The organism is Rhodococcus sp. NPDC055112, from assembly GCF_053607505.1.
This window is the reverse complement of the sequence record NZ_JBSGTR010000040.1, coordinates 1-51,337: the sequence shown is the minus strand read 5'-3', so window position 1 is coordinate 51,337 and position 51,337 is coordinate 1. Positions and strand designations below refer to the sequence as shown.

The following is a 51,337-nucleotide window of genomic DNA, read 5'->3' as shown; positions in this document are numbered from 1 at the left end:
GCCCGCGGATCGCTCCGCGGGCCGGCCTCGTTCAACAACTCGTCCGTTCGCCTAGTCGGCGACCGGCACCACCAGGTCGGGCTCCTCGATGACGACCATCGCGCCCGCCATGTCGCCGTCGTGGGTCAGCGACAGGTGGATGATGGCGCCGGGCAGGAACTCGGCGGCCTCGTCGTGCAGCTTGATGCTCGGCCTGCCCCACGCGTCGTTGACCACCTCGATCTGCGCGTAGGCGTTGTCACCCACTGACGGCGGCCGGGCGAACCGGGACGACGCCCAGGCCTTGATCACCGCCTCCTTCGCCGCCCAGCGCACCGCGTAGTGGCGGGCCGGGTCGGTGCTCTTGGACTCCGCGTAGCGGCGCTCCCCCGGCCGGAAGCTGGACAGCATGGCCGTTCCCGGACGCTTCATCTGCTCCGCGAACTCGGTGACGGTGACCAGGTCGTAGCCGATTCCCAGGATTGCCATCACTGGCACCCCGGCAGACCGGAACGGTAGACATCGTCGGCGCCGAGCCGGGCCTGCTCGTGCAGCAGCATGTCCGCCTCGAGCTGACGAGCCGCCTTCGCGGGCACCGCATCCCCACCGAAGCGACGGTCCGCCGGCCGCTCGTACAGGTCCGCGCCCCCGCACATCGCCGACGCGAGTCGACGCTGCCCGGCGATCGTCCGCTCCTGCGCCTTGGCCAGGTAGTCCGCACGCGCGGCCGCCGGGATCGACTCCACGAACGCCTGCGGGTGCACCACCGCGATCAGGCCGGACACGTGACCGAAGCCGAGGCTGGTCAGCAGGCCCGCCCTGAGCGGGAGCCGCTCGCCGAAGCGAAGCGGTTCACGCGGCCAGACCAGGTGCGAGAACTCGGTCATCTTCTCGTCCACGCAGTCCAGGCTGCGGTTCGGCGGGATGACGCCCTGGGCGAGCACCTGGCACAGGCCGATCAGCTGGAACGCGGCGGCGCCGCCCTTCGCGTGCCCGGTCAGGCTCTTCTGCGAGACCACGAACAGCGGGGCCCCTGCGCTGCGACCCAGCGCCGCCCCGAGCCGCTCGTGCAGCTCGGCCTCGTTCGGATCGTTTGCCGCCGTGGAGGTGTCGTGCTTGGACACCACGGAGATGTCGTCGGCGGTGACACCGAGCGCGTTGAGCGAGAGCGCCAGCTGCGAGTCCTGGCCGCCGCGTCCCGCACCGAGCGCGCCGATCCCGGGGGCCGGGATCGAGGTGTGCACGCCGTCGGCGAACGAGCCGGCCCACGCGACAACACCGAGCACCGGCAGTCCCATCTCCAGCGCCAGGTCTCCCCTGGCCAGCAGGATGGTGCCGCCGCCTGCCGACTCGACGAACCCGCCGCGCCGACGATCGTTGGCGCGGGAGAACCGACGCTCGTCGATCCCCTTGGCCAGCATGTCCTCCGACTTCGCCGTCGCGGACATGTCGCCGAAGCCGACGATGCCCTCGATGCCGAGGTCGTCGAACCCGCCTGCGACCACCAGCTGCGCCTTGCCGAGTCGGATCTTGTCGACGCCCTCCTCGACCGAGACCGCCGCCGTGGCGCAGGCCGCGACCGGGTGCACCATCGCGCCGTAGCCGCCGACGTAGGACTGGACCACGTGCGCCGCGATGACGTTCGGCAGCGCCTCCTGCAGGATGTCGTTCGCCCGCGACTCACCCAGCAGGGTGTCGATGTAGAGCGAGCGCATCGAGGTCATGCCGCCCATGCCGGTGCCCTGGGTGTTCGCCACCGCGGAGGGGTGCACCCAGCGCAGCAGCTCCGAGGGGGTGAAGCCGCCGGTGAGGAACGCGTCCACCGTGGTGACCAGGTTCCACAGACCCACCCGGTCCACCGAGCCGGCCATGTCCGCGGGGATGCCCCACTTGGTGACGTCGAAACCGGTGGGGATCTGGCCGCCGACGGTGCGGGTCAGCTTCGCCTTGCGGGGCACCCGGATCTCGGTGCCCGCCCTGCGGGTGACCTGCCAGTCGCCGCTGTCCGGGACCACCGACGCGACGGTGTGCTCTGGATCGGAGTCGACGAAGGCCCTGGCCTCCGCCTCGCTGCCGACCACGAAGGTGAGGTCGTTGTCGAGGAACACGGAGGTGAGCAGCGGGGCCGTGTTGTCCACCATGGCGCCCTCGTCACCGTAGGTGCGGATGCCGCACCTCTCGACGACGGTGTCGTGGTAGCGGTCCGCGATCTCCGCCTCCGGCACCAGTTCACCGGTCTCGGTGTCGTACCAGCCCGCGACCGGGTCGCTCTCCCACGTGACCAGCCCGGTGTTCCAGGCCAGCTCGAGAACGCCTGCCGCCGAGAGCTTCTCGTCGACCTCCATCTCGAAGCGGGTGCGGGACGAACCGTAGGGTCCGAGCTCACCGGCACCGACGATGACCACCAGGTCGGACGGGTTGACGTCCAGCTCGGGCCACGACGGCGCGGCAGGGGCGTCCCCGATCCGCGGCGGCGCGGGCAGCGCGTCGACGGTGTCGGTCGCGTCGTCCTCGGGCTCGACCGCCGCCGCCTTCTCGGCGTCGGCCGCCTCGCGAGCCAGGGCGACCAGGTCCAGGTCGACCTCCGCCAGGCCACCGGTCAGGTCCAGCTGGACCGGCGCGGCGGCGGCCGCGGTGACGGTCTCCTGCGTGCAGGCGGCCAGCAGCTGCTCGGCCATCTCGTCGGTGGACCAGGTGCGCACGCCCTTGGCCTCGACGGCCTCGACCATCGGGTCGTTGCCGCCCATCAGCCCGGTGCCGCGCACCCAGCCGATCAGCGCGTGCACGAGGGTGACGCGCTCGGCCCAGGTGCGCTCGGCGTTCCAGCGCATGACCACCGCGTCGAGCGCGGCCTTCGACTCGCCGTAGGCGCCGTCGCCGCCGAACAGGCCCCGGTTCGGGGAGCCCGGCAGCACCACGTGCAGGTGCGTGTCGACGTCGCGGTCGTAGCCGATCTTCGACAGCCCGCCGATCAGCCGCTCGACCGACCACAGCAGGACCCGCATCTCCATCTCGGCGCGGGCTCCCGCGTCGGAGAGCTCGCCGCCGACCCGGGGCGCGGCGAACGGGAAGAGCATCGTCGGGGTGACGGCCTCCTTGACCAGCTTCTTCGCTCCGCCCGCGGTCTCCGTCTGCTCCTCGCCGATCCAGGAGATCAGCGCGTCGACGTCGGCGTAGGACGCCATGTTGGCAGGCACCACCCAGAGGGCTGCGCCGGCACGGGCGTTGGCGCGGTACAGCTTCCGGTAGAAGCCGAGCCGCTCGGAGTCAAGGCGCGAGGTGGTCACGAAGACCGTCGCACCGCCGCGCAGCAGGCCACCCGCGACCGAGGCCGCGATGGAACCCTTGCTGGCGCCGGTCACGACCGCAACCTGGTCGGCCCAGACGCCGGCCTCGTCGTCTGCGACGGCGGCCGCTGCGGCGATGTCGGCGTAGGCCTGCACGAGCTCCTCGCGGCCCTCGGCCTCGGCGCGCTGACGCCACCAGTCCGCATGCGCGGCCACGGCGCTGCCCGCGCCGGTGAAGTCGGCCTCGGTCACGGAGACCACGGTCGCGTGGTCGCCGATCCACAGTCGGGCCAGGTCCTCGCGGGCGGTCGCCCACCGGTCGTCGATCAGGACGGCCTTGCGGTCGTCGAAGGCGGGGGCGACCAGGCGCGGCCAGTCCGCACCGAGCTCGGCGGACACCAGGTCGGCCAGTTCGGTGTCGGCCGCGACCGCCACGGTGGGCTCGTCCGACAGTCCGAGCTGCTCGAGCACCAGCCGGGCCGCGGAGGCGAGCACGCCGTTGCGGCCGGTGATGTGCTCGGTGAACTCGCCGAGCGCGGCGGCGTCCACGGTGCCGCCTGCCCCGCCACCGGTGGCGGGCAACGACACGGCGACGCCCCGACGGGAGGCGACGGACTGGACCGCGGCGTCGATCACCGCGTCCACGGCGGCGCCGTCGGAGAGGGCGCCCTCGTGCAGGCCGCCGAGCGCTCCGCCGCGAACGCTCGACCCGTCGCGGGTTCCGAGCGCCACCTCGGCGGTGACGTGGCTGGCCCAGCCGGATCCGAGCTCCCACACCTTGGCGACCCGCTCCGCGATGGCGGCGGGGCGCTTACCCGACGGCCCGAAGACCTTGCGCAGGTGGTCGTTCACCGAGTCGGTGAGCACCGGACCGAACGGCTTGTAGGTGCGGGCCAGCTTGTTGACGGTGACCGCGAGCGAGCCCATGTCGGCATCCGCCGCGCCGTCGATGGCGCCGAGGGACAGCTCCGCGCCGAGGTCGACGAGCAGCTGGTTGCGACGCGAGGACACGCCGTCGCAGAGCGCCTCGATGGTGTCGACGGGGCCGATCTGGTCGGGGCGCAGCTTGGTCCACAGCCCGATGAGCACGGCGGTGGCGTCCGATGCCGAGAACGCGATGTCGTCGGGGCGCGGGCCGCCGGTGGCCGCCGCAGGGGCGGCGACGGGTGCGGGCGCCGCCGCGGCGGCTGGCGCCTCCGCGACCGCTTCCGCCACCGGCTCGTCGTCCTCGACGGGCGCCGGGTCGGTGTCGGTCGAGAAGACGATGCCCGCCTCGCGCTCGATGTTGAGCACCTCGACCGGGTTGCCGAAACGACCGGGCAGCTTCAGGGTCTGCGAGGCCAGGTTCGCCACGGTGGGCACCGCGCCGAGGCCGATCTCGACGAACCGCTCCACGCCGAGGCCACCGTCGACCTCGTCGGCGAACAGCAGGTCCTGCGTCTCGATCCAGCGCACCGGGCTGGCGAACTGCCAGGCCAGCAGCTCGGACAGCACGATGCGGGTCAGGCTCGCCGGATCGGCCGCATGCCCGTCGAAGTCCGCGAGCACCGCGGCCAGCGGCTCGGAGGGCACCAGATCGGCGATCTCCTGGATGAACTCGCGCTCGAGCGAGAACGGCTTGGGCACCAGGTTCGGGATGTAGCGCCCGATCAGGATGGCCGGGTCGATGTCCTGCGGGAGCAGGTCGAGCAGGCGACCGCGGAAGTCGTCCACGCCGCCGCGCAGCACGGTCGAGTGGAACGGCACGTCGATGCCCGGGATCTGGATGTATGCCCGCTTGCCGCCGGTCTCGGCGCGCTTGCGGTCGATCTCCTTCTCGAGCGCATCGAGTCCCGCGACCGTGCCCGCGATGGCGTACTGCGAGCCGCGCAGGTTCAGGTTCACGATCTCCAGGAACTCACCGGTCTCCTCGGCGACTCCTCCAATGAACTCCGCGAGGTCCTCGTCGGCGACGCCGATCTGCGACGGCCGGATCGCGGCGAGGCGGTAGTCGGAGCGGCCCGCAGCGTCGCGGGGCACCAGGGCGTGCATCGCGGAACCGCGCTGGAAGACCACCTCGAGGACGGCCTCGAGCGGCAGCACCCCGGCGACGGCCGCCAGCGCGTTGTACTCGCCGACCGAGTGGCCGGCCAGCAGCGAGTCCTCCACGAATGCGCCGGCCTCGCGCAGCTCCGCCACCTGGGCGACTCCCAGCACGGCCATGGCGACCTGGGTGAACTGGGTCAGGTGCAGGACACCGTCGGGGTGCTTGTGGGTGACCCCACGCGCCTTGAGGACGGTCGGGTTGTCGCGGACGACGGCCAGGATCGAGAAGCCGAGGGTCCCGCGGGTGTGCTTGTCGGCGCGGTCCCAGATCTCCCGCGCGGCCTTGGACCTGGCGCGGGCGTCGAGGCCCATGCCGGGGCGCTGGATGCCCTGGCCGGGGAAGGCGTACACGGTCTTCGGCGCGGCGGTGCGGCCGGAGGCGACCATCACCAGGTCGCCGTCCACCCGGCAGCCGACCTCGATGACCTCGGCGCCGCCGTCGTAGGCGACACGGTCGACGCGGACGTCGATCTCGGCGCCCGGGCGGACCATGCCGAGGAAGCGAGCGGTCCACGCGGTCAGCCTGCGCGGCGGCACGGTCGCCGACGGGTCGACGGCGGTGACGACCTGCTGGGCGGCGGCGGAGAGCCACATGCCGTGCACGATCGGGCTGCCGAGCCCGGCGAGCAGCGCGGCCGCGTCGGAGGTGTGGATCGGGTTGTGGTCGCCCGAGACGCCCGCGAACGCGCCCATGTGCCGCGGCGCGACGATCGTGGCCTGGCGGCGACGGCGGCGCGGGGTGTCGGTGGCCGCGTCGGTCAGCGAGCCGCCTGCGCGGGCCGGGTCGGCCAGCTCGCCTGCACCGGTGCGGCCGCGGATCGCAAAGCGCTCCACCAGCTTTGCGAAGGTCGGTGCGGCGGTGCCGTGCTCGCGCATGGCCCCCACCTCGACGTGCACCTCGACGACGCGACCCATGTCGGTGTCGACGACGGAGACGGACTCGGCCTTCACGGTGAGCACGCTGGTCTCGGTCGGGATCGCCCCGACGAGGTCAACGGCATGGTCGAGGTGGACCAGGTCGAGCATGCCCTCGATGACGTGCGCACCCTCGGCCGTGGTGGCGGCGCCGAGCACCGCGAACACGGCGGGCCAGCAGGCACCGACGACGACGTCCGGCACCGCACTGGTGCCGATGGCGAGCGACTCGGGCAACCCGGCGCCGGTGACGCCTGCGTGGTCGGCGACCCGGTCGGGCACCCAGGCGAGGTTGACGCGCGCCACACCGTTCTTGACGGCGGGCAGGTCCTGGCCTGCCGCGACCCCGAGCAGCGCGGACATGGCGGCCTCGGCGTCCGCCGCGGTCACCACCGGGGCGCCGCCGTCACGGGTCGAGGCGGGCACGGTGATCCGGATCCGCACGGCGCGGTCGGCGACCAGCGGAACGGTCAGCTCGGCGTGCTCGGCGTCCACCGCATGCAGGGTGGCACCGGTCCTGGCGTGGGTGGCACTGTCGCCGTCCCCGGCGACGGTCCAGTCGGCCAGGTCGCCGAGCCGGTGCACGGGGTTGCGGGTCAGGCGCGAGGCCCACAGCACGTCGGGCGCGGACAGCACGACACCGAGCAGACCGCGGGCCGTGGCCGCGTGCCTGCGGCTCGCGACGGCGGCCGGCGTGGCGCCCTCGGCCAGCAGCTCCTCAGTGGTGGCGCGCTCGAAACGGTCGAGCAGGTCACCGACCGGCTCGTCCACCTCGGTGATGCCCGCGACGGCGACGGTGCCGGGGATGATGCACACCTGGTCGGCGGTGTAGCGCGGATCATGCGCCTGCCACAGGGAATCCGAACGCCACCAGCGGCGGACGTCCTTGTCGATGACCGGCACGAAGTTGACCGGCTTGCCAGGCGTCTTGCACAGGGCGGTGAAGAACGGCACGTCGGCCGGGTGCAGCACGACGGCGCCCGCGTCCGGGTAGGCGGCCTTGAGGGCGCACAGCGCGGCCTCGGGGCGCTCGAGTACCAGCTCGTCGTTGAACAGGGTCCGGATCGGACCGCGGTCGTTGCGGTGCAGCCGGGCCTCGGCGCGGCGGAGCATCTCGGCGAAGCGGTCGCGCCAGGTGCCGTCGAGCCAGACCGACTCGGTCGCGTCGGCGTACGCCTCCGCCCAGTCGGTGCCGCAGTCGAACGTCTTGGCCGAGTCGATCCCGACGGCCAGCTCCAGGTAGCGGCGCAGCCAGCGCTCGTAGGTCATGGTGGCGACGTCGCCGAAGTAGGGCTTGGCCGTGACGTCGAGCGCGGCGATGATCTCGTCGCGGCGCTGCGCGACGGCGTCGGCGTCACCGGCGACCTCGTCGAGCAGGCGGCCGGTGCGCGAGGCGGCGTTGTCGATCTCGTGGATGTCGGCGCCGAGCTGGCTGCGGCCCGAGGCCATGCCGCCGGTCGCGGTGCCCGCCCCGACCCAGTCGGGGGTGCCGGGGGTGTCCACCAGCAGCTGCTTCACGTCGGGGGCGGTGGTGGCCTCGAGCGTCGCCATGGCGGCGGTGCCGACGAGGATGCCGTCCACCGGCATCGCCGGGTAGCCGGCCTCGGTGGACCAGCGCCCGGTCAGGTAGTCGGCCGCCCGCTCCGGGGTGCCGATGCCGCCGCCGACGCAGATCACCAGGTTCGGCCGGGCACGCAGCTCGGCGTAGGTGGTGACGAGCAGGTCGTCGAGGTCCTCCCAGGAGTGGTGCCCGCCGGCCTTGCCGCCCTCGATGTGCACGATCACCGGGAAGTCGGGGACCTCGTTGGCGATCCGGATGACCGAGCGGATCTGGGCGACCGTGCCGGGCTTGAACGCGACGTGGCCGATGCCGACCTCGGACAGCTCCTCGATCAGCGCGACGGCCTCGTCCAACTCGGGGATGCCCGCCGTCACGATGACGCCGTCGATCGGGGCGCCCGCGGAGCGCGCCCGCTGCACCAGCCGCTTGCCGCCGAGCTGGAGCTTCCACAGGTAGGGGTCCAGGAACAGCGAGTTGAACTGGACCGCGCGGCCCGGCTCGAGCAGGGTCTGCAGCTCGGCGACCCGGTCGGTGAAGATCTTCTCGGTGACCTGGCCGCCGCCGGCGAGCTCGGCCCAGTGGCCCGCGTTGGCCGCCGCGGCGACGATCTTCGCGTCGACGGTGGTCGGGGTCATGCCTGCGAGCAGGATCGGCGAGCGACCGGTCAAACGGGTGAACGCGGTCTCGACGCCGACCTTGCCGTCGGGCAGCGACACCAGGGTCGGCTTGAACTCGCTCCAGGCCTTCGCCACCTCGGGCGCCGCACCGGGGGTGATGAGGTGGCGCTGGCCCACGCGCGTCGACGCCGCGACGATGCCGACGCCGTGCCCGCGCAGCGAACCGGCCGTCATGCGGGTGAGCAGGTCGCCGGGACCGAGGTCGAGGACCCAGGCCGCGCCTGCGTCGACCACGGAGTCCACCGCCGCGACCCAGTCGACGGGGTCGACGAGGCAGAGGCGGGCCAGCTCGCTCGCGAGTTCGGGGTCGAGTCCGCAACGGACGGCCCAGGCGCCGACCGTGTCCACGGCATCAGCGAGCGCCGGGTGGTGGAAGCCGATCTCCACGGCGAGCGGCTCGAAGACCGGCGCGAACACGGCGCCGCCGCGCTTCTTGGCGTCGCGCTCACGCGCCTCGTCCTCGGCGATCTGCTCGGCCCGCTGCTGGACGCGTGCCAGCTGCGCCGGGGTGCCGGAGACCACCACGCGACGGCGGGCGTTGCGGATGGCCATCACGGCAGCGCGCTCGGCGTCGACGCCGGCGGCGACCTCGTCAACGATGGCCTGGATGCGATCGGGGTCGACATCGGAGATGGCGAGCATGGGGGCGCGCTCGGCGCCGCCGATGACGCCGCGACGACGGCCGACCAGGACCGCTGCCGCGCCGATCAGCTGCGCGATGGCCAGGAGGGCGCCGTCGGTGTCGCCCCCGTCGGCGACGGCCTGCACGCCGAGCATCCCCTGCGAGTGCCCGATCACGGCGACCGGCGGGTTCTGGGCGGGGTCGAGGCCCTGCAGGCGCACCGAGCGCAGGGCGGCGAGCTGCGCGAGGAAGACGCCGGGCAGTGAGACCGACGCGGAGGTGAGGGCCGCGGCGGAGGGACCGGCCGGAGTGACGTCGTCGTCCACGACGTCCTGTTCGAGGATCCAGCCGATCGGATCGAAGCCCGCGGGCCGGACCACGAGCAGGTCCTGCGCGACGGGCGCGAGGAGGGCGGCCGCCTCGTTGACGAGATCCGTCATGTCGGGCTCGAGGCCGTTGTCGCGGATCAGCTCCTCGAGGGGGGCCAGCCATGCCGCGCCCTGGCCGCCGAACGCGAGGGCGTACGGCTCACCGGCCACGAGCCGATCGCGCAGCGCGGACTTCGGAGACCCGGCGCGCGCAGAGATCCGCGACCCTCCGGTGCCGCTTCCCTTACCCACCGGCGTGCTCTCGTCGATCGTCACGATTGACTGTCCTCTCCTGGTCGATGCCCACCGAGATCTCGGGCCACACGCGGCACATCGGCAGGCCGCGGACGGATCTTCGGGGACGCGATCAGGCTCGCACAGAATGGTGAGGATTTCCTCACGTTTGCGACCTGGACAAGCGTTCTACCAGGTAGTAGGCGTGACGCAGGTCACAAATCGGCTTCACAAGTGACTCGCGGGTAAGGAGAGAACGCGCTGGCCTGACCGAAAACGACCCGACGCGAAACCTGAGGAACCCCTCATATTGATCGTTATCAACTCGTTATCAGCGGCTCCGCCGCCCGTGCGTGAGTCGCACCCCGATCGGGGCCAAAAGCGCGCACGATTCCGACTACCCGAGGCGCCGCGCGAGGGCCTCCGGATCGTCCACCCCGACCACGAGCGCAGCGAACGGCTGACCCGAGAGCTCGATCCGCAACGCCGGCTGCCCCCTGCGCACGTCGACGAACTCGCGCCGTCCTCGTGAGCGCCAGGTGCCGAGTTTGCGCCCGCCGGGCACGCCCAATCCGGGCGCACGGATACCGCGCGGCGCCGACGGCCCGTCCGGACAGACCTCGACGGCACTGATCGAACTCAACGGGACCTCGACGTCGCCATGGAGGGCACCGACCTTCTCCCACGTCGACAGGGTGAGGCGAAGGGTGCCGTCCGTGATAGTGAGTGTTCCCATGCGATCAGCTCTACCAAATCGGGCGACGGCCCCGGCCGGGCGACACGGCCGGGACCGCACTCCGTGACGGCGACTCTCACACCGCCTCCGCGTATCCGGTGCCCGCGGCCTGCGCCGCGAGGCCTGTCGCCGCGAATCCACCGCTTTTGGGCCCAGGGCCAGGCAAACATCGATACTGTCCGGTTTGTTTCAGCCACGATCACGTCGGAGGACCCCTACATGCGATTGACCGCCCGCGCCGCACTCATTGCGGCGGCCTCGATCCCGCTGGCCGTTGTGGCCCCCGCACAGGCGTCGGCGGCCTCGGCCGGCGACTTCACCTTCGCCTACACGGTGAACGGATCGACGGTGACCAACACGATCACCAACAACTCGGGCATCACGCAGGCGTGCTCGACTGTGGTGACGCCTGCGCCGGGCGGGGTGTTGCCGCCGGTCAAGGACGCCGTCGTCGACCGACCGCATCAATACACCACGGACACGGTCGACCCCGGCACGGCGACACAGACCGTGACGGATATCCCCGACGGCACCTATGTCGTATGGGCCGCCTGCGGCCTCGGCAGCGGTCCCACCACCTTCTGGGTCTCGGACTACCCCGGCCTTGTCGACCACATGGCGGACATCCATCCGGGCAAAACCGTTTTCCCCGTGCAACAGAAGGCGACAATCGTCACCGTCGGCGACTCCGAGGGCTCCGGCAGCCTCGCGGACATCGGCGCGATCTTCGGGAGCTGACACCCCGTTCCCCCATCCACGCCGAAGGCCCGCACCGATCCCCGTGCGGGCCTTCGGTTTACCTCACACCCGAACCACTGACTCCGCCTCGCCCAACGCCGGCTCCCCCGGTGCCTCGACGAAATCGCGGGACCGGATGAGCAGCAGCGTCGCGACCGCCGCCAGCGCCGCGGTCGCCGAACCGATCAGCAGGATGCTGTCGAGTGCCTCCGCATATCCGGTGCCCGCGGCCCGCGCCGCGAGCCCACGGAGTTCGGGCGGCAGCGATCCGATCGCCGACGCGGTGCTGCCGCTGCTGACCGCGTCCGCGAACTCCCCCGCCCGGCCGGCGAGCGGACCGTCCGACAGGGCCGCTCGCACCGAGTCGTCCATCCGCGAGGCCAGCAGGCTGCCGAGGGCCGCGACGCCGGTCGCGATGCCGACCTGCCGGAACGTCGAGTTGATGCCCGAGGCCATACCCGCGCGGTCCTGCTCGACGACGCCGACCGCGGTCGAGGCGAGCGGCGGGTTGATGAGCCCGGCCCCCGCGCCCGCCACGAGGAAGCCCGGGACGAACTGGGTCCAGCTGCCCGCCGGGTCGACGTCGCGCATCAGCCACAGTCCGGCCGCGACCAACACGAACCCGGGGGCGATCAGCCAGCGCACCGGGACCACGTCGCTGAGCCGGCCCGCCACCCCCGCGGTCACGAAGATCGCCAGGGTCAGCGGCAGGAACCGCAGCCCGGTCTCGACGGCCGAGTAGCCCTGGATCCCCTGCAGGAAGATCACCAGATAGGTCAGCAGCGAGAACAGCGAGGCGGAGATGGCCCACGCGGCGATCAACCCGCCGCCAAAGGTCGGTACCCGCAGCAGGCTCAGGTCCAACATCGGTGCGGCCGAGGTCTTTTCGATGACGACGAAGGACACGAGAAGCACCACGGAGGCCACCAGTGAACCGGCCACCGTGACCGATCCCCAGCCGTCGACGTGGCTGCGGATCAGCCCGAACACCAGCGCGCCGAGCGCGGCACTGAACGTCACGCAGCCCGCCCAGTCCACCCGGTGCGAGGTCGGTGCCCGCGACTCGTCGACCCGCAGCAACGTCACCGCCAGCGCCACGATCCCGATCGGGAGGTTGACGAAAAAGATCCACCGCCAGGACAACCCGCTGGTGAGCGCCCCGCCGAGCACCGGCCCCACCGCCACCGCCACACCGGTGACGGCGCCGAACACGCCGAAGGCGACGCCCCGCTCGCGCGGCGCGAATGCGCCCGCCAGCAACGCGAGGGAGGTCGCGAACATGATCGCGCCGCCCACGCCCTGAACCGCGCGCGAGACGGACAGTAGCACCAGCGAGTCGGCCACGCCGCACAGCAGCGAACCGACGGTGAACACGACGAGTCCGACCGCGAAGACCAGCCGCCTGCCGTACTTGTCCGCGATCGTTCCCGCGGTGAGCAGGAAGGCCGCGAGGGTGAGCGCGTACGCGTCGATCACCCACTGCAGATCGGTGAGCGAGGCGCCGAACTCGCGCTGGATGTCGGGCAGCGCGACGTTCACGATCGTCACGTCGAGCAAGAGCATGAACACCCCTGTGCATACGGCAATCAGGGTCCACCATTTCCGAGCCATGACCCACCCCTTTCCTGAGTGTGCACTCAAAAATAACATCATTTCTGAGTATTGGCTCAATAATCTTTTCGCGCCCGGTAGGCTCGGCTCACCATGACCACCGCACCCGCCCCGCGCCGCGGCAGGCCACCCTCCGGCGGCCGCGAGGAGATCCTGTCCGCGACCCTGGCTGTACTGCGCGAACGCGGCGTCGCGAAGCTGACCACCCGGGAGGTCGCGAGGCGGGCCGGGGTGTCCGAGGGCAGCATCTACTACCACTTCACGGACCGCTTCGGCCTGCTGCTGGCGGTGTTCGAGAGGGGGCTGCGCCCGCTGGCCGACCTCAATCAGCGGGGGTTCGCCGGGACCGACCTGCGCGACACCCTTGCCGGGTTCATGGCGGCGGTCGAGGCGTTCCTGGATCCGGCGATGGACGTGCTCACCGCGGCGCAGTCGGATGCCGACCTGCGCGAGGCGCTCGGCGAACACATGCGGGACAACGACCTCGGCCCGCATCGCGGGATCACGATGTTGGGCGCCTACCTCGCACAGCAGCAACTCCTCGGCGTCGTCCGCGCCGACGTCGACGCGGAGACGGTCGCCTACACGCTGGTGAGCGGCTGTTTCATGCGCGCCTCCCAGGAGCGGATGATCGGTCACACGCTGGGCGTCGCCTCACGCGAGCAGCAACTGGACATGCTCATGACGCTGCTCGCGCCCACCGGTGACACCGTGAAGTAGGCTGTTTCGGCACGCGCGAGTGGCGGAATTGGCAGACGCGCCAGGTTTAGGTCCTGGTGTCTCAGGACGTGGGGGTTCAAGTCCCCCCTCGCGCACCATGGCAGTTCCACGAACTGCACACGACGAGGTCACGAACTCGGGAGAGTCCGTGACCTCGTTCCGGGCAGCTGTACGACTTTCGGGCCGCCGCGGCAGTCCGCCGCAACTAGGGTCAGAACATGATTCGCGGAGCGCATGTTGTTCTCTACAGCACCAACGCGGAGGCAGACCGGGCGTTCTTCCGCGACGTGCTCGACTATCCGTCCGTCGATGCCGGGCACGGCTGGTTGATCTTCGCCCTTCCGCCGGCCGAGCTAGCCATACATCCAGCCGACGCTGATGGCGTGCACGAGCTGTTTCTGATGTGCGACGACGTCGAGGCATTCGTTGAACAGATGGCTGAACACGGTGTCACCTGCTCGGACCTGCGGCGCGAACGGTGGGGATTGATCACCCACCTCACACTGCCCGGTGGCGGAGCACTCGGTGTTTATGAACCCACACATCCCTCGCCGCTGAACCCGCGGTGATCACGGCTCGACCCCGGGCCCGAAATTTCGTGTCTATTGGCGGTAGTCGCGGAACGCGGCGCGCAGGTCGTCGATGATCAGGTCGGGTTCTTCCATGGCCGCGAAGTGACCGCCCCGATTGAATTCGGTCCAGCGCACGATGTTGTGGTTCCGTTCGGCGATCCGGCGGACGGGGATGCCGAGGTCTTGCGGCAAAACGGCGACCGCGACCGGCACATCGGTCTCGGGTTCGGGTCTACCCCAGGTTGCGGCGCCTTCGTAGTAGTAGCGCGCCGACGAGCCCGCGGTGCCGTTGAGCCAATAGATCATGACGTTGGTCAGCATCGCGTCGCGGTCGACAGCGTCCTCCGGCACGTCGGTCGAGTCGGTCCAGTCCTTGAAGCGTTCGACGATCCATGCCAGTTGACCCACCGGTGAGTCGGCGAGCGCATAGGACAGGGTCTGCGGGCGGGTGGCCTGCAGCATCGCGTAGGCGCCGAGCTCGTACTGGGCGCGTTGCGCCAGCTGCAGGGCGCGCTTCTCGGCGGGGTTGTCGAGGTCGGCCGTCTCGGGGGTGACGGTGGCCGAGGCGATCATCGTCACGTGCAGCGCCACGACGTGCTCGGGATCGATCACCGCCAGCTCTCGGGAGATGGCCGCGCCGGTGTCTTCGCCGTGCGCGGCGTAGCGGTCGTAGCCGAGCCGATGCATCAGCTGCGCCCAGGCGTGCGCAGCCCGGGTGGTCGACCAGCCGACCGCAGGCCCGGACAACCCGAATCCGGGGATCGTCGGCACGACGACATCGAACGCGTCCTCGGCCCGACCGCCGTGTGCGACCGGGTCGGTCAGCGGCCCGATCACGTCGAGGAACTCCACGATCGATCCGGGCCAACCGTGGGTGAGGATCAGCGGAATGGCACCGGGTTCGGCCGACCGGACATGGATGAAATGCACGTCGTGGCCGTCGATCTCGATGCGGAACTGTGGGAACGCGTTGAGCCGCGTCTCCTGCTCTCGCCAGTCGTAGGTGGTGCGCCAGTACCGCGCCAGCTCCTGGGTGTAGTCGAGCGGAATGCCCTGCGCCCAACCGACTCCGGTGACACCGTCCGGCCATCGGGTCTCGTCCAGTCGCCGATGCAAGTCGTCGAGCTGGGCTTGGGGGACGTCGATACGGAAGGGAGTGATCTCTGCGCTCATGAGAATCACCGTATGGAGGGGCTAGGACAACTTCCGCCCTAGGTTTGGTGGAGAATGCGCGGTGTGTTGGAAACCTCGGCTCGACTACTCGAACTCCTGTCTCTCCTGCAGACACCCCGGGTGTGGACCGGCGCCGACCTGGCCGAGCGCCTGGAGGTCGATGCGCGGACCATCCGCCGCGACATCGACAAGCTGCGCAACCTCGGCTACCCCGTGCACGCGGTCGCAGGAGCGGCCGGCTACCGACTGGGCGCGGGAACCAAATTGCCCCCGCTGCTGCTGAACGACGACGAGGCGGTCGCCGTAGTCCTCGGGCTGCGCACCGCCGCGGGCGGAACCATCACCGGCATCGAGGAGAGTTCGCTGCGGGCGCTGACGAAGTTGGAGCAGATCCTCCCGCCGCGACTGCGCCACCGCGTCTCGGCCTTACAGGCCGCGACCGTCAGCATGCCGGCCGGAACCCCGGCCGTGGACCCGGACGTGCTCACCACGATCGCCGCCGCGATCCGCGACCACGAACAGCTTCGCTTCGACTACCGCACGCACGACGGCACCGCGATCCGGCGCGCGGCCGAACCGCATCGGCTCGTACACACCGGGCGGCACTGGTACCTGGTCGGCTGGGACGTCGAAAAGAACGATTGGCGCACGTACCGTGTCGACCGCCTGCGTCCGCGCATCCCCAACGGACCGCGATTCACCCCGCGCGAGGCACCCGAGGTGGACCTGACCGGCTGGGTGTCGCGCGGGGTCAGCACCGCCCCTTACCGATATCAGGCGCGCATCACCCTCGAGGTATCGGCGGCCGTGGCTGCGGATCGCATCCCACCGACCGTCGGCGTCATCGAGGCGATCGACGACGGGCACTGCCTGCTGCACACCGGCTCGAACTCGCTCGACGAAATAGCCGTCTACACCGGACTTTTCGGCTTCGGATTCCGAGTGCACGAACCACCCGAACTCATCGACCACCTGCGTGCACTGGCGCACCGCGTCACCGCGGCCATCGCGCCCCCGGACGACGCGCGGTCGGCGATGAAGCCGTAACGAGCCCCAGCGATGAGCAGTTACGTCCTGAAAATCACCGGGCGTGCTGCCGGCGCACCATCTCGTCGATCCAGATGGGCGCGAACGGAGACGTGCAGTTCGGCGGCGTCGGGTAGTCCTCGAGCACCTCGAGGCGCTCACCGATGTCGACGGCCCGGGCGCACCATGGCAGTTCCGCGAACTGCACGCGACGAGGTCACGAACCCGAAGGGGTTCGTGGCCTCATTTCGTCGGTTCGGCGGGCGCCGCGGTCGCCGCAATGAGGTCCGCGGCCAACGCGCGCAGCTCGGCGGCGGGTCCACTCGTCGAATAGAGACCGCCCACCGCCAGCGCGCCCACGATCGCGATATGCAGTCGGTCGGCCAGGCGATCGCTGTCGGCAACGCCGAGTCCGCCTGTCAGCGACCGGAGGCGGCGCCGGAGCTCCTCCTCGTGTCGAAGACAGCGTTCCCTGATGTTCTCCGCTTCCTCGCCGTCGAATTCGGCTGCGGTGTTGACGAATGCGCACCCGCGATAGGCCTGCTGTGTCGCGAGCTCCTGCAGCCAGGTCAGCTGCGCGTCGAGCTGGTCCCGAGGGTCCGTGTGCCGCGCGGCGGTTTCGTCCCACTGCGCCCAGAAGATGTCATCGCGACGTTGCAAGACCGCGAGGACGAGGTCGTCCTTTGCCGGGAACCATCTATACAGGCTCGCTTTCGCCACCCCGGCCCGACGGACGACCTCGTCCACCCCGACGGCGCGAACACCGTTAACATAGAAGAGATCCGCCGCGATATCGATCAGCTTCTCGCGCAGCGCGGGGCCACGCACCTGCTTGGACATCTCGCGGGCACTTTCCTTCCTAGCTGCCCATCACGATCGCGGCCTTACCGAAACCGCTACGGGCGTGCACCCATTGCTGGGCGTCGGCGGCGCGATGCAGGTCGAACTCGGCACCGACGACAACCCGTATCAGTCCCGCGTCGATCAGGGTGGTGATCGCCCGCAATGCTACGGGGTCCGGCTCGACGAGGCACGAGACCGCTCGGATACCGCATTCCGCCGCTGTTGCAGCGTATTCCGGTATCGACCATGCGGTTGCCAATGCAATCGCTCCCCCGGTCGCGACCAGACCGAAGAGCGACCTGCCGAAGTCACCACCCACCAGATCGATCGCTGCGTCCACTGCTCCGATCGCCGCGACCGCCGTGGAATCGGAGTAGTCCACGCAGGACCCTGCCCCCAGCTCGTACAGGGCCGGGTGATCTCCTGCACGCGCAAGGGCGACGACGGTGGCGCCGCGCGCGACCGCCAACTGCACGGCCAGGTGCCCGACCCCGCCGGAGGCCCCGCTGATGAGGACGCGATGTCCGGAGCTCACTCCGGTGGCGTCGAGCATCTGCCACGCCGTGAGCGCGGCCATCGGCAGGCATGCCGCCTCGGTGAACGAGATCGAGGCCGGGATGGGTGCCAGATGGTGGGCAGGGACCGTCATGTACTCCGCATACGTTCCCGCGGGGTAGGGAAACCACGCCAGACCGAAGAGTCGGTCGCCGACGGCGTGGCGAGTCACGCCGTACCCGAGCGCATCCACCACGCCCGCGACATCCCAGCCGGGAATGAACGGTAGGTGCATGGATTGCTCGTAGCCGGCATTGAGTCCGGTGTACATGTCGATCGGGTTGACGCTGGTCCCCTTGACCGCGATACGCACCTCGCCTGCGGCGGGTTCGGGTCGGGGGACGTCGGCAATCTCGAGTGCCGAACCCCAGTGTTCGTGCCGGGCCGCCAGCATTGTGGCGCTGCCGGCTCCGCGTGCTCCTACGATCATGACGCCCGGACCAGGGCCGACGCGTCGACGCCGCACTGACGGGCCACCCCGGCGACGTCGAAATGGAAGCTCTCATAGCTCACGCGGCCGTCCTCGAATCGGAACAGCATGAAAACGGGGACCGTCGCCCGTAGGCCGTTCGGAACCACTCCGTTCCATGTGAACGCGGGCGTGAGGGAGATCTCGCCCCAGCAGCACAGGGTGTCACCGTCCATGGCGTGGCCGTCCACGCGTACCTCGTAGTCGGGTGCGAACGCGAACCACCCCTCGACCGCTCCCTTGACCTCGGGTCCGACGAATCGGGTTCCCAGAGGTGGTGATTCGAGGACTGCACCCGGGTGGTAGATCGCCATCGCTGCCACCGCGTCCTGCCGACTCTTCGCGTGCGCCAACCTCTCGACCACCTGTATCGCCCTGTTCACCGAGATTGCTTGATCGACCATCCTGCACTCACCCCTTCGATGCTTTTATCGAGACAGATCTGTCTCTTTTTAGCGTTGTGGAGGGGTCATGTCAAGAAAAAGAACGAGGTCACGAACCCGGCTGGGCTCGTGACCTCGTTTTGTCGGCGGGGTCGTCGGATGACAGGGTGACCGCTGGACGAAGTGGCGGATCGATCCGCACTCCGACGGATGTCACCGGGCGTGCTGTCGGCGCACCATCTCGGTGATCCAGATCGGCGCGAACGGCGACGTGCAGTTCGGCGGCGTCGGGTAGTCCTTGAGCACCTCCAGGCGCTCACCGATGTCGATTGCCCGGGCACGGTACTCGGCGTGCTCGATCCCGATCTGAGCCAGGCAGTGGTTCATCGCCCACTGCAGGCGCTCCGGGGCGTCTCGCATCTGCGACTCGATGATGTCGAGCAGTCCCGCGAGGTCGAAGCCCTCGGACTTCTTCGCCACCCGCTCGGTGGTCAGCGCCCAGCCGGCACTCGCGACGACGGGATCCGAATCGGCGAACCAGGCCGCGCGCAGCTCCTCGGAGTGCGGGTTCTTCTTCACCACGTAGTTCACCAGCCAGTCGTGCACCTTGGGGGTGCGCGCCTCGCGCAGCATGAGGTCCAACTCGTCGCGCTCGAACGCCTTCGGGCGGCAGATCAGGATCGCCAGCAGTCTCGCCGCGGTGTCCCCCGTCGCCCAGTGTTGGCGCGCGAGTTCCTGCTGCGTCTTCAGCCGCTTCGCGATCGCGCGCAGCTTGCCGAGGTTCACACCGTGATCGTCGCCGTGCTTCTCGTTCACCTTGCGCGCCTTCGGGTCCTCGAGCGCGGCCAGCTCGGCCATCACCTCGGCCACCGTCGCGTCGGTCACCTCAGGCTCCCGTCCATCTGGAAATCGCCGGGAACGTTCGGGATCGGAGCGTCACGTCGCCTTCTCCGCGATGATCTGGATGAGGTTGCCGCACGTGTCGTCGAAGACGGCAATGACCGCGGTCCCGATGTCGGTCGGCGGTTGGGTGAACACCACGCCCCTTCCGGTCAGCCGGGCATGCTCGGCCTCGACGTCGTCGACGGCGAACTGCGCGAGAGGAATGCCGTCCTCGGCGAGGGCATCGCGGTAAGGCTTCACCGCGGGGTGGTGCGCCGGCTCCAGCAGGAGTTGCGGGCCGTCGGGCGATTCGGGCGAGACGACCGTGAGCCACGAGTCGTCGCCGAGAGGAATGTCGTGATGCTTCGTGAAGCCGAGCACGTCGGTGTAGAAGGCGAGGGCTGCTCGCTGGTCGTCGACGAACAAACTCGTCAGATTGATTCTCATCGATCGTCTCTCTCTCGGACAGGCCATCGCCTGGCGATCTCGGCGAGTGGCTCGGAATTGAAGTAGTGGAATTTGGATCGTCCACGCCGCTCCGTCACGACCAGCCCCGCCGACTCGAGCACGCCGAGGTGCTGAGAGATCGCCTGACGCGTGAGGCCGAGACCGTGCCGCACCGTGAGCAGGGAACAGATCTCGAACAGCGTCTGGCCGTCGCTCGCCGCCAGTTCGTCGAGGATGACACGCCTCGTCTCGTCGTCGAGGGCGCGGTACACGGTGACCACGACCCCACCATAGGCAAGTCAACGCTTGCATATCAAGGCCCAGGCGACCGCGAGGCCGGTGAGGGTGATCCACGCCTCCCAGGCTCCGTACCGGCGGCTCCGCAGGCTCGGGTACCGTCGTTGTGTGGCCAGTTCACCCTCCCGTCGCAGACCAGCGCTGATTCTCTTCGTCGTCATCGCTGCGGCCGGGTGTCTCGCACTCGGATGGTGGCAGTGGACCCGCTTCGAGGCCGTCGGCGGTACCGGGCAGAACCTGGGCTATGCATTCCAATGGCCGCTGTTCGCGGCGTTCGTGGTGTACGCGTACCGGCGGTTCGTGCAGCTCGAGGACCGCGACCCGGCCGAGGACCTGTCCTCCGCCTCCGAGGTCCGCGAGATCCCCGCCGATGTGCTGCCCACCCGCACCCGGCCGGGTGACCAGCGACTGGACGCGGACAACCCGGACGACGAGGCCCACCAGGCGTACAACAACTACCTCGCGCAGCTCAGAGCGGGCGAGGCCGATAGGAGCAGCACGTGAGCACGGCCCCCGACGAGACCGTCACCGCGACCGAAGTTCGCGACACCAAGAAAATCGCCTCGGCGCTGCTGCGCTACCGCGTCCTCGCCTACGCCACCGGCATCTGGCTGCTCGTGCTCACCGCGGAGATGGTCGCGAAGTACATGTTCAAGGTGGACAACCTGCCGAGCTGGATCGCGATCGTGCACGGCTGGGTCTACTTCGTCTACCTGATCCTGACGATGGACCTCGCGGTGAAGGTGCGCTGGCCCGTGGGCCGGACCATCGGCACCCTGCTCGCGGGCACCGTCCCGTTCCTGTCGTTCTTCGTCGAGCACTGGCGCACCCAGCAGGTCAAGCGCGACTTCGGCGTCTGATCGCCGGGCGGCGAACCCCTAGGACCCGCCGCCGCCCAGGATCACGGGCTGACCCGTCAGGATCGCGATCACGTACGTGATCCAGCCCTGCGGCGTCACGGGAATCATCATCGGCGACATCTGTACGTCCTCACGGCGACGGTCGGGGCGCAGGCCGCCCCGCTGGCCCGTCGAGTGTGCACCTTCCGACGCATCGCCCGAAAGGGAACGCGCGGAACTGCACACTCGACGGCCGGGGGGAACCTAGCTGCCTGCCAGCGCGGCGATCGCGGGCACCAGCTGCGCCAGCGCCCGGCCGCGGTGCGAGGCCGCGTCCTTCTCCTCGGGGGTCAGCTGCGCCGCCGAGCGCGACTCCCCCTCAGGCACGAACACCGGGTCGTAGCCGAATCCGCCGTCGCCGCGGGGCTCCCTGGCGATGGTGCCTGGCCACGTTCCGCGCACCACCGACTCCTCGCCGCCCGGCACCACGAGGGCACAGGCGGAGACGAAGGCCGCTCCCCTGCGCTCGTCCGGCACGTCGGACAGCTGCGCGAGCACCAGCGCGGTGTTCGCCGCGTCGTCACCGTGCGCGCCCGACCACCGCGCCGACAGCACCCCCGGCATCGCGTTCAGCGCGTCCACCTCGAGCCCCGAATCGTCCGCGACGCACGGCAACCCGGTGGCCGCAGCGCCGTCGCGGGCCTTGGCCAGCGCATTGCCCTCGAAGCTCGCCGCGGTCTCGGGCGCCTCCGGGAACGGCGGCACCTCGTCGAGGCCGACGAGTTCGACGCCGCTCACCCCGGCCGCCTCAAGCACGCGCCGAAGCTCCTTGAGCTTCTTCGCGTTTCGGCTCGCGACGAGGAGTCGGACGGCCTCAGGCACCGAACTTCTTCTTCGCCGCCTCGGGCTCCTTCGGCTCGGGCAGCTCGCCCGGGTAGGGCAGCGCGAGGGCCTGCTTCTGCACCTCGAACAGCTGCTCGCAGCCGGCCAGAGCGGAGTCGAGCAGCTTGTCCAGCGTGGTGCGCGGGAAGGTCGCGCCCTCTCCGGTGCCCTGCACCTCGACGAGGGTGCCGGTGTCCGTCGCGACGACGTTCATGTCGACCTCGGCGCGCGAATCCTCCTCGTAGGGAAGGTCCAGCCGCACCCGGCCGTCGACGACGCCGACGCTGACCGCGGCGATCGCGCAGGAGAGCGGCTGCGGGTCGGCCAGCCTGCCAGCCGCGCGCAGGTAGGTCACGGCGTCCGCCAGCGCGACATAGGCGCCGGTGATCGCGGCGGTCCTGGTGCCGCCGTCGGCCTGCAGCACGTCGCAGTCGATGGCGATGGTGTTCTCGCCGATCGCGGCGAGGTCGATGCAGGCGCGCAGCGAGCGGCCGACCAGCCTGCTGATCTCCTGGGTTCGTCCGCCGACCTTGCCCTTGACCGACTCGCGGCCGCTGCGGGTGTGGGTCGCCGCGGGCAGCATCGCGTACTCGGCAGTCAGCCAGCCGAGGCCGGAGCCCTTGCGCCAGCGCGGGACGCCCTCCTCGACGCTCGCGGTGCACATCACACGGGTGCCACCGAATTCGACGAGAACCGATCCGGCCGGATGGCTCGTGAAGCCCCGGGTGATCCGTACCTCGCGGAGTTCGTCGTCCGCCCTGCCATCCAGTCGTCTGCTCACGGGCGCAAGCCTAGACGTCCCGCGACTCAGATCTCGAAGACGTCCCCGGGCGATACGGCGTGGACGGGTCCGGAGAACTCGGCCTTGGCCTCGGCGATGACGTCCTCGCGGGAGGTCCACGGCGGGATGTGCGTGAGCAGGAGCTCGCCGACCCCGGCCCTGGCCGCGACCTGTCCGGCCTCGGTGCCGGAGAGGTGGATGCCCTTCGGCCGATCGGGGTGATGTGTCCAGGAGGCCTCGGCCAGCAGCACATTCGCGCCACGCGACAACTCGACCACCTCGTCGCACATCCCGGTGTCGCCGGTGTAGACGAGGGTCCGGCCCGCCGGATCGCTGATCCGCAGCCCGTACGCCTCCGGCGGATGGAACACCCGGCGCGAGGTGACGGTCAGGGCGCCGTGGCTCATCGATCCGCCGTCGGTGAAGGCGCGCAGGTCGATCGTGTCGGAGATGTCGTCGTACTCGCCGCCGCACTCCGAGGAGGCGGCCCCGATCCGGCAGGCGGTGTCCGTCGGTCCGCAGACGACGGCCCGGCCGACCGGCGGGTTGGGGTGGTACCGGCGCCACACCAGCAGCCCCGGCAGGTCGAGGCAGTGATCCGCGTGCAGGTGGGTCAGGAAGATCGACACCTGACCGGGGTCGGCGTAACGCTGCAGCGCTCCGAGCACGCCGGGGCCGAAGTCTAGGACCGCGGGCGGGGTGTCCGGAGCGGTCAACAGGTAGCCCGAGGCGGGCGAGTCGGGACCCCCGACGCTGCCCGAACAACCCAGGACGGTGATGCGCATGTTTCCCATGCTGCCACGACCACCTGATCCGGAAAAAGCTTCGGGTGGAATCGAGACCAAACGCGGGTCCGTGATCCGCTGCGCCGGGCGTCACACCTGCACGTTCGCTACCGGTTCAACGCCTTCGCCTCGCGCGCCTTGCGGACATCGGAGGCCAGCACCCAGGCGGCGACGACGCCGCCGACCGCGCCGAACAGGTGCCCTTCCCAAGAGATCCCGGGCTGGCCGGGGAGCACGCCCCACAGCGCCCCGCCGTAGATCACCAGAACGACCAGCCCGAGTGCCATCTGCCCGAAGTGCCTGGCGAAGATGCCGCGGGTGATCAGGTAGGTCAGCCAGCCGAACACGAGCACCGAGGCGCCGAGATGGTTGTTCACCGAGCCGAACAGCCACACCCCGACACCGCCGATCACCCAGATGATGCCGGTGGCCGCGAGCCCGCGTCCGATGCCAGACAGCATCACCAGGAATCCGAGCACCAGCAGCGGGATGGTGTTCGCGACCAGGTGCGCCCACCCGCCGTGCAGCACCGGCGCGAAGACGATCCCCCACAGACCGTCGACGGTCCGCGGCTGGATGCCACCGTTGTCGAGGTTGCCCTTGACGAGCATGTCGATGAACTCGAGGACGTACAGCCCGACCACGAAGCCGCCGATGACCGCGGCCGCCTGCTTCCACATCGGGCGCTCGGCCGCCTGCTTGGTCGCGGGTGGGTTCGACGGCACCGACAGGGCGGGGTTGGTGTACTTGAACGGGTCACCCGGGGTGCTCATCCGAACCTCTTTCCCTCACGCCCACAGCTGCCCCTCCAGGGCCGCCTCCGCATCCTCGAGGGTACCGGCGTACGCACCGGTGGACAGATACTTCCAGCCGCCGTCGGCCACGATGAAGGCGATGTCGGCGCGGGCTCCCGCCTTGACCGCCTTGGCCGCGACCCCGAGTGCCGCGTGCAGCACGGCCCCGGTCGAGACGCCCGCGAAGATGCCCTCGCGCTCGATCAGCTCCCTCGTCCGCCGCACCGCGTCGAACGGGCCGACCGAGAACCTCGAGGTGAGCACCGACTCGTCGTACAGCTCTGGGATGAAGCCCTCGTCGATGTTGCGCAGGCCGTAGACCAGTTCGCCGTAACGCGGCTCGGCTGCCACGATCTCGATCCCCTGGACGTGTTCGCGCAGAAAGCGTCCCGTGCCCATCAGGGTGCCGGTCGTGCCGAGACCGGCCACGAAATGTGTGATCTCCGGCAGGTCGCGCAGCAGCTCCGGACCGGTGCCCTCGTAGTGCGCGGCCGGATTCGCCGGGTTTCCGTACTGGTAGAGCATCACCCACTCGGGGTGCTCCGCGGCGATCGCCTTCGCCCGCGCCACCGCCTCGTTGGAGCCGCCGCGCGCGGGCGAGTCGATGATCTCGGCGCCGAACATGGTCAGCAGCTGCCTGCGCTCGATCGAGGTGTTCTCCGGCATCACGCAGATCAGCCGGTAGCCCTTGAGCTTGGCGGCCATCGCCAGCGAGATCCCGGTGTTGCCGCTGGTCGGCTCCAGGATGGTGGCGCCGGGCGTGAGCAGTCCGTCCCGCTCGGCCTGCTCGATCATCCGGAGCGCGGGCCGATCCTTCACCGAGCCGGTGGGATTGCGATCCTCCAGCTTTGCCCACAGCCGCACCGGTACCTCGCCGGTCCAGCGCGGGGACAGGTGCGGCAGCCCCACCAGCGGTGTGTCGCCCAGGGTCTCGATCAGCGAGTCGTACCGGGCCACCGCGGATCAGCCTCCGGCGACGGCGGGCAGGATGGTGACCGAGTCCCCGTCGGCCACCTCGGTGTCGAGTCCGCCGGAGAAACGCACGTCCTCGTCGTTGACGTACACGTTGACGAACCGGTGCAACTTGCCGTCGTTGATCAGCCGGTCCTTGAGCCCCGCATGGTTGGCCTCGAGGTCGTCGATCACCGCGGCCAGGGTGGAACCCGTTGCCTGCACCCGCTTCTCACCGTCGGTGTGGTTGCGGAGGATGGTGGGGATGGAAACGATGACGGCCATCGGGGCTCCTAGTGGGGGTTCTGTGCGTACGGGTAACTCGGCACCACGTCGACCGGTTCCTCGGTGACCACGCCGTCGACGATCCGGTAGCTGCGCAGCTCGTGCGTCTCCGGATCGCGGGTGGAGATCAGCACATAGTGCGCGTCGGGTTCGGAGGCGAAGGAGATGTCGGTGCGACTGGGGTAGGCCTCGGTCGCGGTGTGCGAGTGGTAGATGACCACCGGCGCCTCGTCGGCCGCCTCCATCGCACGCCAGAGCCGCAACTGCTCGCCGGAGTCGAAGCGGTAGAAGGTCGGCGAGCGCTCGGCGTTGATCATCGGGACGTGCCGCAGCGGCCGATCGCTGCCCTCGGGGCCGGCGATGATGCCGCAGGCCTCGTCGGGATGATCGGCACGAGCGTGCGCGACCATCGCCTCGACGAGGTCGGATCTGATCACCAACACCTGCGCCTCCCGATGTGTTCGCCCAGCTTAGACGTCGAATGCTGACGGAAACAGCTCCCGGTAGCTCGGTATTCCCGCGACCGGTGTTGCCGCGAGGACCGCGCCGACGATCGCCCGCGACACCGCGTCCGCCGCGGCCGCGCACACCGCGTCGAGCAGCGCCAGCTCCGCGGGGAAGGCGGCTGGCATCGGGACCGGGGCAGGCGCGGTCGCCCTGGTGCCGGTCGCAAGGGCGAACAGCGTGTCCCCGTCGAGCGGCGAGTGCGCGGGCCGAATCGCCCTGGCGAGGCCGTCGTGGCCCGCGACGGCGACCCGCCTGCAGCCGCCCTTGCTCAGCGTGGCATCGGTCGCCACCACCCCGATGGTGGTGTTCAGGACGGTGCCCTTCTGTCCCAGCTCGATCGCCGTGGCCAACTCGGCGGCATCCGGGACCCTCAGGCCCCAGCCCGCGGCCTCGGCCACCCCGACCCCCCATGGCAGACCGGTGCCCGGATCGAACACGGAGCCAACGGGATTGGCGACGATCAGCGCCGCGACCGTGACACCCTCGGCCGCCCCGGCACCGAGCACGAGGCTGGCGGTGCCGACGCCGCCCTTGAGCACGCCCGCGCGCGCCCCGACCCCGGCGCCGACGGATCCGACCGCGAACCGCTCGGCCGCCGCCTCCGCGGCGAGGAAGCCGTGGTCCGCTGTCGGCCGCACCGACCAGTCCCCCACCGGCAGGTCGAAGATCACCGCTCCCGGCACGATCGGGACGACATGGCCGTCGGCGTCCATCGGGATCCCGCGACCGTGCTCCTCAAGCCAGCGCATCACGCCGTCCGCGGCGGCCAGCCCGTAGGCGCTGCCCCCGGTCAGCAGCACCGCGTCCACCTGCTGGACGGTGTGGCTCGGATCGAGCAGGTCTGTCTCGCGGGTGCCGGGTCCGCCGCCTCGCACGTCGACGGACGCGGTGGCGCCGCCGGGCGCCAGCACCACGGTGCAGCCCGTCGCCCGGCCGGAGCCGAGTCCGGCGTCCCGGTCCAGCTCGTGGTGGTGCCCGACCAGCAGGCCCTCGACGTCGGCAAGCGAGTTCCTCGGCCCCGTGCGCACCCCCGCGCCCGTCACGGGACCAGGACCTGTACCAGGGAGTCCTGCATCCAGGTGAGCCAGTGGTAGACGTCCAGGTGCGGCGCCCGCGGGTCGTCGGGCTCGAGCTCGTCCGGGGTGTCGGCATCGATGCCGATGGTGGTCCCCAAGGCCAGGCGCACATCGTTGAGGCCTGCGAGCCACGCGTCGGCCTGTTCGGGGGTGAGCGAGACCTTGCCGCCCTCGGGCGGCACCGTCTGCAGGATCACCGAACCCGCCGCCAGCTTGGCGTCGATGATCTCCGGCTCGTGCAGACTGCGCAGTGCCGCATTCATATTCGCGCCCTGCGCCTCGTTGCCGGTGCGGTCGGCCTCGGCCCGGTAGAAGTTCGGCAGCAGGCGGGCCAGCGTGGCATCCGTTGGGGCGTCACTGTTCCCGGTGCGCAGACCGGTCAGCTCGGCGAGGTCGTCCTGAGGCGCCGCGGCGGCCCTGTCCTCGAGCAGCGCCAGGACGGACGAGACCAGTGACCGCAGGACCGAGGCCTCTCGTGCGTCCATCTCGGAGCGAATCTTCACGCCGCCCAGCGAATTCTTTCGGCTCCATGTGCGCACGTTGCGTACCTGCGGGTCCTTTCGGGATCGGTGGTCCGGGATTGCCGCTAGCTGTCGCGCTGCATCGTCGCCCACAGCCCGGCCTGGTGGAGACGGTTCACATCGTGCTCCATCTTGTCGCGGGATCCGGACGACACGACCGCCTTGCCCTCCTTGTGTACCTGCATCATCAGGTCGGTGGCCCTCGCCTTGCTGTAGCCGAACAGCTTCTGGAAGATGAAGGTCACGTAGTGCATGAGGTTCACGGGGTCGTCCCAGACGACGGTCACCCAGGGCTTGTCTTCCGCTTCCAGGATCTCCTCGACCTCGGATTCGGCTGGCGTGACCTGCGGCGACGCTGCGGGCATCCTCGCCATCGGGATAGTTGTCGGGCACTGGGCCATGCCTCCAGAGTACGACGTGCTCAGGAAAGAGAAAACCTCCGAACGCATGACGGCACGCCCGCGCATCTCGGTCCCTCGACTCGTATGGTTGGCGCGTGACGAACAACGCCTCGGACTGGTCCCAGCCGAAGACGAGCACCGCGCTGCTCACCGACCAGTACGAGCTGACGATGCTCTCGGCTGCGCTCGGCGACGGTTCGGCCCACCGTCGCTGCAGCTTCGAGGTCTTCGCCCGCAGGCTGCCCGCCGGACGCCGGTACGGCGTCGTCGCAGGCGTCGGCCGGTTGCTCGACGCGCTGCCCCGCTTCCGGTTCGGTGAGCCGGAGCTGGCCGTCGTGTCCGAGTTCCTGAACGAGCAGACGGTGGACTGGCTGCGCGATTTCCGCTTCTCCGGCGACATCGACGGCTACCGGGAGGGCGAGCTGTACTTCCCCGGCTCGCCGATCCTGTCGGTGCGCGGCACCTTCGCCGAATGCGTGCTCCTCGAGACGCTGACGCTCTCGATCCTCAACCACGACAGCGCGATCGCCTCCGCCGCCGCACGCATGGTCAGCGCCGCCGCTGGCCGGAGGATGATCGAGATGGGCTCGCGGCGCGCCCACGAGGAATCGGCCGTGGCGTGCTCCCGCGCGGCGTACCTGGCCGGGTTCACGGCCACCTCGAACCTGGAGGCCGTCCGGCGCTACGGCGTACCGGGCGCGGGAACCAGCGCGCACGCGTTCACGCTGCTGCACAACACCGCCGCGGGCCCGGACGAGGCGGCCGCCTTCCGCGGTCAGGTCGCGGCGCTCGGACTGGGCACCACGCTGCTGGTGGACACCTACGACATCACCGAGGGCGTCAAGACCGCCATCGCCGTCGCGGGCCCCGAGCTCGGCGGCGTGCGGATCGATTCCGGCGATCTCGGCGTGTGGGCCCGCCAGGTGCGCGCGCAGCTCGACGACCTGGGCGCGACGAAGACGAAGATCGTGGTGTCCGGCGATCTGGACGAATACGCGATCGCGGCGCTGCGGGCCGAACCGGTGGACACTTATGGGGTGGGCACCGCGCTGGTCACCGGCTCGGGCGCACCCACGGCGGGCATGGTCTACAAGCTGGTGGAGGTGGAGGGCATCCCGGTGGCCAAGCGCAGCAGCCACAAGGAGTCGCGCGGCGGGACCAAGCGTGTGGTCCGTTTCGCCCGGCCGACCGGGACCGCGGTCGAGGAGGTCGCGTTCCCTGCCGATGCGCCCGCGCCCGAGAGCGGCGGCCTGATCGCGCACGACCTGCTTGTCCCGATGGTGCGGGGCGGCGAGGTGGTGGCCGGCCTGCCCACCCTGGACGAGGGTCGCGACCTGCTCGCCGAGCGGCTCGTGAGCCTGCCGTGGGAGGGACTCAAGCTCTCCCAGGGCGATCCCGCGATCCCCACCCGGTTCGTGGGCTAGGTGATGGCGATGAACCCCATCGACTCCCCCGCCGCCCCGAAGCGGGCGCTGATCGTCGTCGACGTGCAGAACGACTTCTGCGAGGGCGGCTCGCTGGCCGTCGCGGGCGGCGCGGCGGTGGCGGCCGATATCTCCTCCCTGCTCGGCTCCCCCTCCGCCGGCGAATACGACGCGATCGTCGCCACCCGGGACTTCCACGTCGACCCCGGCGCGCACTTCTCCGACGAACCCGACTACGTGGACAGCTGGCCACCGCACTGCCGGGCCGGGACGGCGGGCGCAGGCTTCCATCCCCTCCTCGACCTGCGATCGGTCGAAGAGGTGTTCTCCAAGGGCGCCCACTCGGCCGCGTACTCCGGCTTCGAGGGCTCGGCGGCCTCCGGGCAGTCCCTGGCGGACTGGCTGCGCAAACGCGAGATCGCCGCCGTCGACGTGGTCGGCATCGCCACCGACCACTGCGTCCGCGCGACCGCGCTCGACGCGGCGAGGGAGGGCTTCGAGACCAGGGTGCTGCTGCGCTACACGGCCGCGGTGTCCCCCGACGCCGTGCCGTCGGTGCTCGAGCGGCTCCGCGACGCGGGCGTCACCCCGGTGGGTCAGGTCGCTGCGGGGAACTGACGGCGGCGCCGAGTAGCCTTGGTCGGTGCCTGAACTCCCCAACGTGCCCGACCTGCTCTCCGTGGCGGTGCAGGCGTTGGGCGGCGCCGAACGCACCAACCAGCTGACCATGGCGTCCGCGGTCGCGCACGCCATCGACACCGGCGAGCACCTCGCCGTGCAGGCGGGCACCGGTACCGGCAAGTCGCTCGCCTACCTGGTGCCCAGCATCCGGCACGCCGTCGAGAGCGGCCGCACCGTGGTCATCTCCACCGCCACCATCGCGCTACAACGCCAGCTCGTCGACCGCGACCTGCCACGCCTGTCCGATGCCCTCGCCGGCGCGCTCGGCAGGCGGCCGGAGTTCGCGATCCTCAAGGGCCGCAACAACTACCTGTGCCTGAACAAGATCCACACCGGTGCTGCGGAGGAGCCGGAGAACGCGGAACTGTTCGACGCGTTCGCGATCTCCCGGCTCGGCCGGGAGGTGCAGCGGCTGACCAAGTGGTCCTCCGACACCGAGACCGGAGACCGGGACGAGCTGGTGCCTGGCGTGAGCGATCAGTCGTGGCGCCAGGTGAGCGTCACCTCGCGCGAGTGCCTCGGCAAGTCGAGCTGCCCGGTCGGAGAGGACTGCTTCGCGGAGCGGGCGCGGGCCGAGGCCTCGAAGGTCGACGTGGTGGTCACCAACCACGCGATGCTCGCGATCGACGCGATCACCGGCATCGCCGTCCTGCCCGAGCACGACGTGGTGGTGATCGACGAGGCGCACGAACTGGTCGACCGGGTGACGGGGGTTGCCACCGCCGAACTGGCGCCGTCGACCATCAGCGCCGCCGCGCGCAGATGCGTCAAGCTCGTGGAGGAGCAGGATGCGGACCGGTTCGAGGCCTCCGCGGAGGGCTGGGACGCGGTGCTAGAGGAGCTGCACGCCGGCCGCTGGGAGGCACTGCCCGACGGCGCGAGCCATGCGCTGGCCGCCGTCCGCGACGCGGCCTGGGCCGTGCGCACCGCGATCGGTCCATCGCGGCCAGGGATGACCGCCACCGACCCCGAGGCGGCCGCCGCCCGCAACGCGGCGCTCGCGGCCGTCGACGAGGTGCACGACAACGCCGTCCGCGTACTCACCGCGTTCGACGAACCGGACCCGGCCAAACGACGCGACGTGGTCTGGCTCGCCGACGAGGAGCGGCGGGGCAAGCTCGTCCGGATGGCGCCCCTGTCGGTCGGCGGGCTGCTGCGCTCGCGGCTGTTCGCGGAGTCGACCGTGGTGCTCACCTCCGCGACCCTGACGGTCGGCGGATCGTTCGACGGGCTCGCGGTGAACTGGGGCCTGCCCTCCGAGTCCGGCACCCGCGTCGATCCGGCGATGGCGACCGGAACCGAGGCGCCCTCGGACGAGGCCGCCCTCCGATGGAATTCACTCGACGTCGGCTCGCCGTTCGACCACGCCAAGGCCGGCATCCTGTACGTCGCCAAACACCTGCCCGCCCCCGGCCGGGACGGGCTGGCACCGAGCTATCTCGACGAGATCGCCGAACTGGTGACCGCGGCCGGTGGCCGCACCCTCGGCCTGTTCTCCTCCATGCGCGCCGCGAAGGCCGCCGCCGAGGTCATGCGCAAGCGCCTCGACACCCCGGTGCTGTGCCAGGGCGACGACGCCACCGGGCAGCTGGTCCGCGCGTTCGCCGAGGACGAGGCCACCTCGCTGTTCGGCACGCTGTCGCTGTGGCAGGGCGTTGACGTCCCCGGCCCGTCGCTGAGCCTGGTGATCCTGGACCGGATCCCGTTCCCTCGGCCCGACGATCCGCTGCTGGTGGCGCGCCAGCGCGCGGTCGAGTCCCGCGGCGGCAACGGCTTCCTCTCGGTGGCGGGAAACCACGCCGCGCTGCTGCTGGCGCAGGGCGTCGGCCGGCTGCTGCGCAGCGTCGACGACCGCGGCGTGATCGCGATGCTGGACTCGCGGCTCGCGACGGCCCGCTACGGCGGCTACCTTCGGGCCTCGCTGCCGCCCTTCTGGGAGACCTCCGATCCCGAGGTCGTGCGCAAGGCGCTCGCGAGGCTGACGGCGGGCTGAGCCCGGCTACCTCGGCCGGTGTGCCCACCCGGCCAGCGCCCGGAGTCGAACCCAGTCGACCGCCACCTTGAAGGGTGGCACCCCAGGGCGGTCCCTCGGCAGCCGTACTCGCAACGCCCCCGGCCTGATGGTGCACCGCACCGGAGTGGCGAGCATGAGCGATTCGCCGTCGACGCCGACCGGTATCTCCGCCGCGTCGGCATCGACGGTGACCTCGAGTGCCGTGTGCTGGGTCATGCCGCGTTCGTGCGCACGGTTGAGCAACCCGACGGCCTGACGCGCGCCCTCCACCGCCACCGTCACGATCCCGAGCACGCCTCGGTCCAGTCGCGCCCGACGGCCGAGACCCGCGAGGTCACTGGTCTGGTAGGGGCCGTTGCTCACCAGCACCGCCTGTGGGCCCTCGACGGTGAGGCCGCCGGTTCGGGCTGTGAGCCGCGCACCCGCGCCCCCGCTCAGCAGGTCCGGCAGCATCCGGAGCACCGTCCCGGTCTTGTCGTCCCGGTACGCCGGACTCTGCACCACCTCGGCGTACACCCCGAACGAGGCGTTGTTGACGAAGGTGCGCCCAGCGATCTCACCGAGGTCGACGCGGACCTCGACGCCGTCCCGCAACGCCTCGAGGCCTGCCGCCGGATCGTCGCGATCGAGCCCGAGGTCCAGCGCGAAGTGGTTGCGGGTGCCCGCGCTGATCACCAGGAACGGTAGGTCGTGTTCGGCCGCGACCCCGGCGACCAGTGCCTGGGTCCCGTCCCCGCCCGCCACCCCGAGCAGGTCGGCACCTCTGCGGACCGCATCGCGGGCCAGCGCCTCGACGTCGACGGTGTCCGGTCCCTCGAGTAGGGCGACCTCCGCGCCGAGTTCCTCGGCCTTGCGCTGCAGCCCGAACCTGGCCACCTTTCCGCCACCCGAGTGCGGATTCATCACCAGAAAGGGCTGCCGGGGCGGCGGAACGCTGCGCTCGTCCATCACGGACTCGGCGCGCTCGGCCTCGAGCGCGGTGCGGGCGCACAGGGCCGCGAGGAGCACGAGCGCGTACGAGACCACCACCACCCACAGCAGATTCGCGCTCACGAACGCGGACAGCACCGCGATCGGGACGAGCACGGCAACACCCAGCCAGATCCACCGCGGCACCCCGCGATGGGTGAGGAACCAGTACAGGGCCGCCACCATCACCACGACCCCGCCGATTCCTGCGGCCAGCAGCGCCAGCGTGCTCAGCAGGCCCGCGGCCACGATCGGGACGACCGCCGCGGTCACGGCCGACGCGAACGCCGCTCTGGCCCACCAGCGCCGATTCCGGCCCGGGTCAACCGACCGGGCCACTTCAGAGTCCGGACCGCGCGACGATCCGCCCATCGGTGATCGCCTTGAGCAACGCCGCATGATCGTGAGCGGTCTGCGCGGCGTAGGACTGTGCGAACGCCGTGACGGCCTCGTCGAACTCGGCGCTCGACCCGAGGTACTCGGCGATTGCGATCCGGTCGCCTGCCCTGGCGTGCGCATAGGCAAGCGCGCGGCCACACAGGCGCCCGTACAGTGTCATTCCCGTGGGCGTCATCGCCTCGATCACCGCCGACCCCTTGCCATCTCGCAACTGCCGGAGATAGTAATCGCGCCGCACGCCGTCCACCCCGACGCCCGCCTGCCACCCGAGGAAGATGTCGCTTGCGGCCTGCATGAGCCGCTGACCGTGGACCACCCGCTCGCCCTCTTGCTCGAACGAGGGGCCCTCGAGGTATTCCGACAGCACCGACGGCACCGCCTCCTTGGCCTGCAGGAACAGCGGGTCATCGTCGTCGACGCCCCGCAGCAGGACGATCCAGGATCGCGTGCCGACGCTGCCGACCCCGACCACCTTGCGGGCCACCTGCACCAACTCGAACTGCTGGAGCGGCACCCGGCGGTCCCACTGCAGCGTCGAGCTGTAGTCACTCAGCCGCTGTCGCAGTTCGCTGTACAGCTCGACGGCATCCGCGTCGGCGAAGACCTCCTCGATGGGGACCAGCAGGGGTGGATTGCTGAGAATCGTCCGTCTGCCGTCGACCACCGTGGTCAGCTTCCCCAGCGCCTGGACGCTGTCGCGGCTCCACGACTTCTCGAGCATCTTGCGCATTCGCTTGCTCGACGACGAGTCCAGCTGATCTGCCAGCTCCACCAGTTCCTCGGTGGGCTCGATGTGGGAGTACCACACCGCAAGGGTGCCCCGCTCCGCTTGCAGTGCCATCGTCTCCCGGTATTCGGCGGCGCACGCCCTGGTGATCCTGGCCCGCTGCTTGTGGCTGAACCCGGTGTCCCGCGACGCGACCTCGAGGCTCGCGACCAACCGCTTGACGTCCCACTCGAACGGACCGGGATAGGTCTCGTCGAAGTCGTTGATGTCGAACGCCAGCCTGCGTTCCGGGGTCGCGTAGATCCCGAAATTGCTCAGGTGCGCGTCCCCGCACAGGTGGGTGTTCAGGCCCGTGGACGGGGTGCGCGAGAGGTCGTCCGCCATGACGAGGGCGGCGCCGCGGTAGAAGGCGAACGCCGAGGTGGCCATCCGCCCGTATCGAACCGGCACGAGCTGCGGGATCCGGGGCGCCGCCTGCTTCTCGAGCAGCCCGATCGGGTCACGCGAGTCTCCCGGGTGGTGCTCCGCGAGCGCCTCGAACGGCGTCGCCCTGCGCGCGGCGCGTCCTCGCTCCGCGCGCTCGTCCCTGCTCGGGTGTGCACCCGATTCCGCTGTCGGCGCCACGGCTTTCATTGTCCACGCCGCAGTGCGTTTCCACATGGGGTTCGCGCCCATCCGTGGCCGGATGCTGCGCGGCCCACCGCAACCGGTCTACAGGTGCGGCACCGCCATCAGGCCCAGTTCGGCGTCGGAGGCCAGCAGCGGGTGGTGCGGCAGCACCCGCACCGTGTAGCCGACCGCACCGGAATGCGGGACCGTGGTGTCGGCGACGAACAGCTCGCCGAGCTCGTCCGAACCCGCGTGCCGCATCGGCACGGTGACCACGTCGGTCAGTTCCTCGTCCGCCCCGACCCGACCGAGCACCGCCTGCACGGTGACCTCGGCGACCGCGAGCCCGGCCAGCCGCAGATACGCGCGCAGCGACAGGTCCGCACCGATCACGGGAGTGTCCGGCAGCCCGGAGCTGTCGACCTGCACCACCTGCACGTCGGCCCAGGCCGCCTCGACGCGGCCGCGGTACTCGGCGACCTGCCGCGCCGCCGCGAAACCGTCCGCGACCACCGCCCGCGCGGCCCGCGCGGCTGGCGCGTAGTAGTCGACGGCGTAGTCGCGAACCATCCTCGACGCCAACACCTTCGGGCCCAGATGCTGCAGGGTGTGCCGGACCATCTGCACCCAGCGGGCAGGCACCCCCTCCGCGTCGCGGTCGTAGAACTTCGGCAGCACCGACCGCTCCAGCAACTCGTACATCGCGCCTGCCTCGAGATCGTCGCGACGCACCTCGTCGGTCACGCCGTCCGCGGTGGGGATCGCCCAGCCGTTCTCGCCGTCGAACATCTCGTCCCACCAGCCGTCGCGGATGGACAGGTTCAGCCCGCCGTTGAGCGCCGACTTCATCCCCGACGTGCCGCAGGCCTCCAGCGGGCGCAGCGGGTTGTTCAGCCACACGTCGCAGCCCCAGTACAGGTACCGCGCCATCGACATGTCGTAGTCGGGCAGGAACACGATCCGGTGCCGGACGTCGGCCTCGTCCGCGAAGCGCACCACCTGCTGGATCAGCGCCTTGCCGCCCTCGTCGGCCGGGTGGCTCTTGCCCGCCACCACCAGCTGCACCGGCCGGTCAGGGTCGAGCAGCATCGCCCGCAGCCGGTCCGGATCGCGCAGCATCAGGGTCAGCCGCTTGTACGTCGGAACCCGGCGGGCGAACCCGACGGTCAGCACCTCGGGATCGAAAACACCCGAAACCCAACCGAGTTCGGCGTCGGTGGCGCCGCGCTCGAGCCACGACGCCCGCACCCGCCTGCGGACCTCCTGCACCAGCTGCTCGCGCAGCGTGTTGCGGGTCGACCACAGGTCGGCAGGCGGGATCTCCTGCAGCCGCTCCCAGCCGCGCGCCTCCTCGACCAGCTCGGGTCCCACCGCCCGGCGGGCCAGGTCCATCCACTCCCTCGCGGCCCAGGTCGGGGCGTGCACGCCGTTGGTCACCGAGCCGATCGGGACCTCCGCGGCATCGAATCCCGGCCACAGGCCGTTGAACATCTCCCTGCTGACGATCCCGTGCAGCTTCGAGACGCCGTTGGCACGCTGACCGAGCCGCAGTCCCATGTGCGCCATGTTGAACACCGACGGGTCGTTCTCGCGGCCGAGGTCGATGATCCGGTCCACCGTCAGACCGGGCAGCAGGGCGGACTCGTTCTCGCCGCTGACCCCGCCGAAGTAGTGCCGGACGAGATCGGCCGGGAACCGGTCGATGCCCGCGGGCACGGGGGTGTGTGTGGTGAACACGGTGGCAGCCCGCACCGCGGCGAGCGCGGAGTCGAAGTCCAGGCCGGACCCGGTGATGAGCTCCCGAATCCGTTCCACCCCGAGGAAACCCGCGTGGCCCTCGTTCATGTGGAAGACCTCGGGGTCGGCCAGCCCCAGCGAATGGGTGTACGCGCGCACCGCCCGCACACCGCCGATGCCTGCGAGGATCTCCTGCTTGATCCGATGGTCCTGGTCGCCGCCGTACAGCCGGTCGGTCACCCCGCGCAGCTCCGGATCGTTCTCGGCGATGTCGGAGTCGAGCAGCAACAGCGGCACCCGCCCGACCTGGGCGATCCACACCCGGGCCCTGAGCACCCGGTTGCCCGGCATCGCGACCCGCAACAGCACCGGCGCCCCCGAGTCGGGCTCGGTGAGCAGCCTCAGCGGCAGGCCCTGCGGGTCCAGCGAGGGATAGTGCTCCGCCTGCCAGCCGTCGGCCGTCAGCGACTGACGGAAGTAGCCGGACCGGTACAGGAGGCCGACACCGATCAGCGGCACCCCGAGATCCGAGGCGGCCTTGAGGTGGTCGCCCGCCAGGATCCCGAGCCCGCCCGAGTAGTTCGGGAGCACCTCGCTGACGCCGAACTCCATTGAGAAGTAGGCGATCCCACCGGCCAGGTCGGCGCCCTTCGCCTGCTGGTTCTGGTACCAGCGCGGTTGGCCGAGGTAGGTGTCCAGGTCCTGCTCGAGCCGGTCGAGCTCGGCGACGAAGGATTCGTCGATCGCCAGTTCGTCCAGGCGGGCGGGCGACACCTCGCCGAGCATCCGGATCGGGTCGTGGCGGACCTGCGTCCACAGCGCGGGGTCGATCCGGCCGAACAGATCCTGGGTCTCGGGATGCCAGGACCAGCGCAGGTTCGTCGACAGCTGCTCGAGGGCGGCCAGCCTGGCGGGAAGGTGGGCACGGACGGTGAACCGACGCAAGGCTTTCACCCTGCGAAGACTACCCATCGCAGGCACTTTTGGGAGGGCAGCCTGCGGAGCGACCCGAGCTGCCGACGCGTTGCGAGGGACGCGAGATTCGGCCAGCGCTCCCCGTACAACTACCCGTAAGGTCTAATCCATGACCGGGCGGATAGGCATCGACGACGTCGCCCCCGAGATCTCGGGGGGACGCCACCCCGCGAAGGCGGTCGTCGGCGAGACCTTCCCGGTCTCGGCGACGGTGTGGCGCGAGGGGCACGACGCGGTCGCGGCGACCCTCGCCGTGCGCGGGCCGGAGTCGAACACCACCATTCGGATCCCGATGTCCCCCGGCCCGTTACCGGACACGTTCGCGGCGGCGTTCACGCCCACGAGCGTCGGGGCCTGGAGCTTCCGCGTCGAGGGCTGGAGCGATCCGATCTCCACCTGGCGGCACAACGTGGAGGCCAAACTGTCGGTCGGCCAGGGCGCCGCCGAGCTGGCCAACGACCTCGAGATCGGGGCCCGCCTGTTCGAACGAGCCGCCAAGGCGGTGCCGCGCGGGGACCGACCGCGGTGCGCCGCGGTCGCCGCCGCCCTGCGCAGTGATCAGCAGCTGCCCGCTCGGGTCGCCCCCGCCTTCGCGGCAGACATCGCCGAACTGCTGCGGGTGTACCCGCTGCGCGACCTGGTCACCAAGGGCCGCAACATTCCGGTGTGGGTCGACCGCAAGCGCGCCCTCGTCGGCGCCTGGTACGAGTTCTTCCCTCGCTCGACCGGCGGCCGCGCCCAGGACGGCACCCCGAGGCACGGCACCTTCGCGACGGCGGCCGACGACCTCCCGCGCATCGCCGCGATGGGCTTCGACGTGGTCTATCTGCCCCCGATCCACCCGATCGGCCGGGTGAACCGCAAGGGCCCGAACAACTCGCTGACGCCGGGTCCGGACGATGTCGGCTCGCCGTGGGCGATCGGCGCGGAGGAGGGCGGCCACGACGCCGTGCACCCCCTTCTCGGCACCGTCAAGGACTTCAGGAACTTCGTCGCCCGGGCGCGCCGATTGCGGCTCGAGGTCGCGCTCGACCTCGCCCTGCAGTGCGCGCCCGATCACCCGTGGGCGCAGCAGCATCCGGAGTGGTTCACGGTGCTGCCCGACGGCACCATCGCCTACGCCGAGAACCCGCCGAAGAAGTACCAGGACATCTACCCGGTCAACTTCGACGACGACCCCGAGGGCATCTACGCCGAGGTGCTGCGGGTGGTGCGGTTCTGGATCAAGAACGGTGTCAAGATCTTTCGGGTCGACAACCCGCACACCAAGCCACCGGACTTCTGGGAGTGGCTGATCGCGGAGGTGAAGCGGTCCGATCCGGACGTGCTGTTCCTCTCCGAGGCCTTCACCCGGCCCGCCCGGATGTACGGCCTGGCCAAGCGCGGATTCACGCAGTCCTACACCTACTTCACCTGGCGGGTGAACAAGCACGAGCTCACCGAGTTCGGACTGGAGATCGCCGCCAAGGCCGACGAGGCCAGGCCCAACCTGTTCGTCAACACCCCGGACATCCTGCACGAGAGCCTGCAGCAGGGCGGTCCCGGCATGTTCGCGCTGCGCGCCGCACTGGCCGCCACCCTGTCTCCGACCTGGGGCGTCTACTCCGGATACGAACTGTACGAACACGTTCCGCTGCGACCGGGCAGCGAGGAGTACCTCGACTCCGAGAAGTACGAGCTGCGCCCCCGCGACTTCGACGGCGCCCGCGGTGAGTCGCTGGAGCCCTGGCTGGCGACCCTGAACCGGATCCGCCGCGCCCACCCCGCGCTGCAACAGCTGCGCAACATCACCTTCCACCACACCGACAGCGATGCGCTGATCGCGTACTCCAAGTTCGACCCGACCACCGGCGACGCCGTGCTCACGATCGTCAATCTCAACCCCTACGGGGCGGAGCAGGGCACCATCTGGCTCGACATGCCTGCGATCGGGCGCGACTGGCACGATCACCTGACCGTGCTGGACGAGGTCACCGGCGAGCAGTACCACTGGGGCCAGGCCAACTTCATCCGACTCGAACCCTGGCGCGCGGTCGCCCACATCCTCGCGTTGCCCGCCGTCCCCTACCCCGCGCGGCTACCCCTGGCCCACCGCGCACCACGCACATGAGCGCGGATCGGGTCGCGCAGATCGCGGCGCCCGCACCCGCCGACCTCGCCCGCCTCGCCGACGGCACCCACCACAACCCGCACTCGATCCTCGGTGCGCACGCGCATCCCGGCGGCACCGTGATCCGGGCTCTTCGCCCGCACGCGGGCGAGGTGTCGGCCCGCATCGGGGGCGTCGACCACGCCCTGCAGCCGGTCTCCGACGGGCTGTTCAGCGCGGTCGTGCCCGTCGAGGACCTCATCGACTACCGGCTGGTGGTCGAGTATCCCGGCGGACACACCGTCGTCACCGCGGACGGCTACCGGTTCCTGCCGACCCTCGGGGAACTCGACCTGCACCTGTTCGGCGAGGGCAGGCACGAACGGCTGTGGGAGATCCTCGGCGCGCACCCGCGCAGCTACGCGACGCCTGACGGCGAGGTGGCCGGCACCTCCTTCGCGGTGTGGGCGCCGTCGGCGCGGGGCGTCACGGTGATCGGCGACTTCGACGGCTGGGGCGGGCAGACGGCACCGATGCGCATGCTCGGGTCCAGCGGGGTCTGGGAGCTGTTCGTCCCCGGCGTCGGGCCAGGCGACCTGTACAAGTTCCGGGTACACGGCAGCGACGGCTCCGTCAGGGAGAAGGCCGACCCGATGGCATTCGCCACCGAGGTGCCGCCGCGCACGGCCTCCGTGGTCGGCGTGACCACGCACCGGTGGGCCGACGCCGAATGGATGGCCGTCCGCGCGCGCACCGACCCGAACCTGGCCCCGATGAGCGTGTACGAGGCGCACCTGGGGTCCTGGCGTCCCGGCCTGAGCTATCTCGAACTCGCCGACCAACTGTCCGCCTATGTCGTCGAGCAGGGCTTCACGCATGTCGAACTGCTCCCGGTGGCCGAGCACCCGTACGGCGGATCCTGGGGCTACCAGGTCACCTCCTACTACGCCCCGACCGCCCGCTTCGGCTCCCCTGACGACTTCCGCGCCTTCGTCGACCGAATGCACCTCGCAGGCGTCGGTGTCATCGTCGACTGGGTGCCCGCGCACTTCCCGAAGGACGACTGGGCGCTGGCCCGGTTCGACGGCGGCCCGCTCTACGAGCACGCCGATCCCCACCGCGGCGAGCAATTGGACTGGGGCACCTACGTCTTCGACTTCGGGCGGCGGGAGGTGCGCAACTTCCTCGTCGCCAACGCACTGTTCTGGATCGAGGAGTTCCACATCGACGGGCTGCGTGTGGACGCGGTCGCCTCGATGCTCTACCTCGATTACTCGCGACCCGAGGGCGGCTGGACGCCGAACATCCACGGTGGGCGGGAGAACCTGGAGGCCGTGGCGTTCCTGCAGGAGATGAACGCGACCGTGCACCGGCAGCACCGCGGCGTGGTCACCATCGCGGAGGAGTCCACCGCGTGGCCGGGCGTCACCCGCACCACCAACGTCGGCGGCCTCGGCTTCAGCATGAAATGGAACATGGGCTGGATGCACGACACCCTCGGCTACCTCGGCCGAGACCCGGTGCACCGCAGCTTCCACCACCACGAGATCACGTTCTCGCTGATGTACGCCTGGAGCGAGTGCTATCTGCTCCCGATCAGCCACGACGAGGTGGTGCATGGCAAGGGCACGCTGTGGACCCGGATGCCGGGCGACGACTTCGCCAAGGCCGCGGGCCTGCGCACGCTGCTGGCCTACATGTGGTCACACCCAGGCAAGCAGCTGCTGTTCATGGGACAGGAGTACGGCCAGCGCACCGAGTGGTCGGAGGAGCGCGGGCTCGACTGGCATCAGCTCGACGAGGGATACGTCGGCGAGCTGCACCGCGGGATCCTGGCGCTGGTACGCGATCTCAACGCCACCTACCGACGCCACCCGGCGCTGTGGACGCTCGACAACTCCCCCGGCGGGTACTCCTGGATCGACGCGAACGACACCGAGAACAACGTGCTCAGCTACCTGCGGTACGGGTCAGACGGGTCGATCGTGGCGTGCCTGTTCAACTTCTCCGGCTCGGCCCACTCGGAATACCGGGTCGGCTTGCCCGAGCCCGGCCGGTGGGTCGAGATCCTCAACACAGATGCCGACGCGTATCGCGGCGCCGGGATGGGTAACTTCGGAGCCGTGACCGCGACCCTGCAGCCCTGGCACGGGCGACCCGCGTCGGCGTCGGTCGCGCTGCCCCAGAACGGTGCCATCTGGCTGAGCCTGGAGCGTGGCTGATGCGACGCCGCCGATCCGCGCTCGCGGTCGCCTCGCTCGTCGCCGTCGCCGCGGTCGTCGCCGGCTGCTCCGGGGCGATCGACGGACGCGCCGTGTCGATCTACGACAACCCCTTCACGGTGGCCGGTCTACCCGCGACCTCCGGCCCCAGTGGCCCCCGCGAGGGCGTGCCCGACGCCAAGCTCCCGGTTCGCGGTGCGGACGGCTCGGCGGCCGACGTGCTCGCCACCAACGCCGTGGACGACATCGCGGCCTTCTGGCAGTCCGAATACCCCCGGGTGTTCAGCGGCGATTTCAGGCCCGTCACCGACCTGCTCTCCTGGGACCCGGACGCGGACCGGGCGCAGGCCCCGACGTTCTGCGGCGACAACACCCACGGATTCGCCAACGCCGGCTACTGCACCCGCGACGGCTCCATCGGCTGGGACCGCACCGTCTTGCTGCCCTCGCTCATCGAGACCTTCGGCCCGATGTCCGTGGTGATGGTCATGGCCCACGAGTACGGGCACGCGGTCCAGTACGGCTCGGGGCTCGCGGGCGACGACGACCTGACGCTGGTGCTCGAGCAGCAGGCGGACTGCTTCGCCGGGGCCTACATGCGGCACGTCGCACAGGGCGATTCCCGGCACTTCACCCTCAACACCTCCGACGGGCTCAACTCGGTGATGGCGGCGATGGTCGCGGTGCGCGACAGCGACCCGAGCGACCCGGAATCGGTGCACGGCTCGGCGTTCGAGCGCATCACCGCGTTCCAGATCGGCTTCACGGACGGCGCCAAGTCCTGCACGAAGATCGACGAGGCCGACGTGGTGTCGCGGCAGGCCGAGCTGCCCCAGCAGTTCACCACCGAGGCTGACACCGGCGAGATGCCGGTCACCGAGGAATCCGTGCAACTGACGGTGGACTCGCTGCAGGCGCTGTTCGACCTGCCGCAGAAGCCGGCCGTCGACTTCGCGGGGGCGGACACCGGGTGTCAGGACGCAGAGACCACCGAACCGGTCTCCTACTGCCCGGCGACGAACACGATCGGCGTCTCGCTGCCCGAGCTGATCGAGCGCGGCACCCCGAACCCGGAGTCCGGGGACGAGTTCGCCGCCGACGTGCGCGGCGACTTCGGCGCCTACGTCCTGGTTGCCTCGCGCTTCACGCTGGCCGCGCAGGCGCACGCCGACAAGTCGCTGACCGAGGCCAAGACCGCGGTGCGGGCGGCCTGCCTGTCCGGCGCGTGGACCGCGGCGACCGCGGTGGGCAAGGCAGGCGGGCTGACGCTCTCCCCCGGTGACCTCGACGAGGCGGTGTCCGGGCTGCTGACCGACGGGCTGATGGCCAGCGACGTGAACGGGAACACCGTGCCGAGCGGATTCGCCCGGGTGGACGCCTTCCGCTCGGGAGTCCTCGGCGGCGAGCAGGCCTGCGAGAACCGCTACGGATAGGGCGCTTCGCACTGTGCGTGTGTCTCACCCCGACCGGGGTGAGACACACGCACGGTGCGGAGGGCTAGTAGAGGGCGGACGCGAGCTTGCGGCGGGCCGCGATGACGATCGGATCGGCGGGGTCGAACAGCTCGAACAGCTCGAGCAGTCGGGTCCTGGCGGAGTTCCTGTCGTCGCCCGCGGTACGGCGGATCGTCTCGATGAGACGGGCGAAAGCGGCCTCGGGCTGCTGGCTGTAGAGCTCCATGTCGGCCGCGTCGAGCTGGGCGGCCACGTCGGCGGGCTCGGCGTCCGCACGCGCGACGGCGTCGGGGTCGAGGTCCTGGACGCGGGAGATGAACCGGACCTGCCTGATCGCACCGAGCGCCTGCGTGTTCGCGGGCTCCGCGTCGAGGATCACCTGGTAGGCGGCCTCGGCGCCGGCCAGGTCACCCTCGCTCAATGCGGTCTCCGCGGCGACGAACCGCGGGTCCTCGGGCTCCTCGGGCTCGTCCTCGCCCGCGGACTGCGACGGGCCGGAGAGCTTGCCCGCGGTCGCCTGCAGCACGGCGTCGATCCACTGTCCCAGCTGCGGCTCGTCGCCGTCGAAGTCCGCCAGCGGGCGTCCGGCCGCGACCGCGACGACGGCGGGCAGCGCCTGCACGCCGAACGCCTGCGCGATCCGGGGATCGCTGTCGACGTTCACCCGGGCCAGCACCCACGACCCGTTGCCGGCCGCGGCGAGCGAGTCAAGGGTCGGTGAGAACACCGCGGAGGCAGGCATCGACGCCGCATACAGCTCGACGACGACGGGAACCTGGGTCGAGCGGGCGAGCACCTCGGCCTCGAAGTTGGCCTCGGTGACCTCGACGACCGCCGCAGACCCGGCACTCACGCCGTTCGCGGTCGGCGGGCCTGCGGGCGCGGCCTGCGCGCGTTCCTTGAAGGCGGACAGATCCACCGCGCCGGACATGGCGGCGGCCGCCGCGGCCGATGGGCGTGCGGGTGGGCGAGAGCCGGGTCGAGTCACGTGACCAGTTTGTCACGCGCACCCGCAGAGGGCGCACCCCGACCGGATGCACGATGCCCCCGCAACCGTGGACGGGTTGCGGGGGCACTGGAAGCCGACGTGCGTGGGCTCAGGCCTTGCTCAACGACAGAGTCGCGTCCGTAGACGCAGTGCCGGGTGCCGACAGTTCCCCGAGCTGGCCCGCCTTCACCACCCAGCGCTCGAACACGATGGTGGCGAACGGAATGATCGAGGCAACGATTGCCGCGATCATGACCTTCGGCGACCACTTGAACTCGCGGGCGGCCAGGACTCCGAGCACAAGGAACGCTACAAACGCAATGCCGTGAAGCATGCCGAAGATCTGCACACCGATCTCGTTCGGGTAGATGTCCTGCTCGGGCACCCTGTCACCGGTGAAGTACTTGAAGAACATCCCGATGATCAGTCCCGCCCACGTAAACGCCTCGACAACGGCGATGAAGCGAAAGCGCTTCGCTGTGGTTGACAGGTCGAAGAAATTGGCCATGCGCACCATTGTGCCCGACCACAAGGCGTCGCAGACTGTGATCTACGACGCCTTGTAGTTTCTTCGGGTGCCGGCGCCTGCTCAGTTCTTGGGGACGCGGATGATCAGGGCGTCACCCTGCCCACCGCCGCCGCACAGCGCGGCCGCGCCGACGCCACCGCCGCGACGGCCCAGTTCGAGCGCCAGGTGCAGCGCGATCCGCGCGCCCGACATCCCCAGCGGATGCCCGATCGCGATCGCCCCACCGTTCACGTTGACCTTCGACTCGTCGAGGCCCAGTTCGGTCGTCGAGGCGATGCCGACGGCGGCGAAGGCCTCGTTGATCTCCACCAGGTCCAGATCCTTCGGATCGATGCCCTCGCGCTCGCACGCCTTCGCGATCGCCCGCGCGGGCTGCGACTGCAACGTCGAGTCGGGGCCCGCCACCACGCCGTGCGCGCCGATCTCGGCGATCCAGCTCAGGCCCAGCTCCTGCGCCTTGGCCTTGCTCATCACCACCACAGCGGCGGCTCCGTCGGAGATCTGCGAGGCCGAACCTGCGGTCACGGTGCCGTCCTTGCTGAACGCGGGACGGAGCTTGCCCAGCGACTCGACGGTGGTGTCGGCGCGGATGCCCTCGTCCTCGGCGAACACGACCGGCTCGCCCCTGCGCTGCGGGATCGACACGGGCACGACCTCCGCCTCGAAGAGCCCGTCCTTCCATGCCCGCGCCGCGTTCTGGTGCGAGGCGGCCGCGAACGCGTCCTGCGCCTCACGACTGATCCGCTGGTCCTCGGCCTGGTTGCGCTGCTCGGTCAGGTTGCCCATCGGCTGGTCGGTGAAGATGTCGTGCAGGCCGTCGTAGGCCATGTGGTCGCGCAGGGTGACGTCGCCGTACTTGAAGCCCTCGCGGCTCTTCTCCAGCATGTGCGGCGCGCGAGACATGGACTCCTGACCGCCCGCGACCACGACGTCGAACTCCCCGGCCCGGATCAACTGGTCGGCCAGCGCGATCGCGTCGACACCCGAGAGGCACACCTTGTTGATCGACAACGCGGGCACATCCATCGGGATACCCGCCGCCACGGCCGCCTGCCTGGCAGGCATCTGACCGGCGCCCGCGGTCAGGACCTGGCCCATGATCACGTACTGCACCTGCTCCGGCGCCACTCCCGCCTTCTCCAGGGCACCCTTGATCGCGATGCCCCCCAGATCGGACCCCGAGAAGTCCTTGAGCGAGCCGAGCAAACGGCCCACCGGGGTCCGGGCTCCGGCGACGATGACTGAACTGCTCACGGCTTCCTCCAACGGTCAACACGGGTGGTCAGCGACCAAAAGCCACATCCCAAAGAGAACTACAAAGACGGTAGCGCTACCGTCATCGGCATGACGAACTCCGCCCCCAACGCCGCCGCGTCCGTACTCGCTTCCGACCTGGTGACGGCCATCGACCACGTCGGCATCGCGGTGCCCGATCTCGACGCCGCCATCGCCTGGTACGGCGAGCACCTCGGCCTCGTGTCCACGCACGAAGAGGTCAACGAGGAGCAGGGCGTGCGCGAGGCCATGCTGTCCGTGCCCGGCAGCCCGGCGGGCGCCACCGCGATCCAGCTGCTCGCCCCGCTCAACGACGACTCGACCATCGCCAAGTTCATCGCCCGCAGCGGCCCCGGCCTGCAGCAGCTCGCCTACCGGGTCAGCGACCTCGACGCCATCTCCGAGCGCCTGCGCGCGGGCGGCGTCCGGTTGCTCTACGACACCCCTCGCCGCGGCACCGCGGACTCGCGGATCAACTTCCTGCACCCCAAGGATGCGGGCGGCGTGCTGGTCGAACTGGTCGAGCCGGCCGCAGACCCGGCACACTGATACTGCGCCAACCCCCTTTCAGCACAGTGGTTCGCCCGAGCGCATCGACCACACCAGCACCGGAGCGACGGTAAGTTATGACCATGCCCAACGAGATCCAACTGCCCTTCAACATCGTGCGGAAGGGCTACGACCGCGACGAGGTACGCAATTACTTCGAGCGCTTCGACGCGGAACTCCGGGTCACCGCGACCGATCGTGACGCGGCGGCGGCGCAGGCCCGGGACCTCGCCCAGCAGTTGGAGGACTCCCGCGACGAGATCGACGACCTGCGCAAGGACGTCGACCGCCTGTCCGTTCCGCCGACGACCGCGGAAGGCATGAGCGAGCGCATCTCCCGGATGCTCCGCCTCGCCTCCGATGAGGCCTCGGAAGTGCGGGCCACGGCCCAGTCCGAAGCCGCCGAGATGGTCTCCATCGCCGAGCAGGACGGCGCCGCGCTGCGCGGCAAGTACGAGGGCCTGCTCGCCGAGCTCGAGGATCGCAGGAACGCCATGGAGGTCGAGCACACGCAGACCATGGCGACCGCGCGCACCGAGGCCGCCCGTCTCGTCGAGAAGGCGCAGTCCGAGTCCGCTCAGCTCCAGGCGGATTCCGAGGCGCGGCGCAACGAGGTCCAGCAGGACTTCGAGATCACCATGAGCGAGCGTCGCACCAAGGTGGTCAGCGCGGTCAACGAGCTCGAGGCCACCAGCAAGGCGGAGGCCGAGCGCAGGCTCACCGACGCCACCAACGAGGCCCGCCGCCGGCTGCAGACCGCCACCGAGCAGGCCGAGAAGCGCATTGCCCACGCGAAGGAACTCGCCGAGGAGCTTCGCGTGCTCCGCGGCCGGGTTCTGGCCCAGCTCCTGGGAATTCGAGGACAGCTCGACTCGGTGCCCGCCATGCTCGCCTCGGTCAACCGCGAGGGCGAACTGCTCGACGGGGCAGGCGACTCCGCCGGACGCAGTACCCCGGACGAGGACAACGACGACGATGCCTCGGCGTCGGAGAAGTCCGAGGAGTCGGTCAAGACCAACGTCGGGTGATCCCGCGCGACCCGCGCCCGTTCCAGCACCCGGTGTGCCAGTGCCTGCGGTCCTCGGCCCCGCCGAGTTCGTCCGCAGGCCAGGCCACCAGGTGCGGGACGCCGGGCCGGATCTCGTGGTCACAGCCGGGGCAGCGATAGGTCTTGGTGGCGTGCGACCCCGGCACCGGGCGCACCAGGTACCGCTCGTCGTCGTATCCCGCAGGCCCCGAGTCGATCCGCGACTCGCGGCCGCCGGCCGGCGTCGGCCGGTCGGTCCGGTGTCGCTGATTCCGTCGGGGCATGACTACAGCCTAGATTCCGATCAGAACAGCCGGAACTCGGTGCTCTCGGTCCCCCGCAGCGCGTCGTAATCGAGTGTCAGGCAGCGGATCCCACGATCCTCGGCGAGGGTCCGCGCCTGGGGCTTGATCTGCTGCGCGGCGAACACGCCGGTCACGGGCGCCAGCAGCGGATCCCGGTTCATCAGTTCCAGGTAGCGGGTCAGCTGTTCGACACCGTCGATCTCGCCGCGGCGCTTGATCTCCACCGCCACCGAAGCGCCGTCCGCGTCCCGGACCAGCAGGTCCACCGGACCGATCGCCGTCATGTACTCACGCCGCACCAGGGTGTAGCCCGGACCGAGCGTCTCGACGTGCTCGGCCAGCAGTTCCTGCAGGTGCGCCTCGACGCCGTCCTTGATCAGGCCCGGGTCGACGCCGAGTTCGTGCGAGGAGTCGTGCTCGACCTCGTGGATCGTGATCCGCAGCTCCTCGCCGGCCTTGTTGGTCACCACCCACAGCTGGGTGCCCTCCTCGCCGTCGTTCTCGACCAGCCAGCACGGGGGGCTCATCCAGTTCAGCGGCTTGTAGGCACGGTCGTCCGCGTGGATGCTCACCGAACCGTCGGATTTGACCAGTAGGAGCCTGCGCGCCTTCGGCAGGTGTGCGGTGAGACGACCGACGTAGTCGACATGGCAGCTGGCAATCACGAGGCGCACTCGGAACACCCTAGAGCACCGGTCGGCGCTCGCCGCAGACCCGCCACGCCTCGCCGGGTCGCTGGGTGGTCAACCCACTACGCTGGAGCGACCATGCCGCTCCCGTTCCGCTCGATCGCGCCGCTGGGCTCGCGGCTGCTCGGCGCCCCGGACGAGAGCCCGCGCCGCCGCCGGATCCGCGTCCAGGTGCTGCTGACCGCAAGCCTGGTGCTGTCCAACCTGATCGGCGCGCTGGTGGTCGGTGCGCTGATCACCGTGGTCGTGCCGGGTCCGAACATCTACGACCTCGACTATCTGATCGTCAACGCGGTGATCGGCCCGGTCTACATCGCGCTGGCCGTCGCGGTCGGGGTCCTGTGGGGCACCCTCCGCGCGACGAAGGACCTGCGGTGGGCCATCGAGAACCGGGAACCGACCCGGGACGAGGCCGCGGCCGCCCTCGCGATGCCGTGGCGCCTGACCCGGATGCAGGCCCTCCTGTGGACGATCGGGTTCGTCATCTTCACCATCAGCTACGGGCTCATCGACCCGGAGTCCATCCCCAAGGTCGCCTTCACCATCGCCATGGGCGGGGTCACGGTCTGCGCGTTCAGCTACCTGCTCAGCGAGTTCTCGCTGCGCCCCGCCGCGGCGCGTGCGCTCGAGGCGGGCGATCCGCGCCGGGTACGCATCGCGGGCGTGACCGGGCGCAACATGCTGGCCTGGACCCTCGGCACCGGGGTGCCGGTGGCGGGCCTGATGCTGATCGCGATCTTCAGCTTCATCCGCCCCGATCACGTCACCGTGCCCAAACTCGCGGTCTCCATCCTCTCGCTCGGCGCCATCACCCTCGTCTTCGGGCTGTTGCTGACCCTGCTCGGGGTGGGAGCCACCGTCGCGCCCATCCGCGCGGTCCGGGCGGCCATGATGCGAGTCGAGCACGGCGAGCTCGACACACAGGTGGTCGTCTACGACGGCACCGAACTCGGCGAGCTGCAGAGCGGCTTCAACCGGATGGCGGAGGGCCTGCGCGAGCGCGAGCGCATCCAGGAGCTCTTCGGCAGGCACGTGGGCCACGAGGTGGCCGAGGCCGCCATCAAGCGCAATCCGGAGCTCGGCGGGGAGGAGCGCGAGATCGCGGTCTTCTTCATCGACCTCGTCGGCTCCACCGAGCTCGCGGCATCCCGGCCGCCGAAGGAGGTCGTCGACCTGCTCAACCGCTTCTTCGACGTCGTGGTGGACGAGGTGGACCGGCACGGCGGCCTGATCAACAAGTTCGAGGGCGACGCCGCGCTCGCGATCTTCGGGGCGCCCGTCGAGATCCCGGACCCCGCAGGCAGCGCGCTCGCCGCCGCCCGCGCCATCCGGACCCGGCTCCTCGTCGAGGTGCCGGACTGCAGCGCCGCGATCGGGGTCGCCGCGGGCACCGCCGTCGCGGGAAACATAGGCGCCCGCAAGCGATTCGAGTACACGGTCATCGGGGATCCGGTGAACGAGGCGGCCCGCCTGTCCGAGCTGGCCAAGACGATCGACGGCGCGCTCGTCGCCTCCGATCGCGCCGTCCAGAGGTCGGGGACCGACGAGTCCCGGCAGTGGGAGCTCGGCGACTCCGTGATCCTGCGCGGACGTAATGTCGCCACCCGCCTGGCCACCCCCACCCGCCAAGCGCCGTAGCGCGGCCCGCCCGCCCGTGTTCGACTGTCGGTCGGCTCTGGTACATGTGGGGCATGGGTGTGACTGTCGACGAATTCCTGGCCATGCTGGACACGCTGCCCGAGACCGAGCAGAGCGGCGGTGGCGGCGGTAGCTGGGTTTCGCTCAAGGTCAACGGCAAGGGCTTCGGATACGTGTGGGAGAAGACGGAGACGGTTGGCCTCAAGACCACCCTGGACGAACAGATCGCGCTGGTGTCCGAGCGCCCCGACGTGTTCGAGGTCCAGTTCACCACCAACCAGTTCGGGTGGGTCGTGGTGCAGCTGGCGAAGATCGAACCCGACGAGCTGCTGGAGCTGGTCACCGAGGCCTGGTGCCTGACCGCGCCCAAGCGTCTCGTCGAAGCACACGAATTCGGCAGTCTCTACGACGAATAGGCACGTGCCTGCGAGGATGCGGTGGTGATCCTCGAACACGCCCTCCTGCAGGTGAAGTCCGGACGCAGTGCCGAGTTCGAGGCCGCCTTCGGGCGGGCCGAACCGATCATCTCCGGCATGGTCGGGTTCCGCCGGCTGTCACTCTCACGCTGTCTCGAGCGTCCCGGCACGTACCTGCTGCTGGTCGAGTGGGACAGCCTGGAAGACCACGTCGAGGGCTTCAGGAAGTCGCCGGAGTACGAGCAGTGGCGCTCGCTGCTCCACCACTTCTACGACCCCTTCCCCACGGTCGAGCACTTCGAGCGGGTCGACCTCGCCGATCGGACCACCAACTGAGGTCTGCCCCAGCGGCGTCGAGTGTGCAGTTGTCGGGGTATCGACCGAGAAGGGACGCCGGTAGGTGCACACTCGGCCGGCCCGCGGTGATGTGCCGGGGGTGCGTCTCGTGCGTTTTTGTCCCGGAAATGCGAAATGCCTCGCATCGCAGTCTCTTTCAAGACTGTGATGCGAGGCATTCGCAATTTATGTTCGGCGGTGTCCTACTCTCCCACACCCTGTCGAGTGCAGTACCATCGGCGCTGGAGGGCTTAGCTTCCGGGTTCGGAATGGGGCCGGGCGT

Annotated in this window: 46 protein-coding genes, 1 tRNA gene, 1 rRNA gene and 1 pseudogene; 18 read left to right on the top strand and 31 right to left on the bottom strand. The window is 70.2% G+C overall.

All coding sequences use genetic code 11. The features are described from left to right. Positions 1-51 precede the first annotated feature (51 nt). From acpS to ACWFRB_RS17660, 3 genes are all read right to left on the bottom strand, one after another. Positions 52-468: a holo-ACP synthase AcpS gene (gene acpS, locus ACWFRB_RS17670; protein ID WP_072753448.1), complete on the bottom strand. Its 417-nt coding sequence runs from the start codon at positions 466-468 to the stop codon at positions 52-54. Further along, positions 468-9,770, bottom strand: a complete 9,303-nt coding sequence (locus ACWFRB_RS17665) for a fatty acid synthase subunit beta domain-containing protein (protein WP_452642405.1) — start codon at positions 9,768-9,770, stop codon at positions 468-470. The genes acpS and ACWFRB_RS17665 overlap by 1 nt, the downstream gene beginning before the upstream one ends. Before the next feature lie 355 nt (positions 9,771-10,125). After that, entirely contained in the window at positions 10,126-10,464 is a 339-nt protein-coding gene (locus ACWFRB_RS17660; RefSeq protein WP_452642404.1) for a hypothetical protein, read from the bottom strand. 219 nt (positions 10,465-10,683) lie between these two features. Here ACWFRB_RS17660 and ACWFRB_RS17655 point away from each other — a divergent pair, with 219 nt between their 5' ends. Then, entirely contained in the window at positions 10,684-11,202 is a 519-nt protein-coding gene (locus ACWFRB_RS17655; protein WP_452642403.1) for a hypothetical protein, read from the top strand. A gap of 63 nt (positions 11,203-11,265) precedes the next feature. Here the strand turns inward: ACWFRB_RS17655 and ACWFRB_RS17650 are convergent, their stop codons facing one another. Further along, a complete protein-coding gene (locus ACWFRB_RS17650; RefSeq protein WP_452642402.1) occupies positions 11,266-12,765 on the bottom strand; it encodes an MFS transporter in 1,500 nt (499 codons plus the stop codon). A 141-nt stretch (positions 12,766-12,906) separates the two neighbouring features. Between ACWFRB_RS17650 and ACWFRB_RS17645 the strand changes: the two genes are divergently transcribed. From ACWFRB_RS17645 to ACWFRB_RS17635, 3 genes are all read left to right on the top strand, one after another. Continuing rightward, the gene (locus tag ACWFRB_RS17645; protein ID WP_452642401.1) at positions 12,907-13,533 is read left to right on the top strand and encodes a TetR/AcrR family transcriptional regulator; all 627 of its coding nucleotides are present in this window, start codon (positions 12,907-12,909) and stop codon (positions 13,531-13,533) included. 13 nt (positions 13,534-13,546) lie between these two features. Continuing rightward, positions 13,547-13,631 (top strand) — tRNA-Leu (locus tag ACWFRB_RS17640). Between the two features lie 120 nt (positions 13,632-13,751). Next, positions 13,752-14,102, top strand: a complete 351-nt coding sequence (locus ACWFRB_RS17635; RefSeq protein ID WP_452642400.1) for a VOC family protein — start codon at positions 13,752-13,754, stop codon at positions 14,100-14,102. A 33-nt stretch (positions 14,103-14,135) separates the two neighbouring features. Here ACWFRB_RS17635 and ACWFRB_RS17630 read toward each other — a convergent pair whose 3' ends face one another. Further along, a complete protein-coding gene (locus ACWFRB_RS17630) occupies positions 14,136-15,278 on the bottom strand; it encodes an epoxide hydrolase family protein (protein ID WP_452642399.1) in 1,143 nt (380 codons plus the stop codon). A gap of 63 nt (positions 15,279-15,341) precedes the next feature. Between ACWFRB_RS17630 and ACWFRB_RS17625 the strand changes: the two genes are divergently transcribed. After that, complete coding sequence (locus tag ACWFRB_RS17625; RefSeq protein ID WP_452642398.1) at positions 15,342-16,325, top strand: helix-turn-helix transcriptional regulator; 984 nt, start codon at positions 15,342-15,344, stop codon at positions 16,323-16,325. 34 nt (positions 16,326-16,359) lie between these two features. Here the strand turns inward: ACWFRB_RS17625 and ACWFRB_RS17620 are convergent. From ACWFRB_RS17620 to ACWFRB_RS17590, 7 genes and pseudogenes are all read right to left on the bottom strand, one after another. Beyond that, a pseudogene (locus ACWFRB_RS17620) lies at positions 16,360-16,482 on the bottom strand (DNA alkylation repair protein); the annotation flags it as partial. A gap of 65 nt (positions 16,483-16,547) precedes the next feature. Beyond that, positions 16,548-17,144, bottom strand: a complete 597-nt coding sequence (locus ACWFRB_RS17615) for a TetR/AcrR family transcriptional regulator (RefSeq protein ID WP_452642397.1) — start codon at positions 17,142-17,144, stop codon at positions 16,548-16,550. A 19-nt stretch (positions 17,145-17,163) separates the two neighbouring features. Further along, complete coding sequence (locus ACWFRB_RS17610; protein ID WP_452642396.1) at positions 17,164-18,132, bottom strand: NADP-dependent oxidoreductase; 969 nt, start codon at positions 18,130-18,132, stop codon at positions 17,164-17,166. Continuing rightward, on the bottom strand, positions 18,129-18,575 hold the full coding sequence (locus ACWFRB_RS17605; RefSeq protein ID WP_452642395.1) for a nuclear transport factor 2 family protein: 447 nt from the start codon (positions 18,573-18,575) through the stop codon (positions 18,129-18,131). Before ACWFRB_RS17605 ends, ACWFRB_RS17610 begins: the two co-directional genes overlap by 4 nt. A 192-nt stretch (positions 18,576-18,767) precedes the next feature. Further along, a complete protein-coding gene (locus ACWFRB_RS17600; RefSeq protein ID WP_452642408.1) occupies positions 18,768-19,412 on the bottom strand; it encodes a DNA alkylation repair protein in 645 nt (214 codons plus the stop codon). 78 nt (positions 19,413-19,490) lie between these two features. Beyond that, positions 19,491-19,883, bottom strand: coding sequence for a VOC family protein (locus ACWFRB_RS17595; protein ID WP_452642394.1), 393 nt, complete (start codon positions 19,881-19,883; stop codon positions 19,491-19,493). Next, positions 19,880-20,155: an ArsR/SmtB family transcription factor gene (locus tag ACWFRB_RS17590; protein ID WP_452642407.1), complete on the bottom strand. Its 276-nt coding sequence runs from the start codon at positions 20,153-20,155 to the stop codon at positions 19,880-19,882. Before ACWFRB_RS17590 ends, ACWFRB_RS17595 begins: the two co-directional genes overlap by 4 nt. Before the next feature lie 133 nt (positions 20,156-20,288). Here ACWFRB_RS17590 and ACWFRB_RS17585 point away from each other — a divergent pair, with 133 nt between their 5' ends. Then, a complete protein-coding gene (locus ACWFRB_RS17585; RefSeq protein WP_452642393.1) occupies positions 20,289-20,684 on the top strand; it encodes a transcriptional regulator in 396 nt (131 codons plus the stop codon). Then, positions 20,681-21,040 carry a DUF3817 domain-containing protein gene (locus ACWFRB_RS17580; protein ID WP_452642392.1) on the top strand — a complete coding sequence of 120 codons (360 nt, stop codon included), beginning with the start codon at positions 20,681-20,683 and terminating at the stop codon, positions 21,038-21,040. The genes ACWFRB_RS17585 and ACWFRB_RS17580 overlap by 4 nt, the downstream gene beginning before the upstream one ends. 243 nt (positions 21,041-21,283) lie before the next feature. Here ACWFRB_RS17580 and rdgB read toward each other — a convergent pair whose 3' ends face one another. The 10 genes from rdgB to clpS form a co-directional block, all read right to left on the bottom strand. Beyond that, the gene (rdgB, locus tag ACWFRB_RS17575; RefSeq protein WP_452642391.1) at positions 21,284-21,901 is read right to left on the bottom strand and encodes an RdgB/HAM1 family non-canonical purine NTP pyrophosphatase; all 618 of its coding nucleotides are present in this window, start codon (positions 21,899-21,901) and stop codon (positions 21,284-21,286) included. Further along, complete coding sequence (rph, locus tag ACWFRB_RS17570; RefSeq protein WP_027499784.1) at positions 21,894-22,682, bottom strand: ribonuclease PH; 789 nt, start codon at positions 22,680-22,682, stop codon at positions 21,894-21,896. The genes rdgB and rph overlap by 8 nt, the downstream gene beginning before the upstream one ends. Before the next feature lie 26 nt (positions 22,683-22,708). Further along, positions 22,709-23,467: a cyclic nucleotide-degrading phosphodiesterase gene (locus tag ACWFRB_RS17565; protein ID WP_452642390.1), complete on the bottom strand. Its 759-nt coding sequence runs from the start codon at positions 23,465-23,467 to the stop codon at positions 22,709-22,711. A 107-nt stretch (positions 23,468-23,574) separates the two neighbouring features. After that, positions 23,575-24,240 (bottom strand): rhomboid family intramembrane serine protease, encoded by a 666-nt coding sequence (locus tag ACWFRB_RS17560; RefSeq protein WP_452642389.1) that lies wholly within the window; start codon positions 24,238-24,240, stop codon positions 23,575-23,577. A 15-nt stretch (positions 24,241-24,255) separates the two neighbouring features. Beyond that, complete coding sequence (locus tag ACWFRB_RS17555) at positions 24,256-25,218, bottom strand: cysteine synthase (RefSeq protein WP_452642388.1); 963 nt, start codon at positions 25,216-25,218, stop codon at positions 24,256-24,258. Positions 25,219-25,224: 6 nt separating this feature from the next. Beyond that, entirely contained in the window at positions 25,225-25,497 is a 273-nt protein-coding gene (locus ACWFRB_RS17550; RefSeq protein ID WP_072753433.1) for a MoaD/ThiS family protein, read from the bottom strand. A gap of 8 nt (positions 25,498-25,505) precedes the next feature. Further along, entirely contained in the window at positions 25,506-25,940 is a 435-nt protein-coding gene (locus tag ACWFRB_RS17545; RefSeq protein ID WP_452642387.1) for a Mov34/MPN/PAD-1 family protein, read from the bottom strand. Positions 25,941-25,967: 27 nt separating this feature from the next. Beyond that, positions 25,968-27,047 (bottom strand): P1 family peptidase, encoded by a 1,080-nt coding sequence (locus ACWFRB_RS17540; protein ID WP_452642386.1) that lies wholly within the window; start codon positions 27,045-27,047, stop codon positions 25,968-25,970. After that, entirely contained in the window at positions 27,044-27,619 is a 576-nt protein-coding gene (gene aosR, locus ACWFRB_RS17535) for an oxidative stress transcriptional regulator AosR (RefSeq protein WP_452642385.1), read from the bottom strand. Before aosR ends, ACWFRB_RS17540 begins: the two co-directional genes overlap by 4 nt. Before the next feature lie 47 nt (positions 27,620-27,666). Continuing rightward, the gene (gene clpS / locus ACWFRB_RS17530) at positions 27,667-28,002 is read right to left on the bottom strand and encodes an ATP-dependent Clp protease adapter ClpS (RefSeq protein ID WP_077043788.1); all 336 of its coding nucleotides are present in this window, start codon (positions 28,000-28,002) and stop codon (positions 27,667-27,669) included. Positions 28,003-28,097: 95 nt separating this feature from the next. On the opposite strand from clpS, the gene ACWFRB_RS17525 reads away from it, so the two are divergent. From ACWFRB_RS17525 to ACWFRB_RS17515, 3 genes are read left to right on the top strand one after another with little or no spacing between them, the layout of a single operon-like run. After that, a complete protein-coding gene (locus ACWFRB_RS17525; protein ID WP_452642384.1) occupies positions 28,098-29,426 on the top strand; it encodes a nicotinate phosphoribosyltransferase in 1,329 nt (442 codons plus the stop codon). Positions 29,427-29,435: 9 nt separating this feature from the next. Continuing rightward, positions 29,436-30,044 carry an isochorismatase family protein gene (locus ACWFRB_RS17520; RefSeq protein WP_452642383.1) on the top strand — a complete coding sequence of 203 codons (609 nt, stop codon included), beginning with the start codon at positions 29,436-29,438 and terminating at the stop codon, positions 30,042-30,044. A gap of 25 nt (positions 30,045-30,069) precedes the next feature. Continuing rightward, positions 30,070-32,100: an ATP-dependent DNA helicase gene (locus tag ACWFRB_RS17515; protein WP_452642382.1), complete on the top strand. Its 2,031-nt coding sequence runs from the start codon at positions 30,070-30,072 to the stop codon at positions 32,098-32,100. Positions 32,101-32,106: 6 nt separating this feature from the next. On the opposite strand, the gene ACWFRB_RS17510 is transcribed toward ACWFRB_RS17515, so the two are convergent. From ACWFRB_RS17510 to glgP, 3 genes are all read right to left on the bottom strand, one after another. Then, positions 32,107-33,462 (bottom strand): diacylglycerol/lipid kinase family protein, encoded by a 1,356-nt coding sequence (locus ACWFRB_RS17510; protein ID WP_452642381.1) that lies wholly within the window; start codon positions 33,460-33,462, stop codon positions 32,107-32,109. After that, complete coding sequence (locus ACWFRB_RS17505) at positions 33,431-34,849, bottom strand: DUF2252 domain-containing protein (RefSeq protein ID WP_452642380.1); 1,419 nt, start codon at positions 34,847-34,849, stop codon at positions 33,431-33,433. Before ACWFRB_RS17505 ends, ACWFRB_RS17510 begins: the two co-directional genes overlap by 32 nt. A 78-nt stretch (positions 34,850-34,927) precedes the next feature. Further along, on the bottom strand, positions 34,928-37,516 hold the full coding sequence (gene glgP, locus ACWFRB_RS17500; protein WP_452642379.1) for an alpha-glucan family phosphorylase: 2,589 nt from the start codon (positions 37,514-37,516) through the stop codon (positions 34,928-34,930). 130 nt (positions 37,517-37,646) lie between these two features. Between glgP and ACWFRB_RS17495 the strand changes: the two genes are divergently transcribed. The 3 genes from ACWFRB_RS17495 to ACWFRB_RS17485 are packed head-to-tail and all read left to right on the top strand — an operon-like array spanning position 37,647 to position 43,281. After that, the gene (locus ACWFRB_RS17495) at positions 37,647-39,647 is read left to right on the top strand and encodes an alpha-1,4-glucan--maltose-1-phosphate maltosyltransferase (RefSeq protein ID WP_452642378.1); all 2,001 of its coding nucleotides are present in this window, start codon (positions 37,647-37,649) and stop codon (positions 39,645-39,647) included. Continuing rightward, positions 39,644-41,848 carry a 1,4-alpha-glucan branching protein GlgB gene (gene glgB, locus ACWFRB_RS17490; RefSeq protein ID WP_452642377.1) on the top strand — a complete coding sequence of 735 codons (2,205 nt, stop codon included), beginning with the start codon at positions 39,644-39,646 and terminating at the stop codon, positions 41,846-41,848. The genes ACWFRB_RS17495 and glgB overlap by 4 nt, the downstream gene beginning before the upstream one ends. After that, positions 41,848-43,281, top strand: a complete 1,434-nt coding sequence (locus ACWFRB_RS17485; protein ID WP_452642376.1) for a metallopeptidase — start codon at positions 41,848-41,850, stop codon at positions 43,279-43,281. Before glgB ends, ACWFRB_RS17485 begins: the two co-directional genes overlap by 1 nt. Before the next feature lie 64 nt (positions 43,282-43,345). Here ACWFRB_RS17485 and ACWFRB_RS17480 read toward each other — a convergent pair whose 3' ends face one another. The 3 genes from ACWFRB_RS17480 to ACWFRB_RS17470 form a co-directional block, all read right to left on the bottom strand. Next, positions 43,346-44,233: a co-chaperone YbbN gene (locus ACWFRB_RS17480; protein ID WP_452642406.1), complete on the bottom strand. Its 888-nt coding sequence runs from the start codon at positions 44,231-44,233 to the stop codon at positions 43,346-43,348. Between the two features lie 166 nt (positions 44,234-44,399). Next, positions 44,400-44,807 (bottom strand): DUF3817 domain-containing protein, encoded by a 408-nt coding sequence (locus tag ACWFRB_RS17475; RefSeq protein ID WP_452642375.1) that lies wholly within the window; start codon positions 44,805-44,807, stop codon positions 44,400-44,402. A 72-nt stretch (positions 44,808-44,879) separates the two neighbouring features. Next, positions 44,880-46,073, bottom strand: a complete 1,194-nt coding sequence (locus tag ACWFRB_RS17470; protein WP_452642374.1) for an acetyl-CoA C-acetyltransferase — start codon at positions 46,071-46,073, stop codon at positions 44,880-44,882. Positions 46,074-46,163: 90 nt separating this feature from the next. Between ACWFRB_RS17470 and mce the strand changes: the two genes are divergently transcribed. Together mce and ACWFRB_RS17460 are read left to right on the top strand one after the other, a co-directional pair. After that, positions 46,164-46,643: a methylmalonyl-CoA epimerase gene (gene mce, locus ACWFRB_RS17465; protein WP_452642373.1), complete on the top strand. Its 480-nt coding sequence runs from the start codon at positions 46,164-46,166 to the stop codon at positions 46,641-46,643. Between the two features lie 83 nt (positions 46,644-46,726). Further along, positions 46,727-47,671 carry a hypothetical protein gene (locus tag ACWFRB_RS17460; RefSeq protein WP_452642372.1) on the top strand — a complete coding sequence of 315 codons (945 nt, stop codon included), beginning with the start codon at positions 46,727-46,729 and terminating at the stop codon, positions 47,669-47,671. Here ACWFRB_RS17460 and ACWFRB_RS17455 read toward each other — a convergent pair. Next, positions 47,652-47,954, bottom strand: a complete 303-nt coding sequence (locus tag ACWFRB_RS17455; RefSeq protein ID WP_452642371.1) for an ATP/GTP-binding protein — start codon at positions 47,952-47,954, stop codon at positions 47,652-47,654. The two genes, ACWFRB_RS17460 and ACWFRB_RS17455, sit on opposite strands and share 20 nt — an antisense overlap. 20 nt (positions 47,955-47,974) lie before the next feature. Beyond that, entirely contained in the window at positions 47,975-48,649 is a 675-nt protein-coding gene (gene nucS / locus ACWFRB_RS17450) for an endonuclease NucS (RefSeq protein ID WP_452642370.1), read from the bottom strand. Positions 48,650-48,742: 93 nt separating this feature from the next. Here nucS and ACWFRB_RS17445 point away from each other — a divergent pair, with 93 nt between their 5' ends. The 3 genes from ACWFRB_RS17445 to ACWFRB_RS17435 are packed head-to-tail and all read left to right on the top strand — an operon-like array spanning position 48,743 to position 51,054. Next, the gene (locus ACWFRB_RS17445) at positions 48,743-50,302 is read left to right on the top strand and encodes an adenylate/guanylate cyclase domain-containing protein (RefSeq protein WP_452642369.1); all 1,560 of its coding nucleotides are present in this window, start codon (positions 48,743-48,745) and stop codon (positions 50,300-50,302) included. Between the two features lie 53 nt (positions 50,303-50,355). After that, positions 50,356-50,718, top strand: coding sequence for an MmcQ/YjbR family DNA-binding protein (locus ACWFRB_RS17440; RefSeq protein WP_452642368.1), 363 nt, complete (start codon positions 50,356-50,358; stop codon positions 50,716-50,718). A gap of 24 nt (positions 50,719-50,742) precedes the next feature. Continuing rightward, a complete protein-coding gene (locus tag ACWFRB_RS17435) occupies positions 50,743-51,054 on the top strand; it encodes an antibiotic biosynthesis monooxygenase family protein (RefSeq protein ID WP_452642367.1) in 312 nt (103 codons plus the stop codon). Positions 51,055-51,244: 190 nt separating this feature from the next. Here ACWFRB_RS17435 and rrf read toward each other — a convergent pair. After that, positions 51,245-51,337 (bottom strand): 5S ribosomal RNA (gene rrf / locus ACWFRB_RS17430); the annotation flags it as partial.

Coding starts and splice junctions, on each gene's coding strand:
- ACWFRB_RS17440 (WP_452642368.1), top strand. CDS start 50,356: ATGGGTGTGACTGTCGACGAATTCCTGGCCATGCTGGACACGCTGCCC.
- glgB (WP_452642377.1), top strand. CDS start 39,644: ATGAGCGCGGATCGGGTCGCGCAGATCGCGGCGCCCGCACCCGCCGAC.
- ACWFRB_RS17475 (WP_452642375.1), bottom strand. CDS start 44,807: ATGGTGCGCATGGCCAATTTCTTCGACCTGTCAACCACAGCGAAGCGC.
- ACWFRB_RS17655 (WP_452642403.1), top strand. CDS start 10,684: ATGCGATTGACCGCCCGCGCCGCACTCATTGCGGCGGCCTCGATCCCG.
- ACWFRB_RS17505 (WP_452642380.1), bottom strand. CDS start 34,849: ATGAAAGCCGTGGCGCCGACAGCGGAATCGGGTGCACACCCGAGCAGG.
- ACWFRB_RS17520 (WP_452642383.1), top strand. CDS start 29,436: ATGAACCCCATCGACTCCCCCGCCGCCCCGAAGCGGGCGCTGATCGTC.
- acpS (WP_072753448.1), bottom strand. CDS start 468: ATGGCAATCCTGGGAATCGGCTACGACCTGGTCACCGTCACCGAGTTC.
- ACWFRB_RS17635 (WP_452642400.1), top strand. CDS start 13,752: ATGATTCGCGGAGCGCATGTTGTTCTCTACAGCACCAACGCGGAGGCA.
- clpS (WP_077043788.1), bottom strand. CDS start 28,002: ATGGCCCAGTGCCCGACAACTATCCCGATGGCGAGGATGCCCGCAGCG.
- ACWFRB_RS17595 (WP_452642394.1), bottom strand. CDS start 19,883: ATGAGAATCAATCTGACGAGTTTGTTCGTCGACGACCAGCGAGCAGCC.
- ACWFRB_RS17455 (WP_452642371.1), bottom strand. CDS start 47,954: ATGCCCCGACGGAATCAGCGACACCGGACCGACCGGCCGACGCCGGCC.
- ACWFRB_RS17645 (WP_452642401.1), top strand. CDS start 12,907: ATGACCACCGCACCCGCCCCGCGCCGCGGCAGGCCACCCTCCGGCGGC.
- ACWFRB_RS17480 (WP_452642406.1), bottom strand. CDS start 44,233: ATGTCCGGCGCGGTGGATCTGTCCGCCTTCAAGGAACGCGCGCAGGCC.
- ACWFRB_RS17460 (WP_452642372.1), top strand. CDS start 46,727: ATGCCCAACGAGATCCAACTGCCCTTCAACATCGTGCGGAAGGGCTAC.
- ACWFRB_RS17560 (WP_452642389.1), bottom strand. CDS start 24,240: ATGAGCACCCCGGGTGACCCGTTCAAGTACACCAACCCCGCCCTGTCG.
- ACWFRB_RS17445 (WP_452642369.1), top strand. CDS start 48,743: ATGCCGCTCCCGTTCCGCTCGATCGCGCCGCTGGGCTCGCGGCTGCTC.
- ACWFRB_RS17630 (WP_452642399.1), bottom strand. CDS start 15,278: ATGAGCGCAGAGATCACTCCCTTCCGTATCGACGTCCCCCAAGCCCAG.
- ACWFRB_RS17565 (WP_452642390.1), bottom strand. CDS start 23,467: ATGCGCATCACCGTCCTGGGTTGTTCGGGCAGCGTCGGGGGTCCCGAC.
- ACWFRB_RS17495 (WP_452642378.1), top strand. CDS start 37,647: ATGACCGGGCGGATAGGCATCGACGACGTCGCCCCCGAGATCTCGGGG.
- ACWFRB_RS17615 (WP_452642397.1), bottom strand. CDS start 17,144: ATGTCCAAGCAGGTGCGTGGCCCCGCGCTGCGCGAGAAGCTGATCGAT.
- ACWFRB_RS17550 (WP_072753433.1), bottom strand. CDS start 25,497: ATGGCCGTCATCGTTTCCATCCCCACCATCCTCCGCAACCACACCGAC.
- ACWFRB_RS17605 (WP_452642395.1), bottom strand. CDS start 18,575: ATGGTCGATCAAGCAATCTCGGTGAACAGGGCGATACAGGTGGTCGAG.
- ACWFRB_RS17650 (WP_452642402.1), bottom strand. CDS start 12,765: ATGCTCTTGCTCGACGTGACGATCGTGAACGTCGCGCTGCCCGACATC.
- ACWFRB_RS17660 (WP_452642404.1), bottom strand. CDS start 10,464: ATGGGAACACTCACTATCACGGACGGCACCCTTCGCCTCACCCTGTCG.
- mce (WP_452642373.1), top strand. CDS start 46,164: ATGACGAACTCCGCCCCCAACGCCGCCGCGTCCGTACTCGCTTCCGAC.
- ACWFRB_RS17600 (WP_452642408.1), bottom strand. CDS start 19,412: ATGGCCGAGCTGGCCGCGCTCGAGGACCCGAAGGCGCGCAAGGTGAAC.
- ACWFRB_RS17610 (WP_452642396.1), bottom strand. CDS start 18,132: ATGATCGTAGGAGCACGCGGAGCCGGCAGCGCCACAATGCTGGCGGCC.
- ACWFRB_RS17485 (WP_452642376.1), top strand. CDS start 41,848: ATGCGACGCCGCCGATCCGCGCTCGCGGTCGCCTCGCTCGTCGCCGTC.
- ACWFRB_RS17510 (WP_452642381.1), bottom strand. CDS start 33,462: ATGGGCGGATCGTCGCGCGGTCCGGACTCTGAAGTGGCCCGGTCGGTT.